General features: G+C 58.8%; 53 protein-coding genes and 1 pseudogene. 24 read left to right on the top strand and 30 right to left on the bottom strand.

The annotated features are described in order from the left end of the window. Nucleotides 1-274: 274 nt before the first annotated feature. Complete coding sequence (locus JJQ51_RS29800) at nt 275-976, bottom strand: cell envelope integrity protein TolA (RefSeq protein ID WP_145634164.1); 702 nt, start codon at nt 974-976, stop codon at nt 275-277. 212 nt (nt 977-1188) lie between these two features. On the opposite strand from JJQ51_RS29800, the gene JJQ51_RS29795 reads away from it, so the two are divergent. Then, nucleotides 1189-2004: a DUF4946 domain-containing protein gene (locus JJQ51_RS29795; RefSeq protein ID WP_113352431.1), complete on the top strand. Its 816-nt coding sequence runs from the start codon at nt 1189-1191 to the stop codon at nt 2002-2004. 131 nt (nt 2005-2135) lie between these two features. Here JJQ51_RS29795 and JJQ51_RS29790 read toward each other — a convergent pair whose 3' ends face one another. The 3 genes from JJQ51_RS29790 to JJQ51_RS29780 form a co-directional block, all read right to left on the bottom strand. Next, complete coding sequence (locus JJQ51_RS29790; RefSeq protein ID WP_069615611.1) at nt 2136-3146, bottom strand: polysaccharide pyruvyl transferase family protein; 1011 nt, start codon at nt 3144-3146, stop codon at nt 2136-2138. 52 nt (nt 3147-3198) lie between these two features. After that, nucleotides 3199-4683, bottom strand: coding sequence for a lipopolysaccharide biosynthesis protein (locus JJQ51_RS29785; RefSeq protein ID WP_113332805.1), 1485 nt, complete (start codon nt 4681-4683; stop codon nt 3199-3201). 411 nt (nt 4684-5094) lie between these two features. Beyond that, on the bottom strand, nt 5095-5967 hold the full coding sequence (locus JJQ51_RS29780) for a glycerophosphodiester phosphodiesterase family protein (protein ID WP_113332804.1): 873 nt from the start codon (nt 5965-5967) through the stop codon (nt 5095-5097). Between the two features lie 235 nt (nt 5968-6202). Between JJQ51_RS29780 and JJQ51_RS29775 the strand changes: the two genes are divergently transcribed. Next, nucleotides 6203-7330, top strand: a complete 1128-nt coding sequence (locus JJQ51_RS29775) for an ROK family transcriptional regulator (protein WP_113332803.1) — start codon at nt 6203-6205, stop codon at nt 7328-7330. A gap of 35 nt (nt 7331-7365) precedes the next feature. Here the strand turns inward: JJQ51_RS29775 and JJQ51_RS29770 are convergent, their stop codons facing one another. Beyond that, nucleotides 7366-7740, bottom strand: a complete 375-nt coding sequence (locus tag JJQ51_RS29770; protein ID WP_113332802.1) for a winged helix-turn-helix transcriptional regulator — start codon at nt 7738-7740, stop codon at nt 7366-7368. 132 nt (nt 7741-7872) lie between these two features. On the opposite strand from JJQ51_RS29770, the gene JJQ51_RS29765 reads away from it, so the two are divergent. Further along, nucleotides 7873-8442, top strand: coding sequence for an FMN-dependent NADH-azoreductase (locus tag JJQ51_RS29765; RefSeq protein WP_269245643.1), 570 nt, complete (start codon nt 7873-7875; stop codon nt 8440-8442). 175 nt (nt 8443-8617) lie between these two features. Then, nucleotides 8618-9235, top strand: a complete 618-nt coding sequence (locus JJQ51_RS29760) for a hypothetical protein (protein WP_269245636.1) — start codon at nt 8618-8620, stop codon at nt 9233-9235. A 37-nt stretch (nt 9236-9272) separates the two neighbouring features. Here the strand turns inward: JJQ51_RS29760 and JJQ51_RS29755 are convergent, their stop codons facing one another. Next, nucleotides 9273-10250, bottom strand: a complete 978-nt coding sequence (locus tag JJQ51_RS29755; RefSeq protein WP_269245635.1) for a DUF1402 family protein — start codon at nt 10248-10250, stop codon at nt 9273-9275. A gap of 202 nt (nt 10251-10452) precedes the next feature. Between JJQ51_RS29755 and JJQ51_RS29750 the strand changes: the two genes are divergently transcribed. After that, complete coding sequence (locus tag JJQ51_RS29750) at nt 10453-10788, top strand: hypothetical protein (RefSeq protein WP_069615711.1); 336 nt, start codon at nt 10453-10455, stop codon at nt 10786-10788. Here JJQ51_RS29750 and JJQ51_RS29745 read toward each other — a convergent pair. After that, on the bottom strand, nt 10776-11450 hold the full coding sequence (locus JJQ51_RS29745) for a transglutaminase-like cysteine peptidase (RefSeq protein ID WP_152094876.1): 675 nt from the start codon (nt 11448-11450) through the stop codon (nt 10776-10778). The genes JJQ51_RS29750 and JJQ51_RS29745 overlap by 13 nt on opposite strands. Nucleotides 11451-11778: 328 nt before the next feature. Between JJQ51_RS29745 and JJQ51_RS29740 the strand changes: the two genes are divergently transcribed. Beyond that, nucleotides 11779-14250 carry a glycoside hydrolase family 3 C-terminal domain-containing protein gene (locus JJQ51_RS29740; RefSeq protein WP_152094877.1) on the top strand — a complete coding sequence of 824 codons (2472 nt, stop codon included), beginning with the start codon at nt 11779-11781 and terminating at the stop codon, nt 14248-14250. A gap of 100 nt (nt 14251-14350) precedes the next feature. On the opposite strand, the gene JJQ51_RS29735 is transcribed toward JJQ51_RS29740, so the two are convergent. Further along, nucleotides 14351-16429: a putative bifunctional diguanylate cyclase/phosphodiesterase gene (locus JJQ51_RS29735; RefSeq protein WP_145634159.1), complete on the bottom strand. Its 2079-nt coding sequence runs from the start codon at nt 16427-16429 to the stop codon at nt 14351-14353. A 519-nt stretch (nt 16430-16948) separates the two neighbouring features. On the opposite strand from JJQ51_RS29735, the gene JJQ51_RS29730 reads away from it, so the two are divergent. Beyond that, a complete protein-coding gene (locus tag JJQ51_RS29730) occupies nt 16949-18229 on the top strand; it encodes a TadE/TadG family type IV pilus assembly protein (RefSeq protein ID WP_269245642.1) in 1281 nt (426 codons plus the stop codon). Nucleotides 18230-18361: 132 nt separating this feature from the next. On the opposite strand, the gene JJQ51_RS29725 is transcribed toward JJQ51_RS29730, so the two are convergent. Then, a complete protein-coding gene (locus JJQ51_RS29725) occupies nt 18362-18769 on the bottom strand; it encodes a helix-turn-helix domain-containing protein (RefSeq protein WP_113352489.1) in 408 nt (135 codons plus the stop codon). 260 nt (nt 18770-19029) lie between these two features. Next, the gene (locus JJQ51_RS29720) at nt 19030-19926 is read right to left on the bottom strand and encodes a LysR family transcriptional regulator (protein WP_269245634.1); all 897 of its coding nucleotides are present in this window, start codon (nt 19924-19926) and stop codon (nt 19030-19032) included. A gap of 133 nt (nt 19927-20059) precedes the next feature. On the opposite strand from JJQ51_RS29720, the gene JJQ51_RS29715 reads away from it, so the two are divergent. The 4 genes from JJQ51_RS29715 to queE all read left to right on the top strand — a co-directional run bounded on the left by JJQ51_RS29715 (nt 20060) and on the right by queE (nt 23124). After that, a complete protein-coding gene (locus JJQ51_RS29715; protein ID WP_269245633.1) occupies nt 20060-21166 on the top strand; it encodes an aldo/keto reductase in 1107 nt (368 codons plus the stop codon). A 166-nt stretch (nt 21167-21332) separates the two neighbouring features. Continuing rightward, complete coding sequence (gene queC, locus JJQ51_RS29710; RefSeq protein WP_269245632.1) at nt 21333-22043, top strand: 7-cyano-7-deazaguanine synthase QueC; 711 nt, start codon at nt 21333-21335, stop codon at nt 22041-22043. After that, nucleotides 22043-22399: a 6-carboxytetrahydropterin synthase QueD gene (queD, locus tag JJQ51_RS29705; RefSeq protein ID WP_113332791.1), complete on the top strand. Its 357-nt coding sequence runs from the start codon at nt 22043-22045 to the stop codon at nt 22397-22399. Before queC ends, queD begins: the two co-directional genes overlap by 1 nt. Continuing rightward, nucleotides 22396-23124 carry a 7-carboxy-7-deazaguanine synthase QueE gene (gene queE, locus JJQ51_RS29700; RefSeq protein ID WP_269245631.1) on the top strand — a complete coding sequence of 243 codons (729 nt, stop codon included), beginning with the start codon at nt 22396-22398 and terminating at the stop codon, nt 23122-23124. The genes queD and queE overlap by 4 nt, the downstream gene beginning before the upstream one ends. 95 nt (nt 23125-23219) lie before the next feature. Here queE and nrcR read toward each other — a convergent pair whose 3' ends face one another. Further along, nucleotides 23220-23576: a transcriptional regulator NrcR gene (nrcR, locus tag JJQ51_RS29695; protein WP_113332789.1), complete on the bottom strand. Its 357-nt coding sequence runs from the start codon at nt 23574-23576 to the stop codon at nt 23220-23222. A gap of 327 nt (nt 23577-23903) precedes the next feature. Here nrcR and JJQ51_RS29690 point away from each other — a divergent pair, with 327 nt between their 5' ends. After that, on the top strand, nt 23904-24107 hold the full coding sequence (locus tag JJQ51_RS29690) for a hypothetical protein (protein WP_269245630.1): 204 nt from the start codon (nt 23904-23906) through the stop codon (nt 24105-24107). Nucleotides 24108-24296: 189 nt separating this feature from the next. On the opposite strand, the gene JJQ51_RS29685 is transcribed toward JJQ51_RS29690, so the two are convergent. After that, nucleotides 24297-25187: an SMP-30/gluconolactonase/LRE family protein gene (locus JJQ51_RS29685; protein ID WP_113352418.1), complete on the bottom strand. Its 891-nt coding sequence runs from the start codon at nt 25185-25187 to the stop codon at nt 24297-24299. Between the two features lie 90 nt (nt 25188-25277). Between JJQ51_RS29685 and JJQ51_RS29680 the strand changes: the two genes are divergently transcribed. Further along, nucleotides 25278-25697, top strand: coding sequence for a GlcG/HbpS family heme-binding protein (locus tag JJQ51_RS29680; RefSeq protein ID WP_145323771.1), 420 nt, complete (start codon nt 25278-25280; stop codon nt 25695-25697). Between the two features lie 61 nt (nt 25698-25758). Here JJQ51_RS29680 and JJQ51_RS29675 read toward each other — a convergent pair whose 3' ends face one another. Together JJQ51_RS29675 and JJQ51_RS29670 are read right to left on the bottom strand one after the other, a co-directional pair. Then, the gene (locus JJQ51_RS29675) at nt 25759-26790 is read right to left on the bottom strand and encodes an L-idonate 5-dehydrogenase (protein WP_269245629.1); all 1032 of its coding nucleotides are present in this window, start codon (nt 26788-26790) and stop codon (nt 25759-25761) included. Between the two features lie 11 nt (nt 26791-26801). Then, complete coding sequence (locus JJQ51_RS29670; protein WP_162746389.1) at nt 26802-27749, bottom strand: 2-hydroxyacid dehydrogenase; 948 nt, start codon at nt 27747-27749, stop codon at nt 26802-26804. An 86-nt stretch (nt 27750-27835) separates the two neighbouring features. Between JJQ51_RS29670 and JJQ51_RS29665 the strand changes: the two genes are divergently transcribed. The 5 genes from JJQ51_RS29665 to JJQ51_RS29645 all read left to right on the top strand — a co-directional run bounded on the left by JJQ51_RS29665 (nt 27836) and on the right by JJQ51_RS29645 (nt 31472). After that, entirely contained in the window at nt 27836-28594 is a 759-nt protein-coding gene (locus tag JJQ51_RS29665; protein WP_113352414.1) for an SDR family oxidoreductase, read from the top strand. After that, complete coding sequence (locus JJQ51_RS29660) at nt 28563-29105, top strand: gluconokinase (protein ID WP_113352413.1); 543 nt, start codon at nt 28563-28565, stop codon at nt 29103-29105. The genes JJQ51_RS29665 and JJQ51_RS29660 overlap by 32 nt, the downstream gene beginning before the upstream one ends. Continuing rightward, entirely contained in the window at nt 29102-29989 is an 888-nt protein-coding gene (locus JJQ51_RS29655; protein WP_113352412.1) for an NAD(P)-dependent oxidoreductase, read from the top strand. The genes JJQ51_RS29660 and JJQ51_RS29655 overlap by 4 nt, the downstream gene beginning before the upstream one ends. Then, a complete protein-coding gene (locus tag JJQ51_RS29650; RefSeq protein ID WP_095436432.1) occupies nt 29986-30318 on the top strand; it encodes a hypothetical protein in 333 nt (110 codons plus the stop codon). The genes JJQ51_RS29655 and JJQ51_RS29650 overlap by 4 nt, the downstream gene beginning before the upstream one ends. 134 nt (nt 30319-30452) lie before the next feature. Further along, nucleotides 30453-31472, top strand: coding sequence for a LacI family DNA-binding transcriptional regulator (locus JJQ51_RS29645; RefSeq protein WP_113332780.1), 1020 nt, complete (start codon nt 30453-30455; stop codon nt 31470-31472). Nucleotides 31473-31530: 58 nt separating this feature from the next. On the opposite strand, the gene JJQ51_RS29640 is transcribed toward JJQ51_RS29645, so the two are convergent. The 3 genes from JJQ51_RS29640 to JJQ51_RS29630 are packed head-to-tail and all read right to left on the bottom strand — an operon-like array spanning nt 31531 to nt 35249. Next, on the bottom strand, nt 31531-32625 hold the full coding sequence (locus JJQ51_RS29640) for an ABC transporter substrate-binding protein (protein WP_113352411.1): 1095 nt from the start codon (nt 32623-32625) through the stop codon (nt 31531-31533). A gap of 40 nt (nt 32626-32665) precedes the next feature. After that, entirely contained in the window at nt 32666-33736 is a 1071-nt protein-coding gene (locus tag JJQ51_RS29635) for an ABC transporter permease (protein WP_069615586.1), read from the bottom strand. A 16-nt stretch (nt 33737-33752) separates the two neighbouring features. After that, nucleotides 33753-35249 (bottom strand): sugar ABC transporter ATP-binding protein, encoded by a 1497-nt coding sequence (locus tag JJQ51_RS29630; protein ID WP_113352410.1) that lies wholly within the window; start codon nt 35247-35249, stop codon nt 33753-33755. A gap of 386 nt (nt 35250-35635) precedes the next feature. Between JJQ51_RS29630 and JJQ51_RS29625 the strand changes: the two genes are divergently transcribed. Next, entirely contained in the window at nt 35636-36622 is a 987-nt protein-coding gene (locus tag JJQ51_RS29625) for an AraC family transcriptional regulator (protein ID WP_162749434.1), read from the top strand. Between the two features lie 213 nt (nt 36623-36835). On the opposite strand, the gene dhaL (JJQ51_RS29620) is transcribed toward JJQ51_RS29625, so the two are convergent. From dhaL (JJQ51_RS29620) to JJQ51_RS29585, 8 genes are all read right to left on the bottom strand, one after another. Then, a complete protein-coding gene (gene dhaL, locus JJQ51_RS29620; RefSeq protein ID WP_113352409.1) occupies nt 36836-37492 on the bottom strand; it encodes a dihydroxyacetone kinase subunit DhaL in 657 nt (218 codons plus the stop codon). A gap of 55 nt (nt 37493-37547) precedes the next feature. After that, nucleotides 37548-39644, bottom strand: coding sequence for a bifunctional sugar-binding transcriptional regulator/dihydroxyacetone kinase subunit DhaK (locus tag JJQ51_RS29615; protein ID WP_113352408.1), 2097 nt, complete (start codon nt 39642-39644; stop codon nt 37548-37550). A gap of 133 nt (nt 39645-39777) precedes the next feature. Next, the gene (gene dhaL, locus JJQ51_RS29610) at nt 39778-40419 is read right to left on the bottom strand and encodes a dihydroxyacetone kinase subunit DhaL (protein WP_113352407.1); all 642 of its coding nucleotides are present in this window, start codon (nt 40417-40419) and stop codon (nt 39778-39780) included. 14 nt (nt 40420-40433) lie between these two features. Then, on the bottom strand, nt 40434-41426 hold the full coding sequence (locus JJQ51_RS29605; RefSeq protein WP_113352406.1) for a dihydroxyacetone kinase subunit DhaK: 993 nt from the start codon (nt 41424-41426) through the stop codon (nt 40434-40436). A gap of 34 nt (nt 41427-41460) precedes the next feature. After that, complete coding sequence (locus JJQ51_RS29600) at nt 41461-42234, bottom strand: SDR family oxidoreductase (RefSeq protein WP_113352405.1); 774 nt, start codon at nt 42232-42234, stop codon at nt 41461-41463. A 61-nt stretch (nt 42235-42295) separates the two neighbouring features. After that, complete coding sequence (locus tag JJQ51_RS29595) at nt 42296-43285, bottom strand: substrate-binding domain-containing protein (protein WP_113332773.1); 990 nt, start codon at nt 43283-43285, stop codon at nt 42296-42298. 86 nt (nt 43286-43371) lie between these two features. Further along, complete coding sequence (locus tag JJQ51_RS29590; RefSeq protein ID WP_113352404.1) at nt 43372-44376, bottom strand: ABC transporter permease; 1005 nt, start codon at nt 44374-44376, stop codon at nt 43372-43374. Nucleotides 44377-44431: 55 nt separating this feature from the next. Next, nucleotides 44432-45910, bottom strand: coding sequence for a sugar ABC transporter ATP-binding protein (locus tag JJQ51_RS29585; protein ID WP_113332771.1), 1479 nt, complete (start codon nt 45908-45910; stop codon nt 44432-44434). A gap of 388 nt (nt 45911-46298) precedes the next feature. Here JJQ51_RS29585 and JJQ51_RS29580 point away from each other — a divergent pair, with 388 nt between their 5' ends. From JJQ51_RS29580 to JJQ51_RS29570, 3 genes are all read left to right on the top strand, one after another. Continuing rightward, a complete protein-coding gene (locus JJQ51_RS29580; RefSeq protein WP_113332770.1) occupies nt 46299-46883 on the top strand; it encodes an NADPH-dependent FMN reductase in 585 nt (194 codons plus the stop codon). A gap of 116 nt (nt 46884-46999) precedes the next feature. Continuing rightward, nucleotides 47000-47716, top strand: a complete 717-nt coding sequence (locus JJQ51_RS29575; protein ID WP_113352403.1) for a FadR/GntR family transcriptional regulator — start codon at nt 47000-47002, stop codon at nt 47714-47716. An 87-nt stretch (nt 47717-47803) separates the two neighbouring features. Continuing rightward, nucleotides 47804-48916 carry a lactonase family protein gene (locus JJQ51_RS29570; RefSeq protein WP_113352402.1) on the top strand — a complete coding sequence of 371 codons (1113 nt, stop codon included), beginning with the start codon at nt 47804-47806 and terminating at the stop codon, nt 48914-48916. Between the two features lie 46 nt (nt 48917-48962). Here the strand turns inward: JJQ51_RS29570 and JJQ51_RS29565 are convergent, their stop codons facing one another. Further along, the gene (locus JJQ51_RS29565; RefSeq protein WP_233788664.1) at nt 48963-50975 is read right to left on the bottom strand and encodes a putative bifunctional diguanylate cyclase/phosphodiesterase; all 2013 of its coding nucleotides are present in this window, start codon (nt 50973-50975) and stop codon (nt 48963-48965) included. Nucleotides 50976-51357: 382 nt separating this feature from the next. On the opposite strand from JJQ51_RS29565, the gene JJQ51_RS29560 reads away from it, so the two are divergent. Continuing rightward, complete coding sequence (locus tag JJQ51_RS29560) at nt 51358-52272, top strand: DMT family transporter (RefSeq protein ID WP_113352400.1); 915 nt, start codon at nt 51358-51360, stop codon at nt 52270-52272. A 361-nt stretch (nt 52273-52633) separates the two neighbouring features. Next, on the top strand, nt 52634-53350 hold the full coding sequence (locus JJQ51_RS29555; RefSeq protein WP_113352399.1) for a hypothetical protein: 717 nt from the start codon (nt 52634-52636) through the stop codon (nt 53348-53350). Nucleotides 53351-53446: 96 nt separating this feature from the next. Here the strand turns inward: JJQ51_RS29555 and JJQ51_RS29550 are convergent, their stop codons facing one another. The 4 genes and pseudogenes from JJQ51_RS29550 to JJQ51_RS29535 all read right to left on the bottom strand — a co-directional run. Next, nucleotides 53447-54751, bottom strand: coding sequence for a hemolysin family protein (locus JJQ51_RS29550; RefSeq protein ID WP_113352398.1), 1305 nt, complete (start codon nt 54749-54751; stop codon nt 53447-53449). A gap of 110 nt (nt 54752-54861) precedes the next feature. Continuing rightward, nucleotides 54862-55770, bottom strand: coding sequence for a TIGR03571 family LLM class oxidoreductase (locus tag JJQ51_RS29545; RefSeq protein WP_113352397.1), 909 nt, complete (start codon nt 55768-55770; stop codon nt 54862-54864). A gap of 169 nt (nt 55771-55939) precedes the next feature. Beyond that, nucleotides 55940-56302: a PsiF family protein gene (locus tag JJQ51_RS29540; protein WP_113352487.1), complete on the bottom strand. Its 363-nt coding sequence runs from the start codon at nt 56300-56302 to the stop codon at nt 55940-55942. A 140-nt stretch (nt 56303-56442) separates the two neighbouring features. Continuing rightward, nucleotides 56443-56615, bottom strand: a pseudogene (locus JJQ51_RS29535) (S-(hydroxymethyl)glutathione dehydrogenase); the annotation flags it as partial.

Raw genomic sequence — 56615 nt, 5'->3', positions numbered from 1 at the left:
GTGGGATCGCCTAAGGTGATTCCGCTCGATATCGTATCGTGGTCTTGCCGCTGGATTAGGGATCGACGACGAGCGCGCAGCCTTGCTCAGGCAACGGTTATTGTCGGGCCGATGCACATTTCGTCGACGCCTGTCCGTAAAGCTCGCTCAAGGACGTTACCTTCGAGGCTTCACCAATGTTTGGAAGCCATTGTGGATGGTGTTCCTGGCATAGAACCGACTCATGAGACCGGTCACAGATATTTCTGAAGAGACACAGTTTCTTATGTTTGCCTCACCCGGCCTGAAAATCGATCAATACTTCGCGCCACTGATCGTAAAGATCCTGATAGGCGGCTAAATCCTTGAACGGCGCACAGCGTTGAACTGCCTTGACAGCACTTGTTGCAAAGGGGGCGAAACGGGGATCGTCGGAAGAATTGATGACAACGGGATTCAACAGGAGCGAACCGTCGCGGCCGAGGACGAGTTTCAACCTCGGCTTTTCGGAGGGAACGGCATCGGGTCGAATCCAGCAACTCGCGATATTGGCCATCAGATCTTTCCGGATGACGGTCTGGATGTCGGGTGAAGCAGGCGATCTTTGCTGTTTCTCAGCCTCCTTGGTACCCGTCATTGGCCCGAAAGCTAATTGATCGCTCTGCATGTTTCGCTCCGCGAGACCGATCCAGGATCTCGCGCCGATAGCCTGCAAGGCAAGTACAATCAAAAGGATCGTCGTGAACGTGATTGCAATGCGCAAAAATGGCCAGGTTGTCGCAGACTTGCTTGCCCAAAAGCCGGTGCAAAGTGCAGGTACAGCGACCGTAAAAAGCAGTCGGCCAAGTGCTTCACCGGCGTAAGGTCCGGCTAACCCGAAAACAGCCAGGAGGCCTGCCAAGAAGAGCGTGAATGCTATGCCGGCACAAACGAACGCCTGTGCGAAAGGACCCCGCATCGGTAATATCCAACCACTGGAATGGGTACGAACGATCACAAGTGGCAGCTCTTAGCATCGCTTGGTAAAGCAGTCGATGGCCAAAATTATATGTCACGCGGCGATCATTACTGCCAGATCCTGTCATCCGAAGGAGCTTAAGTGGTTCATGACATCGTGGCTTTGTTGATTCATTACCGCCTCAATGGTAGCCGCATGTGAATCGTTTTATATGCCAGACTTCCACCTTATGCATTTGGGCTTGCCGAAATATGGATATCGTCGACAAGGAGCGACCAGGCTTTAAGAAATTGAGTTGGTGGCAGTGGCTTCTACTGGCTCTCATGGCCATCGTCAGCACGGTGTTGCACAGCCTATCGGTTGTGGACGCCACGTCGCCGGAGCTCGCCGCGCAACAAGGCGGCGCTTTGCTAGGTACCTTTATTGGCGCGATCATAATCCCCTACGGCCTCGCCTATCTTGTGGGACGTTTGGCTCGGCGATCGCGAACTGCTTTCCTTTTGAGCTTGTGGGGGCTGGCGTTGCTTGTATTGGCAGCGCAAATCGGCCAATTGACGAAGACGTCTACCGCTGCGAATTCGGAGGGAGCAAATGCCAGCAATATGCCTATTACCTGGCCAGCAGGATATAATGTAACCAATACCTCAATTCCCGTCGAGAATTTTGGCGGACCATTGCCGGGACTGTCACAAACCGCGATTAAATCGAACCCAGACGGCTCACCGCTCACCGCTATAGTTCTGACCAGCTTGCCGCATAGAGAGAGTGAAGAATTAAAGCTCGATGATCAGACACGCACTTTGCTTGCAACCGTGCGCAATTCATACGAAGCCCAAGGCATGAAAGCGGTCTGCGACACGCCTGTGGGGCAGATGCTTGGAGGGATTCCCGCACTGCAAACGACCTGTACAGGAGCCGTGAATGAAGTTCCTTCCGTCAAACAAGTTATTCTCGTCGCGATTGACAAGAGACAAGTTTATTCCCTGAGCTTCACTGCGCGGCCGGCAGATTTTGTCGAACATGAGGCTGAATTCACGATGGTACGCGATAGTCTACATTTCCAATGAGCCGCCGCAGCCGCTGGCTTCAATTAAAGCGAAGCCCACAAGACAAGCCCATGGGTCGTTGTTCTTCACTGGTATCCCTAAAATGATGTCTTGCGGACGCAGCCCGGTCGCATGATGCGACCGGAAATACGTCAGGCGGCCGGTGCCAATGGTTGTGTAGCCTGATTACGCGCCCAGGCGATACCGTCTTCGAGAGAGGTCGCGCGGTAGGCGAGATCGGTGCCGCCGGAAAATGCCGCCATGAACCGACGTATCTTGCCGTAGCTATTGTCCAGCACGGCATGCGGTCGTCCAAGCAGGATCGAGCAGATGTGGACATGCAACCGGTCTGTGACGATCGCGCGGCCGCGGGAAATCTGGCGGATGCCACGCCGCAACCGGTTATGCGCCGCCGCGTCGAGCTTGCGCAGGCGTATCTCGGCCGGCTTGAGGGCGAGCAAAGCCGTTGCCGCACCGAAGGCTTTGGAGATGCGTACACGTTTGGCGGATTCAGTCGTCCAGTCTTCTTTCGGAATGTCGGGATAGGCAGAAAGGTTGGCGTCTCCGACCTTCTCGAGATCCGATCTCAACATGGCAAGGACGTCAAATTCCGGTTCATCCGGCCGGATCGTTCCGATGCTGAAGGCCATATCCGGGCAAAGACGCACTTCGCAGTCGAAGTGCTTATGGGCGAACTCTTTCGATTCTTCGTCGCGGACGAGCAATACGAAATGCTTGTGGCGTCCGATGACGCGGGCGCTTTCCTCTATGCGTGCCTGCGACTTGTAATGGATGGATTGCGGGAACTGGATCACCTGCCGATTGGGAAATCGTTCCAGAACCCGTTCGCGAAAGTCCTGATGCGCATCCCAGATGTCGCCGAAATTGCCGCCGCCATGAATGAAGATCGGGCCGGTCGGCATGGTGCGCTCGAGTTGCTCGGGCGAGAAGTCGTCGATCCGCGAGACATAGGTCGGCCGCTTGCCATATCGCCGGTTGAGATAGGCCATTTCGCCGAGCCAAATGGCGGAGTCGCCGCAATTGCGGATGTCAGGAAAATCGAGGATCGCCAGCGGCTCATCTTTGCTGATGTAATCCTTCAGGCAATCGTGGATCATGTTGTCCAGTTTCGCGATCAGCTGTTGATTTGATTGTAATGTCATTTCCCCATTCCCCCGTTTAGGTCAGTCTCCGGCCGATATCGGCCGCGCGTTTTCAGGCAGGACGAAGCCTCGGCAGCACTTTGCCGAGTATGTTTCGTACCTCCGTTTCCGGGCCGGCCGGCCGCCTCATCAACGTCCACAGCAGGAGCGTCGAACCGCAATAGAGCAGGCCGCCAAGCAGTATCAGGATGGCGAGGTGCGTCACGAGCACGAGCTTGTCGTCTGTGTAGGCAAGATGGCTCGAGGCGAGCGAGACGCCTGCCGCCATGATGGCGACGCTCACGAGTGCCCGAAGGTTCACCGATAATTGCCTGGCAACGCTGATGCCGGTGAAGCGCCGTACGAGCATCATGTTGACGGCGGTACTGAAGAGGCCGGTGAAGACGCGGCCGGCAATGACCCCCGGAAGACCATAGAGCAGCAGGCCGCCTATCATGATCGGCACGCGCAGGCAGAACATCTGCGTGTCTCGGACGAAGAGCACGCGCGTCTCGCCTTTGGCCATGCCGAGCGGCTGCACCAGCGAGCCCAGCGTCTGCAGCGCAAAGACAGACGCAAGCGACTGGATGATGAAGATGACGGGCGCCCATTTGTCGCCGAGCGCGAGCCTCACCAACGGGTCGGCGGTCACGGCAACGCCGATGCCGGCTGGAAGAGCTACAGCAGCAACCAGTGCCTGAACACGCTGATAGGCGGCGGCGAGCCTGCCCGGATCGTTGTGAATGCCAGCGAAAGCCGGATAGATCGTCTGGGTGAGGGGCGCGGTCGCCTCCCGCGTCGGCATCATAGCGAGGTTGCTGCCGACCGAATAATAGCCGAGCTGGATGCCGCCGAGCATCTTGCCCACAAGCAGATAGTCGAAGCGCCAGTTGAGCGTGCTGACGATCTGGCCTGCGGTCAGCCAGGCGGAGAAGGAGAAGAACTCCCGCATATGCTGGAAGGTGATCCTGGGCCGGAACGGCAGCACGAGATAGGAGACAATGACGTTCGTCGCCTGGCTGATCAGCGTGCCGACGACGAGTGCCCAATAGCTTTGATAGATGATCGCGATCGCAACCGAGACGACGAAGCCCGCGAATTTCTGCGAAACGGCGAGCACGAACTCCTGCCAGAAGATCAGATCGCGCTGCAGCATAATGCGCCGCGGATTCGTAAGGCCGCCCATCAGCATGCTGATGCCAAGAGCGAACATGACACCCGTCAGCCTCGGCTCATTGAACAGGGCGGCCGCCGGATAGGCAAAGATCGCAAACAGGATGCAGATCGTCAGCCCGCGTGCGGCATTCAGCGTCCAGGCGGCACTGAAATGGGATTCATCCGGTGCATCATGGCGGATCAGCGCCTCGGAAAGGGAAAGCTCGGTAACGGTCGTGACGATCATCAATATCGTCATGCCGAGGGCGACGACGCCGAAATCAGCCGGCGCTAGATAGCGGGCCAAGACGAAGGTGCTGAGTGTTGCAAGCCCGTTCACGATGGTTCGAGATAGGCTTAACCACATGCTTCCCTTGACGAGCCGTCCCGTGATGCTGCTCATGCGATACTGAAGTCCCACTGCGCTGTGATGCGACCTCTTAACCGCACAGATATCCCGTGCCGTACCAACGTCTTACGGCTGGAACGGCTGCGCAGAATTATGCAGATTCATATGGTCGCTGTGGATGGGGCGGACCCCGGCGTCTCAGCGGGAACTAGTTCAGTGAATCCTTAAGTCAACATTTCCAGTTCATTTTCGCGTCAGTTTTAATTCATCTCCGCATCATTTTTTTCGCGGGTGCAGCATTTGTCCCCATAGGGGGACGATCTCGACCGGCTCCGCTTATGGGAGGCAAGCCCTTTCGCAGGGAAAATATGTTTCGATGCGGATAACTGCTGCGGCAGGACGCAGAAGCCCGGACGATCGGAAGACCGCCCGGGCTTTTCTGTCTTGCCGTTGCCGAAGATCCTGTCAGGTGGCGCTTCTGATAGCGAGCCACCGCTTGAATTCGACATTCGTGTCGGTCTGGATGGCACCGACGCCGGCGTCAACGAGCGCTCCCCAGACGCCTTCGGGGTCGCCGAGTGCGCGGCTGTCGTTGAAGTCGAGATTATGGGAGACGTCGAGTGTATTGATCCAGAGCCGGATATTTTGACGCTCCAGTTCCTCGCGCCCGGCGGCAAGATCGGCAATGTCGGTAAATTTCACCTCGATCATCGGCGCCTCGAGCGATTCGATCATCCTGAGATCCTCGGTGAATTTTCCAGGTCGGACGGGAAACATCGGCATATGCGGGATCGAGCCGAACCAATCGGCGTCCAGTACCGGAAAGCAGCCGCTTTGCGGTTCGACATCCGACTTGATGATGACGTGATCTTCGGCACCCAGCCGCCGCACTGCAGCAATGACCTGCGGCAGTTCGCGGGGGAATTTCGTGTCGATATTGACGAAGACGCGCCCGCGTGCCTCTTCCAGCGCTTCTTCGAGCGTGGGAACGCGTTCATCCGTCATTACAGCCAGCTCTCCGCCGGCACCGGCAAGCAATCGTGCATCGCGGACTGTGGCGAAACTGCTCGCTCCGACGACACCCTTGGCGGAGGTGGTGCGGTCCAGCGTCTTGTCGTGAATGACGACGAGATGGCCGTCGGCGGTCGCCTGCGTGTCGATTTCGACGAATTCCACCCCAAGCTCGGCTGCCGCACGGATTGCCGCCAATGAATTTTCGGGAGCTGCCGACCAAAGCCCGCGATGGGCAATCGTCAGAATGTTTGGATTGGCCCGGGAGAGGAGGTCGTAGATATCGGCATTGCGGGATGAGGGCGATGTGGCGGTCTGGCTATGCATGGGAAAAGCTTTCGTGAGCTGTCGGTTTTCAGGCGGGAATGAGCGGATGCGAGGTTCGATGTCGAATGTGAGCACCAATGGGTGTGGCCGACGCGATGTATTGGCACCGATCGCTGTTATGGCTATTAATACACATAAAGTGTAATATTTATGACGAGAGCCGCGAATATGGGGTTCGGATTGTACGCTGACAGGCGCGGGCTAAGTCGGCATGACAGGAAGCAGGATTGCACTCATGGCAGCGCTTGAAAAATCCCCACTGGCAAGCGAGAACGAGCGCCTCATCCTCGATATTGTCCGCAGCCGCGAGCCAATCCCGCGCGCGACCATTACGGCTCACACCAATTTGACGCAGCAATCGGTGCATCGGCTCGTCGAGACACTGACAGCTCGCGGCTTGCTTCGCGCCGGTGCGCCATTCAAGGGCGCGCGCGGGCAGCCGAGCCCTACTATCGAACTGGAACGGAAGGCGGTTTATTCGGTTGGTATTTCCGTCAATACCGATGCCGTGACACTGTCGCTTGCTGATTTCGGCTGCGACATCGTCGATCAGGAGGTGCTCAGCGGCGTGCCCGCCGACCGCAAGGCAACGCTGGCAATCCTTGCCGAGAAACTGAGTTCGATCCTGACGCGCCACGAAATATCGCGCGCAAGTCTCATCGGACTTGGCTTTGCCATGTCGGGCTTTTTCGTCGGCGATGATCGTCGTTTCAATGCCCCGGAGCCGCTGCGCGACTGGTCTCTGGTCGATCTGCAGCCGGAACTTGAGCATGTCTTTGCATTGCCGGCCTGGTTGGAAAACAACGCAACGACGGGCGCGATCGGTGAGAGCTTGCGCGGTGTCGGGCACTGGTGCAAGACCTTTGCATACTTGTCCTTCAACTATGGATTTGGCGGCGGCCTGGTTCTGGAAGGCAGGCCTTATCTGGGCTTTCATGGGAATGCCGGGGAGTTCAGCGTCATATATAATCCCGACGAAGTGCAGCGCCGGCCGGCTTTGCAATATCTCATCGCCACATTGCGGGAGAGCGGTGTCGACATAGGCTCCCTTGAGGAACTCAAGCAGAATTTCGACCCTTCCTGGCCCGGCGTCGAGAGCTGGCTCTCCGAGACCATGCCGATGCTCGACCGTCTGATTGCCACGCTTGCCGGGGTGATCGATCCGCAAGCCATCGTCTTCGGCGGCCAACTCCCGCCCGAACTTGGGCGAATGATGATCGCGCGCGCCCGCCTGCCGTCGCAGCGTCCGCATCGCTATGGTGCCGCCCCGCCGGGGCCTCGGCTGGTTCTCAGCGAAACCAAAGGTGACGCCAGCGCGATCGGCGCGGCCCTGCTTCCGTTGAAGTTCCGGTATTTCTTGTGAGCACTTCAAAGAACTACCGACCGAAATGCCTCACCCTACCGTTTGTCGTATTGGGCGCGTGCCTCCTGAATGACATCCTGATTGGCGGTTGCCCATCCCACAAGCGCCATCACCGGACCAAGCAGTTCCCGACCGGATTTGGTGAGTTCATAGTCCACTCGGGGCGGAATGGTGGGGAATAGCGTGCGCGTCACCAGGCCGTCGCGCTCCAGCCCGCGCAGCGTCAACGTCAGCATTCGCTGAGAAATGCCATCGATCCGCCGCCGCAACTCGTTGAACCGTACAGGGCCATCTTTGAGAATGGCGATGACGTACAGGCTCCATTTATCGCCGATGCGATCGAGAATTTCCCGCACCATCCGGCAATCGTCGAAATGGGGGATGGGAAAATCAATGTCATTCAGTGTCATGAATGTGCCTTCTTGCGGAGAATGAATTAGTTACATTAATAGCGTTGGTCACAATTATTTACCACTCATATTAGGAGTCAGCAAATGACCAACATTCTCGTCGTAACCTCGAGCCCGTGAGGGGCCGAAGGCCTGTCCACACGCTTCGCAACCGAGATCGCGGAAGGGCTCAAAGATCGCTTGGGCGGAACGCTCGTGATACGCGACTTGGCAGCTCAACCGCTGCCGCATATCACGCTGGCCTATATCGAAGGCCGTATGGCACCCTCGCAGGCGCGGACGCCGGAACAGACTGAAGCCGTAGCACTTGCAGAGACATTGGTGAACGAGGTCAAGGCCGCCGAGGTGATCGTTATCGGTTCCGGAATGATCAACTTCAGTCTGTCTTCCCAACTCAAAGCCTGGATGGATCATATCATCTGGCCCGGCGTCACCTTCAGCTATGATGCGAGCGGCGTTAACGGCCTTCTGAGCGGCAAGAAAGCCTATGTGGTGACGGCCAGTGGTGGCGTCTTCTCCGAGGGTGTCCATGCAGCCTTCGATTTTCAGACGAACTATCTGGAGCATCTGCTCGGCTTCATGGGCATAACCGACATCGAAACTGTCCGCCTCGAAGGCACGGCTCACGGCGCCGAGGCGACAAATGCGGCCATTGCCAAAGCCGAAATGCAGATACGTTCTGCGCTCGAACAGGCAGCGTGATTGGTCGCAACACGGTCCTTACAAAATGGGCTCGTGCCTTATGGGCCGAGCCCATTTTTCCTTCAGCGCACAGCCGATCCCGGAGGGGCCGCATTTCATTTCCGCATCATCAGCGGTTCAGCGCTTTGTCAGAACGGCTTGTTAATGCACGGCCCGTATTTTCTGGACGACCGCATTGGCGCGTAAGACTGCAATCATTATCGGCAATGGAAAGCTGGAACGCGATATCGCCGGTATCGTAGACGAGGCGCAATTCGTCATGCGTTTCAACGAGCCGGTTCTTTCCGAAGGCATGAGCGGTGAGCGCACCGACATGATCATGCTGGCCGCATCAAGCAAGATCTTGTATCGGCGGCTTCTCGATCCGAGCTTCATGGATAACGCCGCGCTCAAGGCCGCAAAGGTCTTCATGCTGGCCTATCACCCAGATATCATTCGCAAATATCACCCCCGACCGAACATCTTCCAGCGTCTGCAGGGTCGAAAGGCTGACTGGACGATGCAGGCAATCGAGTTGCTGGGCAGGGCCGGTAAGGAGATCCGCATCATGCCGCCTCAGACCTACATTGATGGCTGCGGCGAGCTCGGTATTTCCGGGCATCGCATGCATAAGGTCTTTCCCAGCACAGGCTTCCTCGGCATTTGTTATGCGCTTTCAAGGTTTCCCGCCTCGGAGTGGGACATCAAGCTGTGCGGCTTTGGCTGGGAGGGATGGAAGCGGCATGATTGGCAGAATGAAAGAGCCTGGGTCGAAAACAAGATTGCCAATGATCGCGTCAGCCTGATCGCCTGATCAAACTGGTGTTCTTCATGGATAAAGTTCTGGCGGCTTACTGGCTATTGTCGCTGCCGAGCAGCCCACGAAGCTCCGGCAGTTTGTCGTTCACCAGCCAGCCATAATAATTTTCTTCCGGCAATTTCTTCCCGCCCGAAGCATCCGCCGCCTGCCGCAGGGCAGCCGCACGGCGGCGCGGCTGGCCGACATTGTAAAGCGTTGCCGTCAGGCCGGGATTGTCGGTGATGTCGAAACCCTCCGCGCGATAGGCGTCAATGGCATCCTTTACGATGGCGGCAATATAGATCACGCTGCGATCGGGATCCATGATGTCGCGGTAGATCGCCTGCGGATCATCGACCGATAGCTTCGGCAGGCCGCTTGTCGCGTGGACGAGATCGGTGACTTCAAGGGCGGTCAAAGGGCTGATCTGGCCAAGACCGAAGGTCTGGCCCGCAAAGAAGGGCTGAAAGAACGCGCGCTGGAACGTCATGTTTTCATAAGTGACACCATCGATGACCTTGCCTCGAAAACTCTTGTCCCAGGTCTCGTCGCGGCATTCCCAAAGTTCGGCGCTGCCGGTGAAGGCGTTGCAATGGGCGAATTCCGGCTTCTTCAGGAAGGTTTGGACCGTCACGTCCTTATAGGCGAATTTGAAATCGGACTGCGAATAGGCGAGCGCCTTGACGTAGTAGGACTTCACCCTGTTGACGATCGTGATGTTGTAGGTGTGTTCGCCGACCAGGGCGCCAACAATGTGGATGGGGTCGATGCCATAGGCCTGCCCGGCCTTCCTGATCGAGGCCATCAGCTCCTTGTCGTCGCGAAGCACGCCGATGATCTTCTGGTATTTTTCGTCGTAGGTGGTGTTGAAGGCCTTGGCCCGCAGTACCGAAGTATTGGGGATGGGCGGCTGAACGCTGTTGCGATTGCCTGGCGGCACTCGCACGAGCTCACGCGCAGAAACCGCGTTCGTCAATGCAAGGATAAAAAGAAGACCGAGTGCCGGGAGTATCGACAGGCGTGTTCGCATTCGCAAAGTGGCTTTCCAAAAATATTCCCCGGCGCGGGGACGATCTTGATACGCGATCGCTATCCGAAGGCAAGAGCGTAAGCTTCTTCCGTCTCACGAATCACAATAAACTTCGATCAAAGCAGCTCTCGGCTGCATAGGCATAGGGAATATGGCCGTCCAGGGTTGCGTTCCCGTGGTCCGGGCTTTCGAAAGGATGTCGATGCAACATCTCGTGATCGCAGGGAGCATCTTGCTTGCAGCCGCCCCCGGCGAAGCTTTGCCGACGATGGCGGATGTTCCGGCGCTGGCCAAGGCGGCGGTCGCGCGGCGAATAGAGGTGCCGCCCTCAGCTATCCATATTCTAGAAGCCAAGCCGAGCGAACGAATGCCGGGCTTCGTCGTTTGCGGTCGTGTCGATACGGGAACTGCAAATGACGGCGCCGGTGCGGAAGGTGCAGAACGCTTCTTCGTCGTCATCCCCGGCAATTTTGCCATTCTGGACCAGGACGGGAAAGGCCTGGTCGACAGCTATTGGGCCGCCAATCACTGCGAGTGAAACGCCAGTGCCTTGCTGATCATGGCAAGCTCTTCAGGTGTGCGACCGGATTCCAGCCGAACCCAATTGTTCGGATTGTCGGCCGTCTGGCGCTTGATGAAAGTGTAGCCCGTTCCGCTCCAGTTTTTCACCGTATCGGTGAGATTGTCGAGGATGAGATCGCCATTATTGGTGCGCGCCATCAAGACAAGATGTCCTTCGTTATGGGTATCGAGGACGACCGTCAGCAGCAGAGCAGATCGCGGCCAGCCTGCTTCCACGAGCAATTTCTTCTTTAAGAGAACATAGTCATTGCAGTTGCCCGCACCATCGTCGGGATAGGTCCACCAGTTGATGATGCCGAGCTTGTAGATGCCGTAATGATCGTTGTCGCCGACACCCTCGATCTCATGATTGACGAGGCTGTTGATCTGCTGCAGTTGCTCCCAGCGATCATGATCGAGATCGGCGAACTCCACGCTCTTTTGGCCAGCCACGCATTCGGCTGGCTGCGCTTTGCAGAAGCTCGTCCAGCCGACGGGCACGCTCGCTTCCGTCACCTCACGCGCAAACTGATGTGCGTGTGCCGCGGCGGTATTGGCCACGGGTTTTGCCGTTGTCGCTGTCGAAAACAGCAGGCCGGCGACGAAGAGAAAGCTTGCAGCGACTAGAAGTGAACGCATACTCGGCTCCATGAGTTGGGCTCATGAAATCCGACGCGGTCAAATTTATTCGGAAAAAGATTATTCGCATTTTATCGAACCGGCGCTTTTGACCGGTACGGCAATCAGGGACGTCCATTCCTGTGCCGAACTTATGATTTCCGATCGGTTGCGAAGCGTGCTCCGTAGCGGCTGCGACCTGAATGTCGGCAAAAAAAGATATGGAATTTCATTCACATATCGCACTATCGGAAGAACATCTGGCGTGTTTATGATTTGTTGGTCTTAAATGCGAATCTCCATCGCGGATGGACGATGGAACAGCCAGCGAATTGCTCGGGAGGCCTTTATGATCGACGATATTCTCGACCGGATGACGCTTGAAGAGCAGGTTTCGCTGCTGTCCGGCGCCGATTTCTGGACCACGGTGCCGGTCGAGCGCCTTGGTGTTCCGAAGATCAAGGTTACGGATGGGCCGAACGGAGCCCGCGGTGCCGGCTCGCTGGTTGCGGGCGTCAATGCCGCCTGCTTTCCCGTCGCCATCGCCCTTGGCGCGACATGGAATCCGGCTCTTGTCGAGCGCATGGGTGTGGCACTTGCCGGTCAGGCCAAGAGCAAGGGCGCCTCGGTGCTGTTGGCGCCGACGGTCAATATTCACCGCTCCGGTCTCAACGGCCGCAATTTCGAATGCTATTCGGAAGATCCGATGCTGACGGCCGCGCTTGCCGTTGCCTATATCCAGGGCGTGCAGAGCCAGGGCATTGCGGCCACGATCAAGCATTTCGCCGGCAATGAATCCGAGATCGAGCGCCAGACGATGTCGTCGGATATCGATGAGCGTGCTCTTCGCGAAATCTATCTGCCGCCGTTCGAGCAGGCTGTGAAGAAGGCTGGCGTCATGGCCGTCATGTCCTCCTATAACCGGCTGAATGGCACCTATACGAGCGAGCATCCCTGGCTGCTGACCAAAGTTTTGCGACAGGAGTGGGGTTTCGACGGCATCGTCATGTCGGACTGGTTCGGTTCGCATTCGACGGCGGCGACCATCAATGCCGGGCTCGATCTGGAAATGCCCGGTCCGACGCGCGACCGTGGCAAAAAGCTGGTGGCGGCAGTCCGCAACGGCGAGGTCGAGCCGAAGACGGTGCGCGAAGCCGCCCGCCGCATTCTGACATTGCTGGAGCGTGTCGGCGCCTTCGAGAAGGTGCCCGATTTGAGCGAACACGCGCTCGATCTGCCTGAGGATCGTGCTTTGATCCGCGAGCTCGGAGCCGAGGGTGCCGTGCTCTTGAAGAACGACGGCATTCTGCCGCTGCAGAAGGCAGGCCTTGGGCATGTGGCGGTTATCGGGCCGAATGCTGCCGAAGCGCGTGTCATGGGCGGCGGCAGCGCCCAGATTGCCGCCCACTACAGGGTCAGCCCATTGGAAGGCATCCGGCAGGCACTATCGAATGCCAACAGCATTCACCATGCCCCCGGCTGCCGCAACAATCGCCTCATCAATGTCTTCTCCGGTGAGATGCGGGTAGAGTATTTTAAGGGCCGCGATCTTGCAGGCCCGGTGATCGCCACCGAAACGGCAAGCAAGGGCGAATTCTTCTGGTTCGACCTGCCGTCCTCGGAACTCGATCCCAATGAGTTCTCCGCCCGCATGACGGCATCCTATGTGCCGACGGAGAGCGGCGAGCACGTATTCGGCATGACGAATGCAGGCCTTGCCAGGCTCTTTGTCGATGACAAGCTCGTCGTGAATGGCTATGACGGCTGGGCCCGAGGCGACAATTATTTCGGCACGGCCAATGTCGAGCAGCGGCAAGGCATCCATCTGGAAGCCGGACAGAGCTACAAGGTGGCGGTGGAGTATTGCTCTTCCGCGACGACCGAGGAGGGGATCAATCTGACGGCGGTACGCTTCGGCGTGGAGAAGCCGCTCGGTGAAGAGGCCATGCTGGATGCCGTTCAAAAAGCAAGCGATGCAGATGTCGTTCTGCTCTTCGTCGGCCGCGATGGCGAGTGGGATACGGAAGGGCTCGATCTGCCTGACATGCGTCTGCCGGTCCGGCAAGAGGAATTGATCGACCGGGTGGCGGCCGCCAATGCCAATACGATTGTCGTGCTGCAGACCGGTGGTCCCATCGAGATGCCATGGCTCGACAAGGTTCGGGCCGTGCTGCAGATGTGGTATCCCGGCCAGGAACTCGGCCACGCCGTTGCCGATGTGCTCTTCGGCGATGTCGAGCCCGGCGGGCGCCTGCCGCAGACCTTCCCGAAGCACCTGTCGGATAACTCCGCCATGGTTGGTGATGCGTCGGTCTATCCTGGCAAGGATGGGCATGTGCGCTACGCCGAGGGCGTTTTCGTCGGATATCGTCATCACGATACGCGCGATATCGAGCCCCTGTTCCCCTTCGGCTTCGGTCTTGGCTACACGCGATTTTCCTGGGGCGAGGCGCAAGCTTCGGCAACGACGATGGGCGCGGAGGGCATTACCATCACGGTGGATGTTACCAATACCGGCGGCAGAACCGGCTCGGAGCTTGTGCAGCTTTACGTTCGCGCGCCTGCTTCGACAGTCGAGCGGCCGGACAAGGAGTTGCGCGCCTTTGCCAAGCTTCGGCTGATGCCGGGTGAAAGGGGGACGGCTTCGCTTGTCGTGCGCCCACGCGATCTGAGCTATTTCGACGAGCAGACGGGAACATTTCGAGCTATCGCCGGTCGCTATGAGCTTCTCGTGGCCGCCAATGCTCTCGATATCCGCTCCACAGTTGCAATCGAGCTCACGAGCGAATGGATCGGCGAGGTTTCGGACCGCTCGATCTGATATTGCGAACGGAGCGGCTGACCAAATCGAAGAAGGAAAGGAGGCGCAGGTCCGCGCCCTGTAATTGCTGCGGATTTTGCATTGACGCGTGAGGAACGTCCTAGCGCCGACGCATGCGATAGGGCGGCAACCGGCCGGAAAATGCCAATGCTTCATCGTCCTCCACGGACGTCTCCTCTTGAAAGATTTGCCCGACGGGCTTCGGCCGTCCGAGGAAGAAGCCTTGCGCCTCGTCGCAACCCTCGACACGGAGGATTTCAAGCTGATGGTTGGTCTCGACGCCTTCCGCGAGAACAGGGATATCCAGGCTCTTGCCGAGCGTGAGCACGGCGCGGACGATCGCTTTTGCCTGAATGCTGTGATCCACTTCGTTCATGAAGGAGCGATCGAGCTTGATTTTGTCGAAGGGGAAGGAGCGAAGCGTATCGAGCGACGAATATCCTGTTCCGAAATCGTCGATGGCAACGGTCACGCCAAGAGCCCGGATCTGTCGCAGGACATGTAAAGTACGAGTTTTGTCGGCAATGATTGTGGATTCGGTAATCTCAAGCTCCAGCCGCGACGGAGCAAGGCCGGTTTCGATAAGGATCGCATGAACGAGTTTTGCGAGATCGGCATGAGCAAATTGTACGGGTGATAGGTTGACGGCGATCTTGTAGGGCTGCTCCCATGACGCTGCCTCCTTGCAGGCCGTGCGCAAAACCCATTCGCCGATGATAAGGATCGTGCCGCTTTCTTCGGCGATCGGAATGAATTCCGAAGGCGGCACAGCACCATGCTCGGGATGATGCCAGCGGACGAGGACCTCGTAGCCGCAGATCTGCCCTGTGCGAACCGAGGTCTGCACCTGATAGTGCAGATCGAGCTGATCCAGTTCGACAGCACGGCGCAGGTCCTGGGCCAGCGTATGACGGGCGCGGGCAGCTTCATCCATCTTGGATTCATAAAAGCAGACTGCGCGGCCGATATCGGCCTTGGCGCGATACATTGCGAGATCGGCATTGCTGACGAGGCGCTCCTGGTCGACGCCATCGTCCGGATAGACGGCAACGCCGATGCTGGCCCCTGTCGCCGTCTCGAAATCGTCGATCCGGATGGGCTCGAACAGGACCTTCTCCAGTCGGGCAACGAAATCCAGCAGTTCGCTCTGCTCCCGGAAGCGCTTGGCCGCGGCAAACTCGTCACCACCGACGCGTGCGACGAACTCGCCGTCCCTGACGAGGCGGAGCAGCCGGCGTCCAATCGCCTTAAGTGCCTGATCGCCAGCCTTGTGTCCCCGCAGGTCGTTGATTTCCTTGAAGCGATCGAGGTCAATGCCGATGACTGCAAGCTTCACGCCGTCTTCGCTGGCATGTCCCATCTCGCGTTGAAGATGGTCGGCAAAGCTGCTGCGATTGGGCAGGCCCGTCAGCAGGTCGTTGAGGGCCATATGCTGAAGTTTTTCGATGGATTCGCGCGAGGCTCGCTCGTCGATCATATAGCTTGCCACGCCGGTGCCGATGATAAGCAACCCACCGCCCGCCACGGCAACGGCCATGGCCTTCAGTGCGTAGGCGTCAGCGATGGCTGCGCCGGTTACAAGCGGGGTGACCGATACGGCGGTCATTGCCGTAAAGTGAAGCGAAACCACGGCGATGACGAAAAGAGCGAGGCCGGCGATCGGGGAGAGCTGCCAAGGCCGGCGCACCGCCTGATTGAGCGCAAGCGCCGCAAAAATCACCGAAAGTGCGACCGAGGCGACAACATAGCCCTGGTTCCACTCAACGATCCCGTCGACGTGATAGGCCAGCATGCCTGTATAGTGCATGGTGGTGATGGCAAGGCCGACGACGGCTCCGCCGAATTCCGGTGCAACGCGCGGCACGCGCGACAAGGCGATCGCAAAACCGCCGGCACAGCCGATGGCAGCCAAAAGAAAGGAGGCCATCGTCAGGATCGGATCGAAGGTGACCGGCGCACCGACCTCGTAAGCCAGCATGGCAATGAAATGCGTGCACCAGATCGAAGATCCAGCCGCCACGGCGGTCAGAAAGATCCAGCCGCCACGCTGAAGTTCGAGCGTCCTTTCGGCTCGCTTGAGCAGATTGAGCGTGATCCAGCCGCCACTGACGCAGACGAACGCCGCGAGAAGAACGAGCCACAGATTGTGTTCCGTGAAGATGCAGGAAAGAACGCGCACGTAAAGATCCCAACCATAGCCATCAGGGCGAAGAAGACAGTTGCAACGACGGCTGCCGCACCTGAAATCGATGGCGATTGCTTTCGCGGGTAAACACTAAAAATCGGGTAAAGACACTTCGGGTAGATTTGCAATTTTTGCGTTATGTTTATGGTGCCTGTCTCGCGTATATATTGCGGATCATGCGTCTTTCTTCATGAAATGTTCGGTTTATGCCCGATTTAAGGCCGTCGGAGTGTGAGTACCGTATCGAACTTCATTCAATTCGACCACGGGATCGACGACTATATCCTGTATTCTTGGTAAATTTCCTCTCAATTTTTGCAGTATAAATAAGAAGTTTGCTCTTATGAGAATCTAAATATTTTCGTTCGATAATATAAATAAGTATATTTGAAAGTAATAATACTTTCGTTTCGCGAATGTTTTGAAAATACAACTTATGCTACAGAGAGCTTGCTCGTGAAGAGATTCAGGATCTATCCACAACCGTTTGTCGCATTGCGCAAACTATCAGGGATGCTGTTTACGGACCGTTCGGGGAATTTCGCAATCACGACGGCGCTGATTGCCGTTCCGTTGATTGCGGTGGGGGGGCTGGCGCTCGATGTCACCAATGCGATGCTCGTCAGAACGGAATTGCAAAATGCCGCCGACGCCGCTGCTGTGGGTGCAATCGCGGATTCATCTCCGGCGGTTGCGGCTGCCATGGCGATGACAAGCGACGGCACCGTCACGATCGGTCAAGGCGACGCCAACAAGCTCTTCTACGGCCAGGCGTCCAGCGATCTTCAGAATATACCGGTCAGCGTCAGCGCCGGGGTAACGCGCACGGGAAATATCGTCTCTTCCACGGTCAATTTTTCGGCGAACGTACCGACGACACTAAGCCAGGTCATCGGCAAGACGTCTATTCCCGTCAGCGGCTCGGCATCTGCGCAGTATCAGACGGCGAACTTCATGGATTTCTACATGCTGCTCGATAACACGCCTTCCATGGGGATCGGCGCTACCATGGCCGATATTGATAAAATGGTGGCAAACACGTCAGACAAATGTGCCTTTGCGTGCCATATTAAAGGTTCAACGAGCGACTATTACAATCTTGCGACGAATGTACTGAAGATCAATACGCGTATCGACGTCGTTCGCCAGGCGACACAGTCGCTGACCGATACCGCCGTGCACAACCGAGTAACACCCGATCAGTACAGAATGGCCGTCTATACATTCGGCAAAGACACGACGACAATTGGCTTGACCAACGTATCGCCGCTGTCATCCGATATGGCGCAGGTTAGCGGTGCCGTCAGCAAGAACAACGTGGATCTGATGGTTGTTCTAGGACAGAACGACAACAGCGATGAGGATACAAGTTTTGATACGGTGCTGACGCAACTCGGGCCGATCATTGGTACGGGCGGCAGCGGAAAAACCACTTCCGATCGTCAGAAGGTCCTCTTCCTTGTCACTGACGGCGTCGGTGACAGCAAAAAACCCAACACCTGCACCAAGCCGACGACGGGTGGGCGTTGCCAGGAGCCGCTCGACACCACCTTCTGTCAGCCCTTGAAGAACCAGAACATCAAGATCGCTATCCTCTATACGACCTATTTTCCCCTGCCGACAAACCCTTGGTACAACCAGTGGATCGCACCCTTTCAATCGCAGATCGGCACCAATTTGCAGACTTGCGCCTCACCCGGCCTCTATTTCGAGGTGAGTCCGACGCAAGGCATCTCGGACGCTATGAACGCCCTGTTCCTGAAGGTCATTCGTACGCCACGTATCACAAGCTGACGGCAAAGCATTGAATTGTCGGGGCAATGAAGGCTGAAGCGGTTTGGGGCTTCACGGAATCGTCAAACCGCTCCATCACTTTTTTTCGTAAATTCGGACGGAAAGCCGCCGCGTACTTATTCCGGAATTGGTTTAAGTCAACGCCAGCGACTTGAGCAGGCCGACGATCTTCTGTCGGGTCCTCACATCCTTGATCTTTGCAAAGGCTCGGTTGAGCTCAATGCCTTCTTCGGACGAAATGAAACCGACGAGGTCGTTGCGGATCACTCTTGCTTCCTCGGTCGAAACAGGGTTGTCGAAGGCTGCGTTATCGAAGAAGTGCGAGATCGGGACGCCAAGACAGTCGGCAACATGTTGCAGGCGACTTGCGCCGACACGGTTGGCGCCTTTTTCGTATTTCTGAACCTGCTGAAAGGTCAGGCCCAGTTTTTCGGCAAGCGCCGATTGGCTCATACCCAGCAGGCGCCGTTGCGCGCGGATGCGTTTGCCGACTTCGATATCGATCGGGCTGGGCGGCTTTCTCTTCGAAATATCTTGCACGAGTTCCTCTTTCAGACCGGGAAGCTGCCAATCCGACCGACAGGAGGCGAGGGCGAATGCCCCGAACCCATGCATGCCCTCATTGGCGGAGCTTTCCAACTATGACTGCCGAGTGCCGTGAGAGACGGCAATCGCGATTCAGCTGGATCGCGATCCAGCGCTGCATTTCGTGCGTATTTCGTACAATGGCTGCGCGATTTGACCATTCGTTAGCATGTCGATGGGAAGCAAATGGCGCTTTTTGCCCGCCGAGGAGCGACTCAACGATTGATCTGTCGTACCGTGTCGATGAAAGCCCTGAGTTTCGGGGCCAGCTCGGCACGACGCGGAAAGTAGAGAAAAAGGCCTGCTTCCGTCACTGCATAGTCACCTAGAAGGTGGACAAGCCTGCCGGATGTGATCTCCGCCTTGACCAGCGGTTCGAAGACATAGGCCAATCCCACGCCTGCAACGGCCAGCTCTATGGCCGAATGTGCTTCGGTGACGATCGCCTGGCCATTCACCGTCACCGCGACATCCCGCCCATCCTCGACGAATTCCCATTGATAAAGGCCGCCGGAGCGGATCAGGCGGTAGCCGATACAATTATGGTTGGAGAGCTCCGCAAGCGTGTTTGGACGCCCGAAACGCCCGATATATCCAGGCGAAGCGACGACGATGGATCGGAAAGGAGGGGTGAGGCGAACGGCGACCATGTCCTGCGCGATCATTTCGCCGACGCGGATGCCGGCGTCGAAACCCTCGGAGACGATATCGGTCAGCCTTTCATCGGAGAAGATTTCCACTTCGACTTCGGGATAGCGTTCGGCCATCGCTGCGATCACGCGGGTGACTGCCAGCGGCAGGCTGATGCGGGATGCGTTGATGCGCAACAGGCCGCTTGGCCTGCCCTTGACGGCTCTGATGCGCTCGATGCGGTCGTGAATATCCTGCAGCGCCGGGGTGATGGTGGCGATCAGGCTCCTGCCGGCTTCGGTCAGCGCCACACTGCGCGTCGTGCGGGCAAAGAGGGGCTGGCCGAGCCGTTCTTCCACGAGCCGAACGGCATGGCTAACGGCCGATGCGCTCATGCCAAGCTCGCTGGCGGCGGCGGCAAACCCTCCGCGGCGGGCCACGGCGGTGACGATGGGCAGATGTGGCAGCAGATCGCGATCCATTGCTGCATGATATCGCATAATGCATGCAAATTAAATAATCTTATCGAATGGCTCGAAAACAGCGACTCTGGGTGCATCACGCATCGCCGGGTCGGTCGTCGATACGCCCGGTTGGCCAAAGAGGAGCATTGCGATGAGCATGGAATTTTATACGCTGGGCAATAGCGGCTTGAAGGTAACACGGCTCGCCCTTGGCACCATGACCTTCGGCACGGAATGGGGTTGGGGGGCAGACAAGGAAACGGCACGGGCGATCTTCAATGCCTATGTCGACGCCGGCGGCAATTTCTTCGACACTGCCGATGCCTATACGGGCGGTACGTCTGAGGCTTGGCTCGGTGAATTCATCGCCGAGCGCGGCTTGCGCGACGACGCCGTTATCGCAACCAAGTTCACCATGAACCTTACCGCACAAACGCCGAATGCGGCCGGCAATGGCCGCAAGAATATCCTGCGGTCTGTCGAGGGGTCGCTGAAGCGGCTGAATACGGATTACATCGATCTCTATCTCATGCATTGCTGGGATCGCCTGACGCCGCCAGAGGAAGTGATGCGCACCTTCGATGACCTCGTTCGCTCGGGCAAGGTGCGGCATGTCGGCTTGTCCGATGTTCCGGCATGGTACGCCAGCAGAGCCCAGGCGGTGGCCGAACATCGCGGCTACGAGCCGATCTCCGCACTTCAGCTCGAATATTCGCTGGCCGAACGCAACATCGAAAATGAATTCGTGCCGTTTGGCACACGCTACGGGGCAGGTATCATGGCCTGGAGCCCGCTTGCGAGCGGTCTGCTGAGCGGTAAATATCGGCCGAGCAGCGAGAGGCAGACCGCGGGCCGGCTGGAAACCGTGCGTGGTACGACCAATCCAGGCTTCCAGAAATTCAACGAGCGCAACTGGGCTGTTGTTGCCGAGCTGGAGAAGGTGGCGACCGAGCTCGGCCGCAGCATGGCACAGGTCGCGGTCAACTGGGCGATGACCCAGCCTGGTATTGCCTCGATCATCATTGGCGCCACGAAACTGGAACAACTGAGGGACAATCTCGGCACCCTTGAGTTCACGATACCGGACGAACTGCGGCGGCGCCTGGACGAGGTCAGCGCCCTGCCGGCGACTTTCCCCTATTCCTTCTTCGGATCGGAGATCCAGGGCAGCTTGACGGGCGGCCAAACGGTCGGTGGCAAGCCGGCGGGTTACTATCCAGATCTGAATATTTCCGGGAAGTTTGCTGGGGTCAGCTGACGGCCTTACAAAACCTCGACGCGCCGGCAGGTGCCGGCGCGTTGCCATGAAATGTTGCGGAATGCCTTGTTTCCTCCCGGTTCTGCTGCTAGTGAGCCGGCCGTGGCTTTGAAGAGCCATGAAATCCGGTCGCAGCCCACCCGGTCAAAACAAGGGATCCTGAATTATGAAGACTATCGTGATCTGCTCCGGCGGATTGGACTCCGTTTCGCTCACCCATAAGGTCGCAGCCGAACATCAGCTTATCGGCCTCGTCTCCTTCGATTACGGTCAAAGGCACCGCAAGGAGCTGGAATTCGCAAGCGCCTGCGCCAAGCGTCTCGGCGTGCCGCATGAGATCATCGACATCACCGCCATCGGCAAGCATTTGACCGGATCGGCTCTGACAGATGATGTCGCGGTGCCGGATGGGCACTATGCCGAGGAAACCATGAAGGCGACGGTCGTGCCGAACCGCAATGCGATCATGCTGGCGATCGCCTTCGGGCTTGCGGCTGCGCAAAAGGCGGACGCTGTTGCCGTCGCGGTTCATGGCGGCGATCATTTCATCTATCCCGACTGTCGCCCGGGTTTCATAGACGCCTTCCAGCAGATGCAGCACCATGCGCTCGACGGCTATGCCAGCGTTTCGCTCTATGCGCCCTATGTGACGATTTCCAAGGCGGATATCGTTGCCGACGGTGCCCGGCACAAGACCCCCTTTGCCGAAACCTGGTCCTGCTACAAGGGCGGGAAACGTCATTGCGGCCGCTGCGGCACCTGCGTTGAGCGGCGCGAGGCCTTTCATCTCGCCGGCATTGAGGATCCGACCGAATATGAGGATGCCGATTTCTGGATTGCTGCGACATCGGGCTTTTCGGCTGAAGAGGTGAAGTGATGTACCGCATCACCAAGGAATTCCACTTCTCCGCCTCGCATCAGCTTTCGCATCTGCCCGATGATCACCAGTGCGCGCGCATGCACGGGCACAATTACATTGTCGTGGTGGAGCTTTCGGCAACAGAACTCGATCAGAACGGCTTCGTGCGAGACTATCATGAGCTACAGCCGTTAAAGCGCTATATCGATGAAACCTTCGATCATCGTCATCTGAACGATGTCTTCGGACATGATCGCGTCACGTCCGAATATCTCGCCAAGCATTTCTACGACTGGTGCAAGGAACGATTGCCGGAAGCATCCGCTGTGCGGGTCAGCGAGACGCCGAAGACCTGGGCGGAATACCGGCCATGAGCGGCGCGCTCATCCGCGTCAGCGAGATCTTTGGGCCGACGATCCAGGGCGAGGGGATCCTGATCGGTCTTCCGACGATTTTCGTTCGCACCGGCGGCTGCGATTATCGCTGTTCCTGGTGCGATACGCTGCATGCCGTTGACAGCGACTATCGCGATCAATGGCGGCCGATGCCGGTCGATGAGATCTGGCAAGAGGTGACACGGCTTTCCGGCGGTAAGCCGCTGACGATCTCGCTCTCCGGCGGCAATCCCGCGATCCAGCCGCTCGGCCCGCTGATTGCACGCGGTCATGCGGAGGGATATCGCTTCGCGCTGGAGACTCAAGGGAGCCTGGCCAAGGAGTGGTTTGCCGAACTCGATGTGCTGGTGCTCAGCCCGAAGCCACCTTCGAGTGGCATGACGACGGACTGGACCGCCTTCGACGACTGTCTGCGCATGGCAGGCGACGGACCGCAAATCGCTTTGAAGATCGTCATATTCGACGATCTCGACTATGAATATGCGCGGGACGCGGCCGCTCGCTATCCCCAATTGTCCGTCTATCTGCAACCCGGCAATCACACGCCGCCGCCAGCCGATGCAGAAGATGCGCTTGTCGATATCGACGGCATCGTCGAGCGGATGCGCTGGCTCGTGGAAAAGGTCGGCGATGACCGATGGTTCGAAGCGAGGGTGCTGCCGCAATTGCATGTGATCATCTGGGGAAACAGGCGCGGCGTGTGAGCAATTGCGATTGGTCATAGCATGCCTGCGCGATCCATCGACATCCGAAATTCGCATTCGGTGGCCGATGGCGGCAAAGCCGCATCGGCTCTTTGTCATGGTTTTTTGTCGTGATCGTCATTGTCGCCGGTCTTCGGTCTCGCCGGTTTGAGTTCGGCGTCGAAAATCCCGGCAAGCGTCTTCAGGATCTGCAGGACGCCTGGATGATCGCAGGTATAATATCTGAACTGCGCCTGACGGCGCACTTTCACGATACCGGAATGATGCAGGCGGGTCAGGTGCTGGCTGAGCGCGGATTGCGATATGCCCAGCTTCTTGGCCAGGCTGTTCACATCTTCCTCATGGCCGGACAGATGAATACAGACCTCCAGGCGCTTGGGATTGGAGAGCTGGCTGAGAAGATCTGCATGATAGATGAGACGCTCGTCTTCTGTGGACTGATCTGAGTACATCGCGTGGCCGATCGTTGGTGTTACACTATAGAGCCGCAGCGCCGCGAGGCTATAAGCGCAAAAGTTGCAAAATTATGGTCTAATTTATTGCAAAAACGTTGCGCGTTCGCGGAGCAAACGGCCCTCCCACTTAAGGCTGATCGCAATTGATCAACCCTTCCTTAGCCGACAACTAGGGTCCTATTGTATTTTGGGAATATGTCCCTTCATTCGATTTGCGATTAATCTGTAACAAAATTGAACGAACTGCCTTGTTTTTGTCCGGCTTTTGACATCGCAGTGCTAATTAAGCGGTCTATCTTCTGCGCTAACGAACAGGAGGTAACCATGACCCAAAGGGACTTGACGATCGCCGAAGTTCTTAAAGATCCGCTGATCCGCCAGGTCATGCGCGCAGATCGCATATCCGTAACCCGGATGGCGGATCTGCTACAGGATGCTGCACGCAGGCAAGAACGCGCCTTGTCCGCCAATCTCGCGTCGATTGCGCATGCGGCGGTACGTTCCGTACCGCAAGCCGACCTGCGCTGATATTCCGTCATCCGACAGCGACGATCGCCAGATGATCCCGGCGATTGTCGCTGCAGCATTTCCGTATTGAACGTCTCTACCGGTCTCCAAGCAATCCAGGATCGCTGGCTTTTCCGAAGCCTCGATAGGGCTGTCCTTGTTGCTGCGCCGCTTTACGGATCGTTTCGTAATGCGGTCCCAGCCCTGGTGTTAAAGTGCGCCGCTTCGGTTGAGCGAGATCGAATAAACGCTGGTCGTCGCTGTGATGAACAGCTTGTGCTTGCCGCGGCCGCCGAAGCAGAGGTTGGAGACCGTTTCCGGCACCAGGATCTTGCCCATGAGATGGCCGTCGGGGGCGATGCAATGCACACCGTCGGCGGCCGACGACCAGAGATTGCCATCGCTGTCGAGGCGCATGCCGTCGGCGCAGCCCGGTGAAATCGCATGAAATACTTCGCCGCCGGATAGCCGCCAGTTTTCACCGACATTGAAGACCCGGATATGCTGCGGATCGCTGCCATGCATACGACCGGTATCGGCGACATAAAGCTTCTTCTCGTCAGGGCTGAAGGCGAGGCCGTTCGGGCAGTTGAAATCCGTCAAGACGGCCTGCATGGAGCCATCGGGATCGACGCGATAAACATTGCAGGGCAGCTCCTGCTCGCTCCTGTATCCTTCGTAGTCCGTCGCAATGCCGTAGTGTGGATCGGTGAACCAGATGGCGCCGTCAGAGGCGACGATGACATCGTTGGGTGAATTCAGGCGCTTGCCCTGGAACCGATCGGCGATGACCGTGATGGAGCCGTCATATTCCGTTCGCGTGACACGCCTGCCGCCATGCTCGCAGCTGACGAGCCGGCCCTGCCGGTCACGCGTATGGCCGTTCGAAAAATTCGAGGGTTCGCGAAAGATGCTGGTGCCTAGCCCCGGTATCCAGCGCATGATGCGGTTATTCGGGATATCCGAGAAGAGCAGGCAGTTCAGATCTCCGAACCAGACAGGCCCTTCCACCCAGTCGAAACCGGTGGCGATCTGCTTGACGGGAGCATTGCCAAGAACAAATTTCCCGAAGGCCGGGTCCATGATCTCGAAGAACGACATTGTAACAACACCTCCCATAAGGTTACATCGAGAGATCGATGTGTTATCGATAACATATTCAATAGAGTCCGCAAGTCGGGAGGATAGTGCATGAGCCATGTTCTGGCGTCGAGTGTCTTGAGCGACGAAGGAGTGATGACGTTGTTGACCGCTGCGATCTCGGCTGCTTCGCAGATGGGGCAGCCGCAATGCATCGTCATCGTCGATCAATCCGGCGTGATGCTAGGGTCCTTCCGCATGCACGGTTCACGTTTTCAGTCGCTGAAAAGCGCCACTGCCAAGGCACAGACGGCTGCTTCCATCGGCGGGCCGAGCCATTCGCTGCCGGAGCATGCGCGAGTGCCGCTGGCGATCGCGACCCATGGTGGCATGACGGGTTTGCGCGGGGGCTTGCCCATCCGTGTCGGCGGCACGCTTGTCGGCGGTATCGGCGTTGGTTCCGGGTCAGGCGAGCAGGACGAGCAGGTTGCGCGCGCTGCGCTCAAAGCGATCGGCGCCGATCTCGACTAGGCCGGACGTGAGCGCGAAATCCATTTTCGCTTTCGATCGGTGGATTTCGCGCCGTTTCGGTTCAGGTAAAGGCGATCTGCGCCTTCATCGCCTGGCTTCGATCCGAAGCGATCTCGAAGGCGCTGATCGCGTCGGCAAGCGGTACCGTATGGGTGATGAGCGGCCGCACATCGATGAGACGCTTGCGCATCAGATCGACGCCGACGGTAAACTCCTCATGAAAGCGGAAAGAGCCGCGTAGTTCCAGTTCCTTGGCCGTGATCGCCAGCATCGGCAAGCTCATGTCGCCGCCGATACCAAGCTGTACGATAATCCCCCGCGGCCTCAATGCGGTAATGCCGCCGGCAAGGGCAGCGGCAGCGCCCGAGCATTCGTAGAGCACGTCGAAAGTGCCCTTGTCCGCGGAATAGGCGGCAAGCGCTTCGGGCTCGTTCTTTGTATTGATGACCCTGTCGGCACCCGCTTGCCTGGCAAGCGACAAGGTGAAATCCGAAAGATCGGTTGCGACGATCTCGACGGCACCGGCACGGCGTGCGGCCAGGATCGAGAGAACGCCGATCGGACCGCAGCCGGTCACGAGGACGCGCTTGCCGAGCATCTCGCCCGCTCGCCGCGTGGCATGCAAGGTCACGGCCAAAGGTTCCGCCATGGCCGCTTCACCCGCTGTCAGACCATCGGCCGGCACGCATTGGATGGCATCGGCCACCAGCGTCTCGCGGAACGCACCCTGGATGTGCGGGAAGGGCATGGCGCTGCCATAAAAGCGCATGTTGAGGCATTGATTGGGCAATCCCTGCAGACAGTAGCGGCAAGTCCGGCATGGGCGGGAGGGGGAGACGGCAACGAGCTGACCGATCTCGAGCCCTTGCACGCCCGGGCCGAGCGCGGTGACGGTCGCGCTGACCTCGTGCCCAAGGATCATCGGCTCCTTCAGGCGCACGGTGCCGAAGCCGCCGTGATGGTAGTAGTGCAGGTCGCTGCCGCAGACGCCGCCTGTTGCGAGCTTCAGCTTCACTTCTCCCGCACCCGGTTCTTCCTCCGGATAATCCTCGATACGCACATCCTTGGCGGCGTGGGCGATGATGGCCTTCATGTCTTTTTCCCTCAAAGAACGGGTGTCGGCAGCGCCTGGCCGGCGAAATGAGCGGCGAGATTGTCGCGCACGAGCTTACCCATGGCCTTGCGCGTCTCGACCGTGCCGGAGGCATGGTGAGGCTGCAGCAGCACATTGTTCAGCGCCAGGAAGCGCGGATTGAGCTTCGGCTCGCCTTCGAAGACGTCGAGCGCTGCCGATCCGAGCTTGCCGGCCTCCAGCGCGTCAAGCAGTGCCTCTTCGTCTATATTGGACGCGCGGGAGATGTTGATCAACATCCCTTCCGGGCCGAGCGCCTCGATCACCTTATGACCGACAATATGCCGCGTTGCCGCTGAAGCAGCGAGCGTGACGAACAGGAAATCCGATTGTGTCGCGAGCTCGACGGGATCGGCCACGAAGGCCATATCGGAGGCGTAGGATTTCGCCTCGACGTCCGAATAGGCAATCTGCATGTCGAAGCCCTTCAAGCGTTTGGCGACTTCGAAGCCGATGCGGCCAAGACCGAGCACGCCGGCACGCCGTCCCCAGACGCGGCGCTTGAGGGGGTAAAGTCCCTTTTGCGCCCAGCTGCCGTCACGCACCCATGTCTCCGCGCCGATCATGCCGCGCGACAGGCAGAGCATCATCGCAATTCCCAAATCCGCGACATCGTTGGTCAGGACGTCGGGGGTGTTGGTGACGCGAATGCCGCGCTCGCGGCAGGCTTGCAGGTCGACGGCATCGAAGCCGACGCCATAGACCGAAATGACTTCCAGTTTGGGGCAGGCCTCGATCATGGCGCGGTTGGCACCGAGTTCGCCGCGTGTCGCAATACCCCTGATCGATGGTCCGACCTCGGCGAGCAATTTGTCCTTGTCGGCAGCCTCGAAATAGCGATGAACCTCGAACGTCGCGTCGAGCGGCTCTTGATCCCATTGCGGGTAGGGGCCAATCTGCAGGATCGGTGGTTTGTTCATCTCACGCATCCTCCCTTGACATCAAATGTTATCGATAACATAAACAAGGGAGGCGACCAATGTCGAGATAAAAAACGGAGGAAACGATGTCTCTTGGTCTTTTCGATCTGAAAGGGCGTCGTGCCCTGGTGACGGGTTCTTCCCAAGGTATCGGGCTTGCGCTCGCCAAGGGCCTGGCGGCTGCTGGCGCCGACCCGGTGCTCAACGGCCGCGACAAGGAAAAGCTTGCCAAGGCGGCTGAAGACTTTGCAGGCAAGGTGCATGTGCTGCCATTCGATGCCACCGATCACGAGGCCGCGCGTCGAGCCGTGGATGCGTTCGAAGCCGAGACGGGGGCGATCGATATTCTCGTCAACAATGCCGGCATGCAGTTTCGCACGCCGCTGGAGGATTTTCCCGCCGACGCCTTCGAGCGGCTTCTGCGGACGAACATCTCGAGCGTTTTCAATGTTGGCCAGGCGGTCGCCCGTCATATGATCAAGCGCGGCGCCGGAAAGATCATCAACATCGCAAGCGTGCAGACGGCGCTGGCGCGGCCCTCGATTGCGCCATACACGGCAACCAAGGGCGCCGTCGGCAATCTGACGAAGGGTATGGCGACGGATTGGGCGAAGCATGGGCTGCAATGCAACGCCATCGCGCCCGGTTATTTCGATACGCCGTTGAACGCAGCTCTCGTTGCAGATGCCGATTTCTCCGCGTGGCTCGAAAAGCGCACGCCGGCCGGCCGGTGGGGTCGCGTCGAAGAATTGGTTGGCGCCTGTATCTTCCTTGCTTCCGATGCCTCCTCTTTCGTCAACGGTCATGTGCTCTATGTCGACGGCGGCATCACGGCTTCGCTCTGATGGCGTTTTGCCGCGCCACTTCGTCATCATGGGCGTCAGCGGCTGCGGCAAGTCGTCCGTTGGCTCGGCACTCGCAGCGCGCGTTGGCGGCATTTATGTCGATGGTGATGATCTTCATCCCGTGGCCAACATCGCCAAGATGAGCGCCGGCATTCCTCTGACGGATGCCGATCGATGGCCCTGGCTCGACAAGATCGGTCAGCGCCTGACTTTGGCGAATGAGATCGCGCTGATTGGGTGTTCGGCGCTGAAGCGCATTTATCGTGACCGGATCCGCGAGGTCGTCGGCGCGCCGGTCTCCTTCATTCATCTCGCCGGTACGAGGGAAACCATTCTGAAACGCATGCAGGCAAGGCGCGATCACTTCATGCCGCCGGCTTTGCTCGCCAGTCAATTTGCCGCGCTCGAGCCGCCGGGGGCCGACGAGCAGGCGATCACCGTCGATATCGATCAGCCGCTGGATCAAGTTGTGGCGGCCATCTTAATTGCCTTGGAGGAGACGCAATCATGAGCAGCAAGGTGGCGCTGATCGGCGCCGGTGCAATGGGCGGAGCGATCGGCGCTCGCCTGGTGGAGACGGGCAACCAACTCACTGTCTTCGATCTCGACAAGGAGAAGGTCGCGGCACTGACTGCAAAAGGCGCCACGGCTGCCGCCAGTGCGGCGACCGCTGCTGCCGTTTCCGATTTCGTCATCCTCAGCCTCAATTCGCCGAAGATCGTCCATGCCGCCGTTTTCGGACCTGAAGGTGTTGCCGCAGGTGCTAAACCGGGCACGCTGATCATCGATATGTCGTCGATCGACCCCGATGCGACAAAGGCCCTAGCCGCAGAGGCTGCGGAAAAGAGGCTGCGCTGGGTGGATAGCCCGCTATCCGGTGGGGCGCCAAAGGCCCTGATCGGACAATTGACGCTGATGGCCGGCGGCAGCGAGCAGGATGTCACCGATGCACATAAGGTTCTGCGCCATGTGGCCTCGAACTACACGCATATGGGTCCCGTCGGTGCGGGCCAGACCACGAAGCTCATCAATCAGGTTCTTTGCGCATTGAATTTCCTCGCCGTCGCCGAAGCAACGCAACTGGCGCTCGATGCCGGCGTCGATGCTGCGAAAATCCCGCAGGCGCTGAAGGGCGGACGGGCCGACAGCGCCATCCTGCAGGAATATATGCCGCGCTACGTCAGCAAGGATTATCGCCGCACCGGCCGCATCGACAACATGGTCAAGGATCTGAACGGCGCTCAGGATCTCGCTCGCAGGACCAATACCGCCATGCCGCTGACGGCGGTCTGTGCCGAGATACACCGCATGCTGACGGCTTCCGGGCTTGGCGGTGAGGATCAGGCCGCGCTGATGGAATTCTTCAAAGGGCCGAACAAGGAGATCGCCGGATGATTACCCGATACGCATTATTCGAAGGCAAGGTCAAAGACGGAGAGGCAGAGGCGTTTCGAACGGCTGTCATGGAAACCATTCTGCCGAAGTGGAAGCAGTTTCCGGGTGCCCTCGACGTGCGGGTTACCTTTGCCGAGGCCCGAGATGAAGGTGCCCCGGAGTTCCCGATGATTTTGGCCGTGAACTATCCGGATATGGCCGCCGTGGAGAAGGCGCTTGCAAGTCCGGTGCGCACGGAGGCACGTGCTGCGACGGAAGCGGTTCTCTCGCGCTTTTTCGAGGGGCGCATCCATCATCATGTGACGCTCGCCCATGAGTTTGAGCTCTAGACCGCCATCCGCGGGCGCTTTCCGATGCACGGCGCCCATACTGTCTTGCGCGCATGGCGGCATAGCTGAGAGCGCCTCTTGCTATTCTAGGAAGAGGCATACTACTCTGATGGTAACGATAACATAGGCCATTGATGAGTAACGATCGCAAAACGCCGACTATGGCAGACATAGCCCGCGTCATGGGAGTTTCTCCCATGACCGTGTCGCGTGCCTTCAAGGCCGATAGCCTGGTCAGTCCGGAGACGCGCGAGGCGATCCTGCGAACGGCGGAAGAGCTGGGCTATGTCTTCGACAGCACAGCATCCAACCTGCGTTCGCAAAAGTCCGGCTTTGTCGCCGTTACCATTCCATCCATCAACAATGCCAACTTCGCGGATACGGTCGGCGGCCTCTCGGACACCTTATCCAAGCGGGACATGCAGATCCTACTTGGCTATACGAACTACGATGTCGAAGAGGAGGAGCGGCTGATTGAGCAGCTGCTCCGCCGCAGACCGCAGGCGATCGTCGTGACCGGCGGCACGCATACGCAGCGAGCGCGTAAACTTCTGCAGACAGTTGCAATCCCCGTGATCGAGACTTGGGATATCCCGACCGATCCGATCGGCCATTATGTCGGCTTTTCCAACCGAGCCGTCATGCGCGATATGGTCGATCATTTCGTCGCACTCGGCTGTCGCCGCATCGCCTTCATCGGTGGTGATGTCCAGCGCGATTCACGCGGTAGCGAACGCCGGCTTGGCTTCATCGCCGCGATGCAGGCGTATGGTCTCGATGCTTCCAGGCTGATTGCAGCCGGATCGCCGCCGATCTCGATGCGGGAGGGTGCCAATGCCATGGCTAAACTGATCGAGCTCTATCCCGATACGGAAGCCGTCGTCTGCGTCTCGGATCTTGCCGCCTACGGTGCACTTACCGAATGTCGGCGGCTCGGGATTCCGGTGCCGGAACGCTTTTCCATCGGTGGTTTCGGCAATTATGAAATCGGCGAGGTCTGCGTGCCGACTTTGACGACGATCAATGCCTTCGCGCGTGAGATCGGCGAGCGGACTGCACAATTGATCCTGGATATTCTCGATGGCACGCAGTCGATTCCTGATGTCAGGATCTTGCCGCAACTGATTGCACGCGATAGCAGCCGCCAAGCTTAGTGTTGTTGTCGAATGATGTGGCCCGGCCATTAAGCCAGGCCACGTCCCGTCCCTGGGATCATTTACCCCAGATCTTCTTATACTCGTCCTTGTAACCGTTGTCCGGATCGAAGGTGTTCTTCGGGCCGCCATCGGATTGGATATTGTCTGCCGTCACGACGTGTAGCGGTGAGAGATAGCCGGACCATTTTTCACCGGCGAAGGCACGATTGAGTTCATCGACCAATTGCCAGCCCTGGAGATTAAGGGGTTCGGCAACCGTAACCTTCTGGAATTGACCAGCGCGGATGCGTTCATAGGCCGATTGCGAGCCATCGCCGGCAGCGACATTGATCGGCGCATCGGTGCCGCTCTTGCCGGCGGAGGCGAGCGATGGACCCATGAAATCGAAATAAAGGTCGTTGATCGCAAGCGAATGCGTCCAGCTGTCACCGTATTTCTGAAGGAGGGATGTCGTGAGCTGCGGCATGCGCTGCGATGTCTCGGCAATCGGCGTATCGACATATTCGAGAACCTTGCCGCCCAGACGCTCGATCTCCTGCTTCATTTTGTCGGCCTTGGCGATAGCGATCGCATAGGTGGAGTCGGTGAAGATGATGACGCCCGGCTTGCCCTTGGCATCGACGAATGCCCAGTCGGCGGCTGCTTTCGAGACTTCCATAGCGTCGGTGCTGACATTGGCGAAGAGGCCGTTCTTGTCGTCGGGGCCGATCACCGGGCCGGCATGCCAGGCGACCAGAGGGATTTTGGCGGCCTTCGCCTGTTCCAGCGCAGGGGCCTGTTCGACGGCATCGAAGCCGTCGATGATGATGCCGGCGGGCTGCAGCGCTATCGCCTGACCGAAGGCCGCTGTACGGCCGCCGATGGAGCCCGCGCCATCGAGAACCTTCACCTCCCAGCCGATCGCCTTCGCCGCTTCCTCGACACCGTTGCTCACGCCGAGAATGCCGCCATTCTTGAGATCGCCCGCGAGCACGACGATGGTCTTGCCGGTCTGCGCTTTCGGACCTGTCGTCGGGCCGTCCCATTTGGTGACCGGGGTTGCGTATTTATCGACGACGGCCTTCGCATCCGCCAACGGATCGGCATAGGCCTGGCCGGCGCATAGCACCAGGATCGCTGTCGTGGCCTGCAGGAATTTTCTACGGTTCATGTCTTCTCCTCCCTTTGAACATTCGAACTTCAGATGATCTTCATTTCTCCGCCGGCTTGGCGGAAAGTTGCGGCGCCTGGGCGGGGGCCATGCGTCCTGCATGGCTGCGGCGGCGCTGGGCGTAACCGGCAATACCGATCGCGACGAGCAGGGTGACGCCATTGAATAGAGGCTCGACATAGAAGGAGCCGCCGAACTGCTGGATGCCGGCAATACCAACTGCCAGAATGATGACGCCGATCATCGTGCCCCAGACGTTGACGCGACCGGGCTTGATGGTGGTCGATCCGAGGAATGCGCCGACCAATGCAGGCAGAAGATATTCGAGCCCGACGCTTGCCTGGCCAATGCGCAGCTTGGAGGCAAGGAGGACGCCGGCAATGGCGGCAAGTGTTCCCGAGGTAACGAAGGCGCCGATGACGAAGCGGCGGACGGGAATGCCGTTGAGCGCGGCAGCCTTTGGATTGGCGCCGATCGCGTAGATATAGCGGCCGATCGGCAGATATTCGAGGACGATCCACATGACGAAGGCAAGCGCCAGGACATAGATGCCGGTGATCGGCAGGCCGAAGACCATCGTGCCGTTCAGCGCATAAAATCCTTGCGGCAGCATGCCCACGACCTGCCGGCCGCCGGTATGCCAGAGTGCGATTGCATAAAGAACAGTGCCCGTGCCGAGCGTTGCGATGAAGCTATCGATCTTGGCAATCTCCACCAGCAGGCCGTTCAGAAAGCCGGTCAGTGCGCCAAGCGCGATGACGATCAGGACCGCAACCGGCCAGGGCAGGCCGAACATCGTCTGAAGGCTGATCGCCAGCACATGCCAGAGCACGATGCCGTAGCCGATGGTCAGATCGATGCGCCCCGCCGCCATCGGGATCATCGCGGCCAGCGACAGGATGGCGATGATCGTTTTGTCCGAAATGATCGAACGCAGATTGAGCATCGTCGGGAATGTCTGCGGTAGCAGAATCGAGAAAAGCAGGATCAGGAAGACCGTCAGGATGACGAGGCCATAGACGGGCAGCAAGCGCTGGATCTTCTGGCCGAGGCTCATGGCTGAGAGCTCGGCGCGGGTCGGCTCAAGCGCGTTGGATTCGATCGATTGCATGGTGTTCTCCTCCGGTTCAGGCCGCTTCGGATGCAGACGCGGCAGCGATGACCGCCGGTGTTGTAAGGTCGGCATCGCTGAGTTCGCGCACGATCCTCCCGCGCGAAAACACCAGGGCACGATGGCAGATGTGAGCGATTTCCTCGAAATCGGTGGAGACGACGAGAACGGCAAGGCCAGCCTCGACCGCCTCGGCAATCAGCCGATAGATGTCTGCCTTGGCGCCGACATCGACGCCGGCGGTCGGATCCTCGGCGATCAGCAATTTGCGTCCCGTCGCCAGCCATCGTCCCACGACGACCTTCTGCTGATTGCCGCCGGATAGGGCTTCGATGGCAAGGCTCTGATCGTTAGGCCTAAGGCCGACACGGCTTCCAAGTGAATAGGCAGCTTCTGCTTCGCGGCGTGGAGACAGGAACGAAAACAGGCTTCGTCCGGAGGCGCCGGGATTGAGGAAGGTATTTTCACGCAGGCTGAGCGACATGGCGACGGATTCTTCCGTCCGATCCCTGGCGATCAGGCCGATGCCCGAAGCCATCGCGGCGACGGTGCTGGAAAGGTCGGGTGCGGCCCCATTCAAGCGAACGCTGCCCTGCGATGGCTCGCAACCGAACAGCGCCCGTCCGATCAATTCCTGACCGGCGCCGCGCAGGCCGACGAGACCGAGCAATTCGCCCTGTCGGATATCGAAGGACACAGGTCCTGCGCCGCGGCAGGTGAGCTCTTTTACGGAAACGATGGCAGGCCCGGCGCTTCTTTCCGCCTTAACGAAGAGCTGGTCCGCCTTGCGCCCGACGATCATGCGGATGAGCTCATCCGGCGTCGTCTCGGAGACTGGCTTTTGGCCCACCAGCTGACCATCGCGCAGCACGGCGACGCGGTCGGCGATACGGAAGATTTCGTCGAGCCGGTGCGAGACGTAGATCATGGCCACGCCGCGCTCTTTCAGCGGGCGGATGGCAGCAAAGAGCTTTTCGACCTCATCGGCGGGCAGGCTGGCTGTGGGCTCGTCAAGCACAAGCACGTCGGCTTCGACAGCGAGTGCGCGGGCGATTGCCACGAGCGACTTTTCCGTACGGGTCAGCTCCTGAACGCGGGTCGACGGATCGAAATCGCAGCCGACGAGTTTTAGCGCTTCCGCGGTGCGCCGCTCCGTCGCCCGCCAATCAATCAGCCGTCCGCGCAGGGAATAGCCCTGGGCGAGCCCGACATTCTCGCCCACCGTCATCCATTCGATCAGTCCGAGATCTTGATGGATAAAGGCGACCGGCTGGCGCTGATTGGGTTGCGGCGGGCGATGATGATAGGGCTTGCCGCCAAACAGGATCTGCCCGCCATCCGGCTTGTAGATGCCTGCCAAGGTCTTGATGAGCGTCGATTTGCCCGCGCCATTCTCTCCGAGAAGCGCGAGAATTTCGCCCCGCTGCAGGTCGAGAGATACGTTCGACAGCGCGCGCGTTCCGCCAAATTCCTTGGTGATATCGGAAAATTCGAGCAGCTTTCCGTTGTCCATCCTGCTCCTCCCAAAGCTTCGATGGGAGGAGGCTATGTTATCGATAACATTCCGTCAAGTGGCTCAAAGGCATCCGAGGAATACTCAGGCACTTAGCGTCGGCGCACACGGAAGTCGGCGTATTAGCCGAGGTTTTGGTTTAGGTATAAAATATATTCCTGAAGGTCGGATCATATTATGAAATAATATAAGTATAATCAAAATGCATGCAGTGAGGAGATGCTGATATATCCATATGGTTGCAATTGTAATATTTATTGTTTATCGAATTGATTTTGTTTATCATCTAGATTTATCTCAAATGGAGATGTGAGTGAGGATTTACTTTCAGGGATATAATTGAAGCCTGAAAGATAATCCGCCGATGCGGCACAAGAGAGGATTATTTGACCTACGCGACGCTCTCGGTGTTCAAAGTCGATAAGGCCGATGCCGAGGAGATGACGGCGCATTATGCGAGAACCCTGTTTCCCGCCATTGTCGAGCCTCTCAATGGCCGCGGCACGATTTCGGTGGTGGATCGTCACTACACGATCGGTTCCTGCAGCATCTGGCGCGGCAAATGTCATTCCGGCATGAGCGTCAAATTGTCCGGCGGTCCCGATGCCTACGGCCTTTATCTGCCGACCGCTGGCAGGATGCTGATCGAGACGGAAGGGCGGCAGCTGGAGTCGCTGCCGGGCAGGGGTCTGCTGGCCGATATGTCATGTTTTGAACATCTGACATTGTTCGAACAGCGCGGTCATATGGGTATGGCGTTCGAGAAGCCGGCTATGGTCCGGCAGCTGAGCGAGTTGCTGGACGCACCGGTTCGAGATGATCTGAAATTTACCGGTCCGGTCGATCTGATGTCGGGGCGAGGCATGCAGGTCGCAACGCTTGCAAATCTCCTGTGGCAGGATCTCGCGACAGGCGGCGCAGAACGATCTTCGGCCGCATTCATCGAAAGGCTCCTGCAGGCGATGATGATCGCTTTGCTTGAAACCGTCCCGCACAACTACTCGGTTCAATTGCTGCGACCGGCGTCACCGGCCATCCCGAGGCAGTTGAAACGCGCGATGGAATATATGCACGCCAATGCCGGTGCAGACATCAGGATGGCCGATATTGCCCGGGAAGCCGGAACGAGCGTGCGGTCCTTGCAGGCGGCGTTTCAGCAGTTCAAGAACACAACGCCTCTTGGCTACTTGCGGAACATACGACTGCAGGGTGCGCGCAAAACCCTTATGGATTCGGGCCATTCACGGTTGGTTGCCGACATTGCGCGCGATTGGGGATTTTCTCATATGGGCCGCTTCGCTGCACTTTACTATCAATCCTTCGGCGAGATGCCGTCCGAGACCGTCAGGCAACCGCGGCGCGGGAATGAATAGTGCTGCGATCTGCTTGCGCGAGGAAGTTGCTTTGCCGGAGCGGATCTATTCGCCGACTGCGTTACAACGAATGGAGCGGATTGAGCATCCGGACATGTAGTTATTGCATCGACAAGCTTGAAAATCGGAACGACGAGAGCTGGCTAACCAATATCGAGCGGGCATTGGTGAGAACAATTTAGCAACATCACATGTTAGTAGGCTCCTAATCGCTTAACCGCCGGCCTTATCCTCCACAAACGTATCCCGCATCGCCCGCAGAATAATCACCGCCGAAGCCGCCCCCGGGTCGATATGCCCGAGCGACCTTTCCCCCAGCCGCGCCGCGCGGCCGCGGGCGGCCACCATGGAGCTTGTGGAATTCGCTCCAGCTTCGGCAGCGTCGATTACGGCGCTCCACATGGCGGCAACATCGCGTGAAGCTGCCTTTGCATCGATGGCGGCTTCGGCGGCGGGGATCCATGCGTCGAGCATGGTCTTGTCGCCGCGCTGGCCCTTGCCACGCTGCTGGATGCCGGCCCGCATCTCGTCGATGATCATGGCCTGGCAGGCCGGAGAGAGGGATTCATCCGCCTTCAGCGCTTGCGAGGCCCGCCGGAAGGCGGTGGCATAGAGCGGGCCGGTCGAGGCGCCGACGGCATCCAGGAAGGCGGAGGCTGCGGTGGAGAAGATCTCCGAGGGCGATGCTTGCGCAAGATCGAGCTTTGCGAGCTCCGCATTCACGGCCATGAAGCCGAGAGACATGGTGATGCCGTGATCGGCGTCGCCGATTGCGCCATCCAACTCGGAGAGGCGGTCTTTTTCGGCATTGATCGCGATCGATATGCGCTGAAACATGGTGCCCAGGCAGCGGGCGGCTTTTTCCGGCATCGTCTTCCTCCCGATCCCGGCCATGTCTGTTGTCGCCGGGCACATTTTTATAGCTTTATCCGACCTTCAGCGCGAAGGTGTCGCACGGATGGTTCAGCATTTCGGTCAATTCCTGATCGAGATGCAGGATGGATATGGATGCACCGACCATGTCCAGCGACGTGCAATAATGTCCCACCCAGTTTGCCTCGATCTTGATGTCCTTGGCGCTCAGCCTCTGTTCGACGCGGCGGAACAGGATGTAGAGTTCCATCAGCGGCGTCGCGCCGAAGGAGTTGATGAGCACGGCCACCCGATCGCCTGCAACCGGCTTCATTTCGGAGAATATCCGGTCCATCACCCGGTCGGTGATCTCGTCGGCGCTCATCATCTTCTCGCGGGTCACGCCGCGTTCGCCGTGAATGCCCATGCCGAATTCGATATCGTCAGGCCCGATTTCGAAGTTATGGCGTCGGGTTTGCGGCAGGGAACAGGGCTCGAGCGCAACGCCCATGGTGAACGTCCGGTCATTGGCCTTGCGTGTCACTGATTCGCAAGCATCGAGTGACAGGCCCTTGTCGCAGGCAGCGCCTGCGATCTTGAAGATGAAGAAATTGCCGGCAACGCCGCGTCGTCCCTCGCGATCCTCGATCGGAGAGGAGGAGATATCGTCTGTGGTCAGCACCGTGCGAACGTCGATCTGGTGCTCCTGCGCCATTTCGGCGGCCATCTCGAAGTTCATGACGTCGCCGGCATAATTGCCATAGACAAAGAGCACGCCTTCGCCGCCGGAGGAGGCCTTGGCGCATTCGAGGATCGGGGTTGGCGGAGGCGAGGAAAAGATGTTGCCGATGGCGACGGCATCGGCAAGCCCCTTGCCGACATAGCCAAGAAAGCAAGGCTCGTGGCCGGTGCCGCCGCCGATCACCAGGCCGACCTTGCCCGGCCTCGGGCCGGTTCGCGCCATCAGCGCGCGGTTCGATCCCTTGATCGGCACGATATGCGAGGCATGTGCCTTGACGATGCCTTCGAGCATCTCGTCGACGACATCGTCGGGATTGTTGAGGAATTTCTTGATATGCGTTCGATAGCTGCTGGGCAGGGCAATGCTGTTGTCCGTTCTCGGACGCTGCTGGGCTTTCTGATCGAATTCGGTGACGCCATCGGCATTCAGAATGCCGCGCCCGGTGGCTGCATCGGTAATCAGCACGTTGATATAGCCGCCGCGCAGGGCGGCGAGAATTGCGGGCACCTTGTCGAAGCCGCCGGCGACGGCGATGCGTAGCCCGATGGATTTCAGCATGTCGAGGGATATGCCGATGGTGCGCTCGTCGAGCGGCCCTGCAACCGGCAGCCCCTTGGCGTCGATGAAACGGCCGGCAAGAACACCGACGGCATTCTTGGCCAGATAATCCTGGAGGGAGACGGACTCGAAGAAACCGCTGCTGTGAACCGTCGAGTTCGGTCGCAGCGACGCCACGCCGAAGATGGCCTTGTTGGCTTTAGAAAGCGTGGCAAACTGATCCTCGACCAATGGTTCGCGCAACAAGATCTCCCGAACCTCAGGCGCCGAAACGATCGCAGGGGCCGTGATGTTGATCAACCTGCCGCCTGTCACATCGGCAAAGGCACTGGCACAGAGTTCCGGCGTGTAGGCAAAGAGTGCACGGGTGCCACCGGTTGCCTGGACGATGGTAACATCCTGCAGGTTCGGCACATTGGCCTGCTCCGCGACCGCGAGAACCGTTCGGCCCCAGGCGACGGCAAGCGTGTCGCCGGATTTCAGCAAGCGGGCGATGGCCTGCGCGCCAGCGGTCCCAAGGCGGTCGATCAGCGGCCGCGAACCATCGTCGCTGGGCACCACGAGACAGTCGTGCAGGCCGAAATGGCGCTTGAGTTCCTGTGCGATTGAGAGCGAGCTCAGGCGGGATGGCTCGAGCGAGATATTGACGATGCCGCGGCTGCGGGCATCGGCGAGATAGCTATTCACGGTCGCCCGCGAAATGCCCATGATCTCGGCGATGTCGCCCTGGGTCTTGCCATCTTCATAATAGAGCCAGCAGGCCCAAACGTAAGGGTCGTCGCCATAGCGCAGCGGCATGCTGTCGGTTGCGTCAGGCACGCCCGCCTTGCTTGCACTATTCTTGCCGACCGAAGATGCCTTGCCTGTCATGATGATTCACTGTTTCCCGTTTTCGCCTGAAGATGAAAGCAATGACGCATGTTTGCAAATGCTTCTTCTTGAGGAGGGGCGGCGCGCGACCCCGTGGTGGAGCACGGGGTCGCGCAGCCTTGGGAGAGCCCTGCTATTGCAGTCGTGCGCGAGCGCCGAGGGAAAGTTCCTTCAGGATGATGGCGCAGGAGGTCGCACCAGCGTCGAGAACGCCGAGCGAGCGCTCGCCCAGCCGGCTAGCGCGGCCGATCTTGGCCACAAGATTGAGCGTCGAATCTCGGCCAGTCTCGGCGGCGGCGACCAAAGCCTCGAGCGCCTCGGCAAAGGACTTGCCAGCTACATTCGCAGCATCGAAGGCCTCGATCGCCGGAACCAGCGTGTCCAGAAGCGTCTTGTCGCCGACCTTGGCCGAGCCGATCGACTGGATACCTTCGAGCCCGGCATGCAGTGCCTTGCCATAGGCTGCGCTATCGATCGCATCGATGCCGTCGAGCTTTTCGGCAATCTCGGTGAACATGACGCCGTAGAGCGGGCCCATGGAGCCGCCGATCTCGGTCATCAGAACCGTGCCCAGCGTATCGAGCGAGGCTGACAGCGACTGGCTCTTGCCCTTCAGGCGTTCCGCGGCCATGCCGAAGCCCTTGGCCATGTTGACGCCATGGTCGCCGTCGCCGATCTTGCCGTCGATCGCGCTGAGATAGGCGCGGTTCTCGACGATGCGGTCAGCCAGCGCCAAGACGATATCGCCCGATGTTGCATTGTTGAATGTCTGCATGCGTGCGTCCCCCCTCAGAGCAGCGTCGTGCACTCGACCTCGACGTCCAGGAGCTCTTTCAGCTCCTCGTCGAGTGCCATCACGGTCAGTGTCGCGCCGACCATTTCGAGCGACGTGAAGTAGTTGCCGATATAGGTCTTGTAGATCTTCAATCCCCGTTCGGAGATCTTCGTCTCGATCGTGTCATTGAGGATGTAGAGCTCGTTGACCGGTGTCGCGCCGAGGCCCGATACGAGGACGGCCACTTCCGTGCCGGAGGCCAGATTATGATCGTCGAGCACGATCTGGCACATGTCCTCGGCAATCTCGGCTGCAGTCTTCAGCGGCTCGACGCGAACGCCGGGTTCGCCGTGATGGCCAATGCCGACTTCCATCGTGCCGGGCTCGATCCGGAAATTCGGGTGACCAACGGCGGGCAGGGTGCAGGGACCAAGGCCGATACCGACGGAGCGGCAATTGTCGATCGCCCTTTGCGCGGTCACACGGACTTCCTCAAGGCTTGCACCCTTGGAAGCCTTGGCACCGCCGATCTTCCACATGAAGATTTCGCCGGCCACACCACGGCGCTTCTCGCGCTCCTCCGGTGGTGCCGAGCAGACATCGTCGTTGGCGACGACGGTCGCGACTTCGATGCCGTCCTTGGCGGCAAGCTTCGTCGCCATCTTCACGTTCATGTTGTCGCCGGCATAGTTGCCGTAAAGGCAGATAACACCACGGCCGCCGTTAGCTTCACGTATGGCGTCGTGGAAGCTCTTGGCCGTCGGCGACGAAAAGAGCTCGCCGACTGCGACCGCATCCAGCATGTTCTTGCCGGTATAGCCGATGAAGGCCGGCTCATGGCCGGAGCCACCGCCGGTGACCACGCCGACCTTGCCGGCATACGGCGCATCCTTGGCGACGACGACGCGCGGATTGTCTGCCAGACGGACGATGTCCGAATGCGCCTTGATGAAGCCTTTTACAGTATCTTCAACGACTTCATCGGGATTGTTGATGAACCGCTGCATGGTCTCTCCTGTCGAAATTGTCGAGCGCTTGCGCTCAAAGAATGGTGTAGCCGCCGTCGATCAGCAGATCGGCGCCGTTGATCATGTCCGCGCCGGACGAGGAGAGGAAAACAGCTGCGGCTGCAATCTCCTGCGGGAAGGCGAAACGGCCCGTCGGGATGCGCTTCTTGGCGGCCTCGCCTTTCTCGCCGGCCCAGGCCTTCTTGCCGAGCTCGGTCAGCACGATGGTGGGCGAGATGGTGTTGACGTTGATGCCGTGTTTGCCCCATTCGGCGGCAAAGGTCTTGGACATGCCGATCACGCCGAACTTGGAGGCGCAGTATGCGACATGCTCTTCAATGGCGACCGTGCCGGCCTGCGAGGCGAGGTTGACGATCTTGCCGCCCTTGCCGGCGGCGATCATCGCGCGACCGACAGCCTGTGTGACCAGGAAGGTGCCCTTGAGATTGATGTTGATCGTCTTGTCCCAATAATCGAGCGGCAGATCCTCGGCGGGAGCAAGGAAGACGACGCCGGCGCTGTTGACGGCGATATCGACGCTGCCGAAATGCGATACGACATCGCTGACGGCCTTGTTGACCGAGGCCGGATCGGACACGTCGCAGACGAATGCTTCAGCGCCGCCGCCGATTTCCGATGCCTTTGCCTTCGCCAAGTCGACATTGATATCGAGAACCGCGACCTTCGCGCCCTTGGCGGCGAATGCAGCAGCGACCGCGGCACCGATGCCGGAGCCGCCGCCTGTGACAAGCGCCGTCTTGCCTGAAAGCGGGAAGTTCAAATCAATGTCTGGGGATGTCTCGGTCATCTTTTTCAAGCCTCTGTTTTCGGGGTGTGGCGAGGCGATGGTTCGCCCCGCCACATTGGTCTTACTTGCGGGTTTCGAGCAGCTTGTCGACGTTCTCGGCCGTTACCGGGGTCCACGGAACATTGTAGTTCTTGTCCTTGCCATCGTTGAACGGCATGGCCGGATACTGTTCCCAGATCTTGGATTCCGGCTTGTAGTTGCCTTTCTTGGCGGCAAAGATTGCGAGATCGAGGGCGCCCTGGGCCTGCGCGCTGGCGTCCTGCAGGATCGAGGTCATCGTACCGGCCTTGACGGCATGGAGCGCATCGGTGATGCCGTCAATGCCGGCAATGGCGAAGTCCTTGACGTTAAGTTTGGCAGCCTTGATCGCTTCGATCGCGCCGAGCGCCATCTCGTCGTTCTGGCCGATGACGCCGTTGATCTGGCCGGGATGAGACGTCAGCCAGTTTTCCATCAGGGTTTGGGCTTCGGCACGCGACCAGTTGGCGGTCTGGTCTTCCAGCACCTTCACATTCGGGCACTCGGCAAGCGCCTTCTTGTTGCCTTCGAGGCGCGAGATCTGAGCGGACTGACCGATCGGGCCTTCGAGGATGACGACGTTGCCCTTGCAGCCAATCTTGTCGAGGACGGTCTTGGCTTCCATGTAGCCGGAGATCGTGTCGTCGGAACCGACGTAGGCGGTCAGCAGGTCGGAGTTGACGCGGGTGTTCGAGCCGACGACGGGGATGCCGGCGTCATGGGCGGCCTGTACGGCGGTTGCTGCAGCTTCGATATCGATCGGCACGAAGATGATCGCGTCGAACTTCTGCGTGATCATCGTGTTGACCTGCTCCTGCTGCACGAGCGCGTCATAGCGGCCGTCGAAGATGGTCAGATCGACATCGCCATTCTTGACGGCGGGGTGTTCCTTCAGCGCTGCCGACCAGATCTGCATGAATTCGGCATTCAGGCCGTAGGGTGCCGCGCCAATTTTCAGCTTCTTGTCCTGGGCGAGGGCAGGTGACGCCAGAATCGCTGTCGCTGCAACAAGAGCAATCAATAATTTCTTCATTATAAGTCTCCTCCGTTGAAAGTCCGGCCGTCGCCTTGACGCGCCGTTTGGTTTTCCGAGTACGAACACTGGAATGTTCTTCGGGCTCAGCCGCCCAGGTTTCTCTTTTGGTCGAGCATCACGGCGCCGACGATGAGCGCGCCCTTGAGGACCTGCTGGTAGTAGGACTGGATGCCCATGAGATCGAGGCCGTTGTTCATAACGCCGATGATCAGCGCGCCGATCAGTGTGCCCGTGATGCGGCCGACGCCGCCGGAAAGGCTGGTGCCGCCAATGACGACGGCTGCAATCGCGTCCAACTCGTAGGCGATGCCGGCCTGTGGCAGGGCGGAGCCGGTGCGGGCGGCAAGGATCATGCCTGCCAGACCGGAGAGGCCGCCGGAAATGACGTAAACGAGGAAGCGCAGTTTGCTGACGTTGATACCGGAGGTAACGGCGGCATGCGGATTGCCGCCGACAGCATAGATATAGCGGCCGAAGCGGGTACGGTTCAGGACCCACCACGCGATGATGAAGGCAATGGCAAGCAGGATAACCGGCATCGGGACGGAGAGCACGCTGCCAGTACCGATCCAGCGAAAATCAGGGGTGAGAGCCGGAACCGGCTTGCCGCCGCCATAGATCAGCGTCAGGCCACGGGCGGCAGAGAGCATGCCGAGCGTCGCGACGAAGGCAGGGACGGCAAAGCGCGAGACGATGAGGCCGACCACGGCGCCGCAGGCGACACCGACGAGCAGGCCGACGGCGAGCGCGACATAGGGCGGATAAGGTGCGCCGACGATGCCGGCCGTCGCCGACGTCGTTGCGAAGCTCGCGCTGACGATGCCGGTCAGTGCAACCACGGAGCCGACGGAGAGATCGATACCGCGGGTCAGGATGACAAATGTCATGCCGATCGCCAGCACGCCGTTGATCGAAGTCTGCAGCAGCACGTTGGAAATATTGCCGGCCGTCAGAAAATACTCATTCGAGAATGAGAGGACAGCAGCGAGCAGCAGGAAAGCGAGAAAGATCCCGTATTCCTGAATGATCAATCGGCGCCGGTCCGAGCCGAACCAGGAATTGGACGGATTGTTGTCAGTGGCGGACATTGCAAATACCTCTTGTTGCCGGACGCGTTCTTTTGCGCTTCGTGGTCTGCCGCATTCAGGTCGACAGATGCACGAGCGATTGCGCGTCGGCCTCCTCCCTCTTGAGAATTCCGGCGGAGCGCCCCTGGCGCATCACCAGGATGCGGTCCGACATGCCGAGAACCTCGTCTATTTCGGATGAGATCATGATCACCGTGCCGCCTTCGGCGGCGAAATCGCAGATGATGCGATAGATCTCCCGCTTGGCGCCGACATCGACGCCACGCGTCGGCTCATCGAGCAGCAGCACGTTCGGCTTGCGCAGGAACCACTTGCCGAGAACGACCTTCTGCTGATTGCCGCCCGAAAGACCGGAGACGGGCATGCTGTCACGCGCTGCCTTGATGCCGAAGCGCTGGATCATGTCCCGGCTGGCACTGGTCTCGGCCCGGCGATCCATCGAAAAATGCGGGCTCATTTCGGGCAGGCTCGCAAGGCAGATGTTGTTGCGAACGCTATCGATCAGGTTGAGGCCGGTCAGCTTGCGATCTTCGGTGACGAAGGCGATGCCATGCTGCATGGCTTCGGCCGGTTTGCGTACGGTTATGGGCTCACCGGCAAGCTTGATCTGGCCGCTGCTGACGGCATCGACGCCGAAGATGCAGTTGAAGATCTCGGTCCGGCCGGATCCCATCAGGCCATAAATGCCGAAAATCTCCCCCTTGTGAGCGGTAAACGAGATGTCGCTGACTTTGCCTTCTGCTGTGAGGCCGGCGACTTCCAGCCCCGGCGTTGCCGTCGGGACGTTGGTCTTGATGTATTCCTCGCCAAGTTCGCGGCCGACGATCAGGCGGATGAGGCCCGGCCGGTCGATGTTGGCAAGCGCGCCGCTGCCGACATAGGACCCATCCCGAAAGGCCGTGTAGGAATCGGCGATCTGGAAGATTTCGGACAGGCGGTGCGAGACGTAGACAACGCCTTTGCCTTCAGCCTTCAGCCGCTCGATGGTCGCAAACAGCTGCTGCGCTTCCTTCTCGCCGATCGCCGAGGTGGGCTCGTCCATGAAGATCACTTCGGCATCGTGGCTGAGCGCCTTGGCGATCTCGACCAGCTGAACTTGCGCGACCGAGAGGTTCATCATGAATTGCGTGGCGCGGATATTGAACTGCAGCCGGTCGAGGAGCGCTTGCGCATTACGATTCATTGTCTTGAAATTGATGCCGCCAAAGCGCGCCGATGGCTCGCGGCCGAGATAGATGTTCTCCGCAACCGTCATGTGCGGGATGGGGCTGAGCTCCTGCTCGATGATGGCAATGCCAGCGGCCAGCGCTTCGGCAGGGCTTGCGTAGTCCACATCCTTGCCGCGGCGGCGAATGGAGCCGGCATCGCGCTTGTGAATGCCCATCAGGATCTTGAGGAACGTCGACTTGCCCGCACCGTTGCCGCCGCACAAGGCGTGGACGGAGCCGGGACGCAGCTGAAAGCGCCCATCGCGCAATGCAGCGACGCCGCCAAAGGACTTCTTTAGCCCCTCTACTTCAAGCAGGAATTCCACTTTCCTCTCCCCATTCCGGATGCCGTAGCGAGTCACGACGTCACCGTCGGAGGTTGCTTGCCATGGTTTGACAATATTCGAAACGCTTTCGACAAATGTCAATATGGTTATGCGGAAATCATGCGATTGCGGATACGGTAGTTACAATCACGAGGAGAATTCACTTGAGGATGGCCCGGTACGTATTTGTAATAAAATGGATTATTTAGTGCGGATGCGGCAAATGGGTCGGCTTGATAAAATGCCGTTTTGACGGGATGCTGTGTAGGCGGCATCGATGGACTGCAGCGATGCACAGAAAAAAATTCGTTGTGGACGGGGAGAATCCGCTTAATCCTAAGATACAGAGCGGTTTCACGTAGTGCCTCTGGCAGCGGAGCAGGCAGAGATGCATCCATCGAAAATCACCATTCTCTCCTGCAGCATGGATCCGGAAAGCCGGAGCCGCCGCATGGGCCGTGAGGCAGAAAATCTATTGCGAGAGAGAGGGGCTGAGGTTGAGTTTATCGATCTTCAGGATCTCGAGCTGCCTGTATTCGACAACTTGAACTGCTATCAGCATCCTTCCTACGACAGGCTGTATCGTGCAATTCGCGATGCGGATGGTGTGCTGCTTGCTGTGCCCATTTACAATTGGTCGGTCGGCAGCGCTGCCAAGAGCCTGATCGAGCTTACCGGTGCGACGGGCGAGGGCGGACGAAAATCGGCCTGGTTCGATCAGATCGTCACCTTCGTCTGTTCCGGTGGGCTCCCGCATAGCTATATGGCATATGGCAGTCTCGCCATGTCGCTGATGCTCGATTTCAAATGCGTGATCAATCCCTATGTCGTCTATGCCACGGAGAGGGATTGGATTGATGGCGCCACCCTTTCCGACGCGCTTGCGGCACGGCTGAAGAAAACGATCGAGGTCAAGCTGGAGTTGTCATCGGGCTTGAGAGCCAGAGCATATACCTCCGACTGGGAAATCTAATTGCCTGCCTGCCCCGATTGCATTCGATGCGTCCCATGTTAAGACTATTCGTATCATGACTTAACGCTGATTATATGAAGCGGCTGCGGATGAGCAGTCGGAATCGGGGATCGGGAATGACAACAAATGCCCGGGCAAGGCAAAGGCTGGCCCAAAGGGTCATCGATGAATTGCGCACGCAGATCGAGTCCGGCAAGCTTCAGGCAGGCGACCAGCTTCCGACGGAACCGCAGCTGGAAGCGGCCTTCGATGTCAGCCGTACCGTGGTGCGTGAGGCGATTGCCGATCTTCGTGCCGCAGGCCTCGTCAAGCCCGTTCAGGGCAAGGGGGTATTCGTTTCCGAAACGTCGGCGCGATCCGGCCTGCTACTGACGCCTGTCGAGGTCAAAAACATCCCCGAGACGCTGGAATTGCTGGAATTCCGCATGGCTGCGGAAGGCGAGGCGGCGGCAATCGCCGCCTATCGCAGAACGGCTGAACAGGAGGCAGCAATTGCAGCCGCCAACCGCAAGATGGCACTGCTGATGGAGCAGGGGCTATCGACCGTCGAAGCGGATTATGAATTCCACATGGCGATAGCGGCTGCTACGAACAACCGCTTCTATGTCGATGTGCTCCGGCATTTCGGCGCCCGAACCATTCCGCGCGGACAGTTTCCGACATTGCCTGAAGCGAATGATCGCGCCTATTTGGAGAAGGTCCATGCCGAGCATGCGGAAATCCTGACGGCGATTGCCGATCAAGACCCGGAGCGAGCGCGTCAGGCGATGCGAGCACACATGCTGGCGAGCCAGCGGCGCTATCGCCTTTTGGCCGAACTGCAGGCGCAATAATGCTCGACGCATTGCCATGGTCATATTATGTCATATGATATTAAGCGATCATCGGCGGTTACGCTCGGTGCTCGGGCGAGGTGATTAGTGGTTCAGACGTCTTCCAGTGTGTCTCGCGCATTCGTCTATGTCTCGGCGGCAGTTGCCGGAACGATCGATGCATACAGGATGGATGGGGCGACGGGCACGCTTACCCCAATATCCGGCATTGATGTTGGGCCGATGGTCATGCCGATGGCCGTCAGTCCGGACCGGCGGCATCTCTATGCCGTCATTCGCGAGCAGCCTTACCGGGTACTGACGCTGACGATTGACCCCGAAAGCGGCAGGCTAAGGCAGGAGGCCGTCGCCGCTCTGCCCGACAGCATGGCCTACATCTCCCTCGATCCGACAGGTGGGCTTCTATTCGCTGCTTCCTATGGCGGCAGCAAAATCGCCGTGCTGCTGATTGACAAGAACGGGCTGGTCACCGCGCAGGCACAGCAAGTAATCGCAACCGGGCGCAATGCCCATTCGATCGTCAGTGACCGGACAGGCAAATATGTCTTTGTCACCAATCTCGGCTCAGATGCCGTGCAGCAATTCACTCTCGACGCCGAGACCGGGATACTGAAGCCGAACGATCCGATGCAGGTTGAGACTGGCGCCGGCTTTGGTCCGCGGCATATCGCTATCTCCCCCGATAACAAGGCGGTGTACGTCCTGACCGAACTGACCGGCCATGTCATCCACTATGCGCTCGATACCGATACCGGCACCTTGAGCGAGATCGAAAGTGTTGTTTCCGTTCCTGAGATTGCCGGACTGTCACCGGGCATCGCGCCGCCTGGTCCGGCGATATCCGGTGCGCCTGCGCCGGCCGTCGCCGACAACGGCAAGCCGAAGGTCTGGGCCGCAGATATCGGCATCACACCGAACGGCAAATTTCTTTATACGACAGAGAGAACCACCAGCCGGATTGCCCTCTTCCGCGTCGACGCAGGCAATGGAAGACTGACCTACATCACAAACTATCCGACCGAGCAGCAGCCGCGCGGTATCCGCATCGATCCATCGGGCCTGTTTCTTGTCGCATCCGGCGAGAAGTCCGACAGGCTGTCGGTCTATGCCATCGACCAGGCCGATGGCGGTCTCGGCCTGGTAGGGCGATATCCGGTCAATGCCGGTGCGAACTGGATAGAGATCGTGACATTTCCTTGAGACGCGTCCGCATGCGGCAAGCATCAAGCCCTTCTCGAGCGAATATCTACACTGCTTTCGCAGCGGTTCCGGCAATCAGGCTTTCGATTTCGGAGGAGGGAAGGGGCCGGGCGAACAGATAGCCCTGAAGCAATTCGCATCCGGCGCCTTCCAGAAAACGGGCCTGCTCCTCGGTCTCGACGCCTTCCGCTACGACTTCCAGATCAAGTGTTCTGCCAAGCGATACGATGGCGGAGGTAATGGCCATATCGCCGGGCTTTTCCGGAATATCGGCGATGAACGATCTATCGATCTTCAACCGGGAAAGTGGAAAGCGCCTGAGGGTGCTCAGGCTTGAATATCCTGTGCCGAAATCGTCCATCGCGAGGCTGACTCCCAGCTTCTTTAGTTCTTGCATCCGCTCGATGGCTCCTTCGATGTCACGCATGATCAAGCTTTCCGTCAGTTCGAGCTCGAGCCATTGCGGATCGAGATGAGCGGATTGCAATGCCGATGCGACCTGGTTCGTCAGCGAACTTTCCAGGAACTGCCGAGCTGACACGTTGACGCCCATACGCAATGCGGGCAGGCCGCGATCCTGCCACAGCCGCGCTTGCTGACAGGCTCTGCGCAGAACGATTTCGCCGAGCGCGACGATAAGTCCCGTCTCCTCGGCGAGCGGAATGAAGGCGCCTGGAAGCAGCAAGCCTTCGGCAGGGTGCTGCCACCGGACGAGGGCCTCGACGCCAATGATCTTGCCGCTGCGTACTTCCTTTTGCGGCTGATAGTGGAGCACGAATTCGTCCCGCTCCACGGCGCGCCGCAATTCTTCGATACGGGTCAGCTTGTTGCGGGCCTCCTCCGCCATCGCCGGCGTGAACAGGCGAATGGCGTTGCGCCCCGCTTCCTTGGCACGATAAAGCGCCATATCGGCATTCGCGAAGAGTTCCGAAGCCGTCTTGCCATGCTCCACGGCGCAAGCCACGCCAATGCTGCAGCCCACGCGGATTTCGACCCCTTGTACGGTCATCGGCTTGGATATGTCTGCCAGAACCGTCGCGAGCCTCTCGCATATCGGCTCAGAGTTCTCTTCGAGAACGATGATGAATTCGTCGCCACCAATCCGAGAAACGATGCCGCGAGCGCCGACATGGGTCGATATGCGCTGCGCAACCACCGTCAGCAATTCGTCGCCGGCGGCGTGGCCAAGGGTGTCGTTCACCAGCTTGAAATTGTCCAGGTCGACAAAGGCAACGGCCAGAGATTTTCTTTTTCGTGACGCCGTTTCCAGCAGGGCGCTGAGCTTGCGGTCGAGCAACATGCGGTTGGGCAGGCCGGTGAGCGCATCATGTTCGGCCAGATAGGCGATGTGAGCGATGTCCCGATGGCGATCGATGGCTATTCCAACGGTCTGCGCTATGCCGGCGAAGAATTCCATAAGTCCAGCCTCGTCGCCATCGGTTTGCACCGTCACCAGGGCTCCATGCCGGCCACCATCCCGAGAGAAAATAGGAAACTCCAGGGTGTCGCCGGCAAGAGGCTTGGTCTGCTCGCCGTCGAGAACGAAACGGACCTGTCTGCCATTCAGCAAGCCCTCAAGAAGGGTCTGGGCATCCTCGAGAAACACATCAAGATCAACGCCGCGCGCCACATCCTGCAGAAGTTTCGTCTGAGCGCTCATCAATTTTTCCGCCCGTTTTCGGGCGGAAATATCGCGGGATGCTCCGACGACGCCGATGATATTGCCGTTTCTATCGCGCAACGGCACCCGCGACATCATGAGCCAGCCTTCGCCCTTGAGGCGCCGCTCTTCGACGCCGAGATCGGCCTTGCCGCTCTCCATCACCTGCTGTTCGACTTCTTCGATCTTGTGGGCATCGGCCATCGGGTGAATTTCGGCGTCGGTAAGGCCGATCAGTTCGTCGACATGCGTGAAGCCGTTGTTGAGGACGATCGCCATGTTGGCAAAAAGGAACCGGCCGTTCCTGTCCTTGGCATAGATATAGTCCGGCACGTAGTTGATCATCGCCTCGAGCCATTCGTAACGCTCGGCGAGAGACAGATATCGGGCCTGAAGCAATTCAAACGGCTCGCGGACCTGCTCATCCTCAACATCTTGATCTCGGTGCGTAGGCTCTGACGATCCATCGGGCGGCTGCATCATGTATGTTCTCTCACCCGGCAAGCGGACTATATCGGCAGGTAATTCTGCAAGAATAAAAGCATATAGGCATATCGACCGTCCTCGCTGGCGAGTTTGGTTCACCTGTTCACGTAAACGTTATCATATAACCGAATTTATAAACATCCGCTCAAGTTTTACAGGAGCGCGCGCCCCAATGAGTGCGCAGATGCTGGATGTTCCGGGATGATCCGTCGGCGATGAATGTCATTGCGGGTAGGGGGCAAAACCGGCTAAAGCGCAGGTGGTGGAAACGCAGGATTCGCAAGGATAAAATAGTATGCGCGTGGGCAAAGCCGTAACAAGCGGCAATCTTGTGCTTGCCGGCATGCTGATGATGCTTCTCGGCGACTTCCTGTTTTCGCTGAACGATGCCATGGGTAAGTGGCTGGTTGCGAGCTTCTCCGTCGGCCAGATTCTGGTGATCCGCTCGTTCGGTTCGTTCATTATTCTGGCGCCGATGATCGCGCGGCAGGGCAGCGACGCACTTTTTCGCCTCGAACGGCCGCCGCTGCAGCTTCTGCGTGTCGGCATGACAACGCTCGATGTTGCTCTCTTTTACGCCGCTGTCGCCTATCTGCCGCTGGCCGATGTCATGACCTTCTATATGGCTGGCCCCATTTATGTGGCGGCGATCTCGCATTTCTTTCTCAATGAAAAGATCGGCTGGCGGCGCTGGCTGGCGGTTTTCGTCGGCTTTATCGGCGTGTTGATCGCGCTGCGACCTTCTGCGGCAATGTTTTCCTGGCCATCGCTTTTCGGCCTTGGCGGCAGCCTCGCATTCGCTTTGACGCTCGTGCTCGGGCGACGGCTGCGGCAGACGCGGGATGCGACCCTCGTCGCATGGCAGACGGTCGGTGCGCTCATTGCGGGATTGGTGCTCAGCATTGGCGACTGGCGTCCCGCATCCGCGCTCGATTTCGGCGCCATGCTTGCCCTCGGCATCGTCGCCGGCAGCGCCCATATGCTGATAACCCGATCCCTGAAGCTTGCTCCAGCTTCGCTGCTTGCTCCGCTCCAATACAGCCTGCTGGTCTGGGCAATCGTGCTGGGCTTCGTTTTCTTCGGCGATATTCCCGACACGCAGATTGTTATCGGTTCTGCGATTATCGTCGTTGCCGGGCTCTTCATCTTCCATCGAAAGAACTTGGTGGATACGGTCCCCAAAGACGACGTTGCTCGGGATGGACATTGAGGCAGTATAGCGGCCGCCGCGACGTGCGGACTGGCGGACTCCTTGATCTGAACCTTGCGCTCGACGAATACTCAACTGCACAAAAGAGCGGGCCATTCCATCCTCCTCAAATCATGGCCATTATTGTCTTCGTTGCATTTGAAAATGGAATCTGCCCGGCTACATGCAAGTATCAGATAATCTATATTATGGAACATAAGCCATGTGACCTGTCTGCTGGGGCGAAAGGTATTTCATCAAACTGCGGTTCTTCGGGATAAAGCGTAGCTTTTGCCCATTGCGTTTGCTTCGAGATATGGGAGCCTCGCATTCCGCCCTCAGCGAATGGCGTGTTGCGCCGCGAAGTGATTCGGAAATGACAATGCAACTTGATCAGTTCTTGGAGGCGGCTGATGCCCAACGGGTCATTGCTGTGCTCCAGAAATTGAACACCTGCGGTCTGGATTACGCCATCACCGGAGGAATAGCATTGGAGCCAAGTCTTGGCTCTGGCCTCGGCCGTCGGCGCGCTTTCAACGATATCGATATTGTCGTGTCGGCGTTCGAGGCATTGCCGTCGACCCTCGCCTCAGCATTCATGATTAGCCATGCGCACCCAGATCGTCCAACAGGCAAGCTGGCCATCCAGCTTGTGGAGCCAAACCAGCGTGTGCGCGTCGACGTGTTTACCGCGTGCGGTGATACGCTAGCGCGGACCAGACCTGCGCTGATCGGCGACCTGACGACCAAGCTGGTCGCTGTCGAGGACCTTGCCTGTCGCATTGCTTCGGAAATGATGGGCTTTAGCAGAGGTGATACAGTCCCGCCCAAATGCGCTGACGACCATATCCGTGCGAGGCAAGCAGTCGATATGAACCTCGTTGAAACGGCTTGGCAGGACCAGCGTCTGGAGAAGGATCCTTTGACATATGCCGAAGCGGCGGTCCAAGTTACCGACGCCATGGAGCGGCAGAGCGGAAAGCTCGCAAAGCAAGTCTATGGCACGGATTCACATGCGCTCTGCCGTCACTGCCGCGATACCGCACACTTCACGGTAGCGTCTCCCAAGTCGATCCTTGCCATACTCGGTTACTGCTAACCAAGGCTGCTTCAACACTTGAGTGCGGGCAATTTTGAAACCGATCCGATGCCGGCATATCCGCTACGAAACGATGGGCCGTCTTTCAGATGAGTTTCAGTGATCGGCTTCGCGAGCGGCGGCGTCCGCGCTTACCAGCAGCTTGTCGATCCTGCGGCCGTCAAGATCCACGACCTCGAAGCGCCAGCCGCCCTTCGAGAAGCTTTCGCCCACATCCGGAAGATGGCGCAGCTCCTGCAGCACGAAACCTGCAACTGTTTGGTAGTCACGATCATCCTCGATCTGCAGGTTCATGAAATCGGCAAACTCGTCGATGGGCATCCAGCCGGATACGAGATAGCTGCCATCGTGACGGCGGACGAGAGCCTGCTCGCCGCCGACATCGGTTTCCTCCTGAACGGCTCCGAGGATGGCTTCGAGGATATCGCCCGATGTGATGACACCTTCGAAGTGGCCGTATTCGTCGTAGACGAGCACCATATGCGAGGAAGAGCGACGCAGCGCCTTGACCACGTCAAGGGCGCTGGAAAGGTCCGAAACGATCGGGACCTGTTTGGCAAGCTTGAGAATGTCGGCTTGCCCGCCGGAAACCAGGGCATCGAAGAAGTCCCTGGTTGTCAGCACGCCGACGATTTCATCGGAGCTGTCCTTGCGCAGCGGCAGCCGTGCCTTTTCGGTGCGGCGAAGCTGTTCGCGGACCTCGTCGAAACCGTCCTCGATATCGATGACCTCCACGTCGCGACGCGGTGTCATCAATGCTCTTGCGGTGCGGTCGGCCAATCGCATGACGCCCGAGATCATCGCCTGCTCTTCCGTCGCAATGACGCCGGCGCTTTGGGCTTCCGCCAGAACCGTCTTGATTTCCTCATCGCTGACACCATCCGCGGCCTTACCGGATTGGCCGAGCGCACTCAGAACCAGCCTTCCTGAGATGTCGAGCAACCAGACGAGCGGCGCTGCGGCCCGGGAAAGAAACACCATGGCCGGCGCAACCTTGCTGGCGACCGCTTCCGGCGCCCGCAGAGCGACCTGCTTCGGCACGAGTTCACCGATGATCAGTGACAGATAGGTAATGGCGACCACGACGGAACCGACGCCGATGGCGTCGGCGGCTGCAACAGAAAGACCCTGCTCGGCAAGCCAGCCCGACAGCCGAGCGCCGAGTGTGGCGCCTGAGAACGCGCCGGACAGGACGCCGACGAGCGTGATGCCGATCTGCACTGTTGAAAGGAAGCGGCCCGGTTCTTCCGCGAGCCTCATCGCCATAGTCGCGCCTCTGCTGCCTTGGTCGGAAAGCACTTTCAGGCGGGCAGGACGGGATGAGACGATTGCCAATTCCGACATGGCAAGCACGCCGTTCAGGAGGGTGAGGACAATGACGATAGAAATTTCGAGAAGCAAAATCAGCCCTTTTTGGTTGCAGCGGAAAGATAGGTAGCAAAGGCTGCAAAAGCCAGGGTTCCGCGGAATATGATTTCCGCGGTGCTGTCACCGAGGGCAATTTGTTGAAGCTATCGCATGGCCGGCAGAATATCCGCGGCGATCTCTTCCATGGTTTCCCCTAGCGGCCGTCCCTGCGCGATCAGATTGAAGGCGACATGATGAATGCCCGCTTCACGCATCGCCGACAAGGCTTCGATCAACCCTCGCCTGCCGGTTCTGCCGCCGAGATTGATTTCCTCATAAGAGGCCTGAGGGTTATCGAGCAGATCCAGGACCATGGACTGACCAAAGCCGCGAAAATCGGCGGTGATCTTAGCCCGGGCATTGTGCCAAAGCGCCAACCGGTCTTTCTGAATGGATAGCGGTCGGTAGTAGGTCATCCAGGCTGACGCGCGGCGGGCGATCCATTCGAGCGATTGCGACGATGAACCCACAGCCACCATGGGAATGGACGGTTGTTGCAGCACAGGTCTTATGGCGAACTCTTTCCGCACGCGACCGCCTTCATCGACGACCTTCTGATCCGGGCCAAGCGCAACGGCGAGGCGCTCCCAATGCGATTGAAAGAGCGCTTTACGGTTTCCAATATCCTCTCCGAAAACATCATATTCGCTCGGCCGGTCTCCCGAGCCGAGACCGAGGACGAACCGGCCTTTCGACAGAGAGGCGATGGACAGCACTGCCTTGGCGATATGGAGCGGATGCCGCAAAGGCAGCACGATTGCGCCCGTCGCCAGGGTGATCCTGGATGTGGAAGCGGCTAGAGCTCCGAGGAAGACCCAGGGATCGGCATGTCCGATCGGATCAGGATAGCTGTCGCTGTTAAGGGGAACATCCCTCACCCACAGCGCATCGAAGCCCAATTTATCGGCTTGGCCCGCAATGCCGAGCTGAGCATCGAACTCTATGTCGGCGGCAGTTCTGGTTTGCGCCGGCAGGACTATGCCGAATGAAAGCCTGTCTGGATGGAAAAGCACGCCGCACCCTGAAATTTATATCCTTGCCAAGGAGATAAGGAGGCTTGCGCTTGAGGAAAAGGGGCCGCGCAAGACGTACGGCGATTGTGCAAGGCACGTAGTCCGCCCCGTGGAGCGGACTGTCGTTGTGTGATGGGTCCGGTTCGGATCCATGATCGCGGGCCGATGCTCAGCTCGCGGTGATGCACTGCTTGACGTAATCGCGCAATGCTTTCTTTTCCAGACCTTTGGCGGTGCCTTCGTCATGACAGGTCTTGCGTTTCGCCAGGACCGGATACTTCTGCTGCAGGCAGCTTTTGACTGCGTCCTTGCGTGCGTCGCCCTTGAGGCCCTGCCCCGTTGCATCCTGCCGGCAGGCTTGCCGCGCCGTCTTGATCTCATCCTTCGACGGCATGGCCGAAGACGGCGTCGAGGTGGAAGAGGTCGTGGCGGGAGCTGGCGTTGCGGGTGTCGTCGTTTGAGCGAAGACGATGGTTGCGGAAGATAGGGCGAAAAGAGCAGCGGCGGTCGCACTGAGCAGCTTGCTGGTCATGGGCATATCCTTTTGCCTGAAGGCCATTCGTGTTCAAGCCGCCGACCCCATCACGAGGCCGGCGTCCTTCTTGAACGGTGGTCATCGGCTTATCCGTCGTTCGGACTGCCAAAAAACTTCCAGCGAGGTCGCTTTCTGCCTCAATACAGCACGACGCTACGAATGCTTTCACCCGAATGCATGAGCTCAAAACCCTTGTTGATGTCGTCGAGCGGCATGGTGTGGGTGATCATCGGATCGATCTGGATTTTACCTTCCATGTACCAGTCGACGATCTTCGGCACATCGGTGCGGCCACGCGCGCCGCCGAAGG

This window comes from Rhizobium sp. AG207R, from assembly GCF_027109195.1.
Taxonomy (GTDB): Bacteria; Pseudomonadota; Alphaproteobacteria; order Rhizobiales; family Rhizobiaceae; genus Rhizobium; species Rhizobium dioscoreae.
This window is presented reverse-complemented; position numbering and strand designations above follow the sequence as displayed.

Bases quoted from the DNA above. Each gene is read 5' to 3' on its own strand.
- JJQ51_RS29645 (WP_113332780.1), top strand. From the start codon at position 30,453: ATGAGTAACGATCGCAAAACGCCGACTATGGCAGACATAGCCCGCGTC.
- JJQ51_RS29685 (WP_113352418.1), bottom strand. From the start codon at position 25,187: ATGTCGTTCTTCGAGATCATGGACCCGGCCTTCGGGAAATTTGTTCTT.
- JJQ51_RS29720 (WP_269245634.1), bottom strand. From the start codon at position 19,926: ATGGATCGCGATCTGCTGCCACATCTGCCCATCGTCACCGCCGTGGCC.
- JJQ51_RS29730 (WP_269245642.1), top strand. From the start codon at position 16,949: ATGCTGTTTACGGACCGTTCGGGGAATTTCGCAATCACGACGGCGCTG.
- JJQ51_RS29755 (WP_269245635.1), bottom strand. From the start codon at position 10,250: ATGCGAACACGCCTGTCGATACTCCCGGCACTCGGTCTTCTTTTTATC.
- JJQ51_RS29555 (WP_113352399.1), top strand. From the start codon at position 52,634: ATGCAACTTGATCAGTTCTTGGAGGCGGCTGATGCCCAACGGGTCATT.
- JJQ51_RS29785 (WP_113332805.1), bottom strand. From the start codon at position 4,683: ATGAGCAGCATCACGGGACGGCTCGTCAAGGGAAGCATGTGGTTAAGC.
- queC (WP_269245632.1), top strand. From the start codon at position 21,333: ATGAAGACTATCGTGATCTGCTCCGGCGGATTGGACTCCGTTTCGCTC.
- JJQ51_RS29590 (WP_113352404.1), bottom strand. From the start codon at position 44,376: ATGTCCGCCACTGACAACAATCCGTCCAATTCCTGGTTCGGCTCGGAC.
- JJQ51_RS29775 (WP_113332803.1), top strand. From the start codon at position 6,203: ATGGCAGCGCTTGAAAAATCCCCACTGGCAAGCGAGAACGAGCGCCTC.
- JJQ51_RS29540 (WP_113352487.1), bottom strand. From the start codon at position 56,302: ATGACCAGCAAGCTGCTCAGTGCGACCGCCGCTGCTCTTTTCGCCCTA.
- JJQ51_RS29795 (WP_113352431.1), top strand. From the start codon at position 1,189: ATGGATATCGTCGACAAGGAGCGACCAGGCTTTAAGAAATTGAGTTGG.
- JJQ51_RS29690 (WP_269245630.1), top strand. From the start codon at position 23,904: ATGACCCAAAGGGACTTGACGATCGCCGAAGTTCTTAAAGATCCGCTG.
- JJQ51_RS29595 (WP_113332773.1), bottom strand. From the start codon at position 43,285: ATGAAGAAATTATTGATTGCTCTTGTTGCAGCGACAGCGATTCTGGCG.
- JJQ51_RS29580 (WP_113332770.1), top strand. From the start codon at position 46,299: ATGCATCCATCGAAAATCACCATTCTCTCCTGCAGCATGGATCCGGAA.
- JJQ51_RS29615 (WP_113352408.1), bottom strand. From the start codon at position 39,644: ATGACAGGCAAGGCATCTTCGGTCGGCAAGAATAGTGCAAGCAAGGCG.
- dhaL (WP_113352407.1), bottom strand. From the start codon at position 40,419: ATGCAGACATTCAACAATGCAACATCGGGCGATATCGTCTTGGCGCTG.
- JJQ51_RS29655 (WP_113352412.1), top strand. From the start codon at position 29,102: ATGAGCAGCAAGGTGGCGCTGATCGGCGCCGGTGCAATGGGCGGAGCG.
- JJQ51_RS29650 (WP_095436432.1), top strand. From the start codon at position 29,986: ATGATTACCCGATACGCATTATTCGAAGGCAAGGTCAAAGACGGAGAG.
- queD (WP_113332791.1), top strand. From the start codon at position 22,043: ATGTACCGCATCACCAAGGAATTCCACTTCTCCGCCTCGCATCAGCTT.
- JJQ51_RS29670 (WP_162746389.1), bottom strand. From the start codon at position 27,749: ATGAACAAACCACCGATCCTGCAGATTGGCCCCTACCCGCAATGGGAT.
- JJQ51_RS29780 (WP_113332804.1), bottom strand. From the start codon at position 5,967: ATGCATAGCCAGACCGCCACATCGCCCTCATCCCGCAATGCCGATATC.
- JJQ51_RS29750 (WP_069615711.1), top strand. From the start codon at position 10,453: ATGCAACATCTCGTGATCGCAGGGAGCATCTTGCTTGCAGCCGCCCCC.
- JJQ51_RS29790 (WP_069615611.1), bottom strand. From the start codon at position 3,146: ATGACATTACAATCAAATCAACAGCTGATCGCGAAACTGGACAACATG.
- JJQ51_RS29630 (WP_113352410.1), bottom strand. From the start codon at position 35,249: ATGGACAACGGAAAGCTGCTCGAATTTTCCGATATCACCAAGGAATTT.
- nrcR (WP_113332789.1), bottom strand. From the start codon at position 23,576: ATGTACTCAGATCAGTCCACAGAAGACGAGCGTCTCATCTATCATGCA.
- JJQ51_RS29770 (WP_113332802.1), bottom strand. From the start codon at position 7,740: ATGACACTGAATGACATTGATTTTCCCATCCCCCATTTCGACGATTGC.
- JJQ51_RS29560 (WP_113352400.1), top strand. From the start codon at position 51,358: ATGCGCGTGGGCAAAGCCGTAACAAGCGGCAATCTTGTGCTTGCCGGC.
- JJQ51_RS29575 (WP_113352403.1), top strand. From the start codon at position 47,000: ATGACAACAAATGCCCGGGCAAGGCAAAGGCTGGCCCAAAGGGTCATC.
- JJQ51_RS29660 (WP_113352413.1), top strand. From the start codon at position 28,563: ATGTCGACGGCGGCATCACGGCTTCGCTCTGATGGCGTTTTGCCGCGC.
- JJQ51_RS29605 (WP_113352406.1), bottom strand. From the start codon at position 41,426: ATGCAGCGGTTCATCAACAATCCCGATGAAGTCGTTGAAGATACTGTA.
- JJQ51_RS29675 (WP_269245629.1), bottom strand. From the start codon at position 26,790: ATGAAGGCCATCATCGCCCACGCCGCCAAGGATGTGCGTATCGAGGAT.
- JJQ51_RS29740 (WP_152094877.1), top strand. From the start codon at position 11,779: ATGATCGACGATATTCTCGACCGGATGACGCTTGAAGAGCAGGTTTCG.
- JJQ51_RS29680 (WP_145323771.1), top strand. From the start codon at position 25,278: ATGAGCCATGTTCTGGCGTCGAGTGTCTTGAGCGACGAAGGAGTGATG.
- JJQ51_RS29640 (WP_113352411.1), bottom strand. From the start codon at position 32,625: ATGAACCGTAGAAAATTCCTGCAGGCCACGACAGCGATCCTGGTGCTA.
- JJQ51_RS29635 (WP_069615586.1), bottom strand. From the start codon at position 33,736: ATGCAATCGATCGAATCCAACGCGCTTGAGCCGACCCGCGCCGAGCTC.
- JJQ51_RS29745 (WP_152094876.1), bottom strand. From the start codon at position 11,450: ATGCGTTCACTTCTAGTCGCTGCAAGCTTTCTCTTCGTCGCCGGCCTG.
- JJQ51_RS29600 (WP_113352405.1), bottom strand. From the start codon at position 42,234: ATGACCGAGACATCCCCAGACATTGATTTGAACTTCCCGCTTTCAGGC.
- queE (WP_269245631.1), top strand. From the start codon at position 22,396: ATGAGCGGCGCGCTCATCCGCGTCAGCGAGATCTTTGGGCCGACGATC.
- JJQ51_RS29715 (WP_269245633.1), top strand. From the start codon at position 20,060: ATGAGCATGGAATTTTATACGCTGGGCAATAGCGGCTTGAAGGTAACA.
- JJQ51_RS29665 (WP_113352414.1), top strand. From the start codon at position 27,836: ATGTCTCTTGGTCTTTTCGATCTGAAAGGGCGTCGTGCCCTGGTGACG.
- dhaL (WP_113352409.1), bottom strand. From the start codon at position 37,492: ATGCCGGAAAAAGCCGCCCGCTGCCTGGGCACCATGTTTCAGCGCATA.